Annotated in this window: 50 protein-coding genes and 1 riboswitch (1 of these 51 running past the window's edge); of the genes, 27 read left to right on the forward strand and 23 right to left on the reverse strand. The window is 59.7% G+C overall.

Features of this window, described 5'->3' with window-relative positions; all coding sequences use genetic code 11:
* The 4 genes from AAE029_RS32415 to AAE029_RS32430 all read left to right on the forward strand — a co-directional run.
* Positions 1 to 182 (forward strand): hypothetical protein (locus tag AAE029_RS32415; RefSeq protein WP_371077109.1); only part of this gene is annotated, 182 nt, incomplete at its 5' end.
* Positions 183 to 331: 149 nt separating this feature from the next.
* A complete protein-coding gene (locus AAE029_RS32420) occupies positions 332 to 2,986 on the forward strand; it encodes a DNA translocase FtsK 4TM domain-containing protein (protein WP_371077042.1) in 2,655 nt (884 codons plus the stop codon).
* A 143-nt stretch (positions 2,987 to 3,129) separates the two neighbouring features.
* Entirely contained in the window at positions 3,130 to 3,792 is a 663-nt protein-coding gene (locus AAE029_RS32425) for an outer membrane lipoprotein carrier protein LolA (RefSeq protein WP_371077043.1), read from the forward strand.
* A 149-nt stretch (positions 3,793 to 3,941) separates the two neighbouring features.
* Positions 3,942 to 4,745, forward strand: coding sequence for an exodeoxyribonuclease III (locus AAE029_RS32430; RefSeq protein ID WP_371077044.1), 804 nt, complete (start codon positions 3,942 to 3,944; stop codon positions 4,743 to 4,745).
* 7 nt (positions 4,746 to 4,752) lie between these two features.
* Here the strand turns inward: AAE029_RS32430 and AAE029_RS32435 are convergent, their stop codons facing one another.
* Together AAE029_RS32435 and AAE029_RS32440 are read right to left on the reverse strand one after the other, a co-directional pair.
* Positions 4,753 to 5,208 carry a cyclic nucleotide-binding domain-containing protein gene (locus AAE029_RS32435; RefSeq protein WP_371077045.1) on the reverse strand — a complete coding sequence of 152 codons (456 nt, stop codon included), beginning with the start codon at positions 5,206 to 5,208 and terminating at the stop codon, positions 4,753 to 4,755.
* Between the two features lie 12 nt (positions 5,209 to 5,220).
* The gene (locus AAE029_RS32440) at positions 5,221 to 5,904 is read right to left on the reverse strand and encodes a response regulator transcription factor (protein ID WP_371077046.1); all 684 of its coding nucleotides are present in this window, start codon (positions 5,902 to 5,904) and stop codon (positions 5,221 to 5,223) included.
* Positions 5,905 to 6,044: 140 nt separating this feature from the next.
* Between AAE029_RS32440 and AAE029_RS32445 the strand changes: the two genes are divergently transcribed.
* Both AAE029_RS32445 and AAE029_RS32450 read left to right on the forward strand, forming a co-directional pair.
* Complete coding sequence (locus tag AAE029_RS32445) at positions 6,045 to 6,593, forward strand: L,D-transpeptidase (protein WP_371077047.1); 549 nt, start codon at positions 6,045 to 6,047, stop codon at positions 6,591 to 6,593.
* Between the two features lie 150 nt (positions 6,594 to 6,743).
* The gene (locus AAE029_RS32450) at positions 6,744 to 7,574 is read left to right on the forward strand and encodes an aldo/keto reductase (RefSeq protein ID WP_371077048.1); all 831 of its coding nucleotides are present in this window, start codon (positions 6,744 to 6,746) and stop codon (positions 7,572 to 7,574) included.
* Between the two features lie 145 nt (positions 7,575 to 7,719).
* Here the strand turns inward: AAE029_RS32450 and AAE029_RS32455 are convergent, their stop codons facing one another.
* From AAE029_RS32455 to AAE029_RS32495, 9 genes are all read right to left on the reverse strand, one after another.
* The gene (locus AAE029_RS32455; RefSeq protein ID WP_371077049.1) at positions 7,720 to 8,268 is read right to left on the reverse strand and encodes a histidine phosphatase family protein; all 549 of its coding nucleotides are present in this window, start codon (positions 8,266 to 8,268) and stop codon (positions 7,720 to 7,722) included.
* Between the two features lie 155 nt (positions 8,269 to 8,423).
* The gene (gene leuC / locus AAE029_RS32460; protein WP_371077050.1) at positions 8,424 to 9,833 is read right to left on the reverse strand and encodes a 3-isopropylmalate dehydratase large subunit; all 1,410 of its coding nucleotides are present in this window, start codon (positions 9,831 to 9,833) and stop codon (positions 8,424 to 8,426) included.
* A gap of 66 nt (positions 9,834 to 9,899) precedes the next feature.
* A complete protein-coding gene (locus AAE029_RS32465; protein WP_371077051.1) occupies positions 9,900 to 10,022 on the reverse strand; it encodes a hypothetical protein in 123 nt (40 codons plus the stop codon).
* A gap of 40 nt (positions 10,023 to 10,062) precedes the next feature.
* A complete protein-coding gene (locus tag AAE029_RS32470) occupies positions 10,063 to 10,884 on the reverse strand; it encodes an amino acid ABC transporter permease (RefSeq protein ID WP_371077101.1) in 822 nt (273 codons plus the stop codon).
* A 25-nt stretch (positions 10,885 to 10,909) separates the two neighbouring features.
* Positions 10,910 to 11,707 (reverse strand): basic amino acid ABC transporter substrate-binding protein, encoded by a 798-nt coding sequence (locus AAE029_RS32475; protein ID WP_371077052.1) that lies wholly within the window; start codon positions 11,705 to 11,707, stop codon positions 10,910 to 10,912.
* Positions 11,708 to 11,834: 127 nt separating this feature from the next.
* Positions 11,835 to 12,899: a dipeptidase gene (locus tag AAE029_RS32480; protein WP_371077053.1), complete on the reverse strand. Its 1,065-nt coding sequence runs from the start codon at positions 12,897 to 12,899 to the stop codon at positions 11,835 to 11,837.
* 147 nt (positions 12,900 to 13,046) lie between these two features.
* Positions 13,047 to 14,072 (reverse strand): ABC transporter permease, encoded by a 1,026-nt coding sequence (locus AAE029_RS32485; RefSeq protein WP_371077054.1) that lies wholly within the window; start codon positions 14,070 to 14,072, stop codon positions 13,047 to 13,049.
* A gap of 36 nt (positions 14,073 to 14,108) precedes the next feature.
* Positions 14,109 to 15,650 (reverse strand): sugar ABC transporter ATP-binding protein, encoded by a 1,542-nt coding sequence (locus AAE029_RS32490; protein WP_371077055.1) that lies wholly within the window; start codon positions 15,648 to 15,650, stop codon positions 14,109 to 14,111.
* Positions 15,651 to 15,723: 73 nt separating this feature from the next.
* The gene (locus AAE029_RS32495; RefSeq protein WP_371077056.1) at positions 15,724 to 16,653 is read right to left on the reverse strand and encodes a sugar ABC transporter substrate-binding protein; all 930 of its coding nucleotides are present in this window, start codon (positions 16,651 to 16,653) and stop codon (positions 15,724 to 15,726) included.
* A 414-nt stretch (positions 16,654 to 17,067) separates the two neighbouring features.
* On the opposite strand from AAE029_RS32495, the gene AAE029_RS32500 reads away from it, so the two are divergent.
* Positions 17,068 to 17,577, forward strand: coding sequence for a DUF1993 family protein (locus tag AAE029_RS32500; protein WP_371077057.1), 510 nt, complete (start codon positions 17,068 to 17,070; stop codon positions 17,575 to 17,577).
* Positions 17,578 to 17,615: 38 nt separating this feature from the next.
* Here AAE029_RS32500 and AAE029_RS32505 read toward each other — a convergent pair whose 3' ends face one another.
* Complete coding sequence (locus AAE029_RS32505; RefSeq protein ID WP_371077058.1) at positions 17,616 to 21,242, reverse strand: hydantoinase B/oxoprolinase family protein; 3,627 nt, start codon at positions 21,240 to 21,242, stop codon at positions 17,616 to 17,618.
* Positions 21,243 to 21,360: 118 nt separating this feature from the next.
* Here AAE029_RS32505 and AAE029_RS32510 point away from each other — a divergent pair, with 118 nt between their 5' ends.
* From AAE029_RS32510 to AAE029_RS32535, 6 genes are all read left to right on the forward strand, one after another.
* Positions 21,361 to 21,945: a winged helix DNA-binding protein gene (locus tag AAE029_RS32510; RefSeq protein WP_371077059.1), complete on the forward strand. Its 585-nt coding sequence runs from the start codon at positions 21,361 to 21,363 to the stop codon at positions 21,943 to 21,945.
* A gap of 10 nt (positions 21,946 to 21,955) precedes the next feature.
* Positions 21,956 to 23,785 (forward strand): dipeptide ABC transporter ATP-binding protein, encoded by a 1,830-nt coding sequence (locus AAE029_RS32515; RefSeq protein WP_371077060.1) that lies wholly within the window; start codon positions 21,956 to 21,958, stop codon positions 23,783 to 23,785.
* Positions 23,786 to 23,874: 89 nt separating this feature from the next.
* Positions 23,875 to 25,362 carry an ABC transporter substrate-binding protein gene (locus AAE029_RS32520; RefSeq protein ID WP_371077102.1) on the forward strand — a complete coding sequence of 496 codons (1,488 nt, stop codon included), beginning with the start codon at positions 23,875 to 23,877 and terminating at the stop codon, positions 25,360 to 25,362.
* A 65-nt stretch (positions 25,363 to 25,427) separates the two neighbouring features.
* Positions 25,428 to 26,351 carry an ABC transporter permease gene (locus tag AAE029_RS32525; protein WP_371077061.1) on the forward strand — a complete coding sequence of 308 codons (924 nt, stop codon included), beginning with the start codon at positions 25,428 to 25,430 and terminating at the stop codon, positions 26,349 to 26,351.
* Between the two features lie 5 nt (positions 26,352 to 26,356).
* On the forward strand, positions 26,357 to 27,202 hold the full coding sequence (locus tag AAE029_RS32530) for an ABC transporter permease (RefSeq protein WP_371077062.1): 846 nt from the start codon (positions 26,357 to 26,359) through the stop codon (positions 27,200 to 27,202).
* A complete protein-coding gene (locus AAE029_RS32535; RefSeq protein ID WP_371077063.1) occupies positions 27,199 to 28,923 on the forward strand; it encodes a M14 family metallopeptidase in 1,725 nt (574 codons plus the stop codon). The genes AAE029_RS32530 and AAE029_RS32535 overlap by 4 nt, the downstream gene beginning before the upstream one ends.
* Positions 28,924 to 29,030: 107 nt before the next feature.
* On the opposite strand, the gene AAE029_RS32540 is transcribed toward AAE029_RS32535, so the two are convergent.
* From AAE029_RS32540 to AAE029_RS32555, 4 genes are all read right to left on the reverse strand, one after another.
* Complete coding sequence (locus AAE029_RS32540; protein ID WP_371077064.1) at positions 29,031 to 30,551, reverse strand: alkaline phosphatase family protein; 1,521 nt, start codon at positions 30,549 to 30,551, stop codon at positions 29,031 to 29,033.
* A gap of 172 nt (positions 30,552 to 30,723) precedes the next feature.
* Entirely contained in the window at positions 30,724 to 30,879 is a 156-nt protein-coding gene (locus AAE029_RS32545; RefSeq protein WP_371077065.1) for a hypothetical protein, read from the reverse strand.
* A gap of 190 nt (positions 30,880 to 31,069) precedes the next feature.
* On the reverse strand, positions 31,070 to 31,327 hold the full coding sequence (locus AAE029_RS32550) for a YMGG-like glycine zipper-containing protein (protein ID WP_371077103.1): 258 nt from the start codon (positions 31,325 to 31,327) through the stop codon (positions 31,070 to 31,072).
* Between the two features lie 34 nt (positions 31,328 to 31,361).
* Positions 31,362 to 31,517, reverse strand: a complete 156-nt coding sequence (locus tag AAE029_RS32555) for a DUF3309 family protein (RefSeq protein WP_371077066.1) — start codon at positions 31,515 to 31,517, stop codon at positions 31,362 to 31,364.
* Between the two features lie 993 nt (positions 31,518 to 32,510).
* Here AAE029_RS32555 and AAE029_RS32560 point away from each other — a divergent pair.
* The 5 genes from AAE029_RS32560 (at position 32,511) to AAE029_RS32580 (ending at position 38,739) form a co-directional block, all read left to right on the forward strand.
* On the forward strand, positions 32,511 to 35,588 hold the full coding sequence (locus tag AAE029_RS32560) for a helicase-related protein (RefSeq protein WP_371077067.1): 3,078 nt from the start codon (positions 32,511 to 32,513) through the stop codon (positions 35,586 to 35,588).
* Positions 35,589 to 35,993, forward strand: a complete 405-nt coding sequence (locus tag AAE029_RS32565; protein WP_371077104.1) for an RNA-binding S4 domain-containing protein — start codon at positions 35,589 to 35,591, stop codon at positions 35,991 to 35,993. It abuts the gene before it with no gap.
* Between the two features lie 204 nt (positions 35,994 to 36,197).
* Complete coding sequence (gene fdxA / locus AAE029_RS32570) at positions 36,198 to 36,536, forward strand: ferredoxin FdxA (protein WP_371077068.1); 339 nt, start codon at positions 36,198 to 36,200, stop codon at positions 36,534 to 36,536.
* Positions 36,537 to 36,924: 388 nt separating this feature from the next.
* Complete coding sequence (locus AAE029_RS32575; protein WP_371077069.1) at positions 36,925 to 37,494, forward strand: CarD family transcriptional regulator; 570 nt, start codon at positions 36,925 to 36,927, stop codon at positions 37,492 to 37,494.
* Positions 37,495 to 37,875: 381 nt separating this feature from the next.
* Positions 37,876 to 38,739 carry an RNA polymerase factor sigma-32 gene (locus tag AAE029_RS32580; protein WP_371077070.1) on the forward strand — a complete coding sequence of 288 codons (864 nt, stop codon included), beginning with the start codon at positions 37,876 to 37,878 and terminating at the stop codon, positions 38,737 to 38,739.
* A gap of 68 nt (positions 38,740 to 38,807) precedes the next feature.
* Here AAE029_RS32580 and AAE029_RS32585 read toward each other — a convergent pair whose 3' ends face one another.
* The 5 genes from AAE029_RS32585 to AAE029_RS32605 all read right to left on the reverse strand — a co-directional run bounded on the left by AAE029_RS32585 (position 38,808) and on the right by AAE029_RS32605 (position 45,730).
* The gene (locus AAE029_RS32585) at positions 38,808 to 40,238 is read right to left on the reverse strand and encodes a M48 family metalloprotease (RefSeq protein ID WP_371077105.1); all 1,431 of its coding nucleotides are present in this window, start codon (positions 40,236 to 40,238) and stop codon (positions 38,808 to 38,810) included.
* A gap of 361 nt (positions 40,239 to 40,599) precedes the next feature.
* Positions 40,600 to 41,289 (reverse strand): ATP-binding cassette domain-containing protein, encoded by a 690-nt coding sequence (locus AAE029_RS32590; protein WP_371077106.1) that lies wholly within the window; start codon positions 41,287 to 41,289, stop codon positions 40,600 to 40,602.
* Between the two features lie 16 nt (positions 41,290 to 41,305).
* Entirely contained in the window at positions 41,306 to 42,943 is a 1,638-nt protein-coding gene (thiP, locus tag AAE029_RS32595) for a thiamine/thiamine pyrophosphate ABC transporter permease ThiP (protein WP_371077071.1), read from the reverse strand.
* Positions 42,943 to 43,968 (reverse strand): thiamine ABC transporter substrate binding subunit, encoded by a 1,026-nt coding sequence (gene thiB, locus AAE029_RS32600; protein ID WP_371077072.1) that lies wholly within the window; start codon positions 43,966 to 43,968, stop codon positions 42,943 to 42,945. Before thiB ends, thiP begins: the two co-directional genes overlap by 1 nt.
* A gap of 48 nt (positions 43,969 to 44,016) precedes the next feature.
* Positions 44,017 to 44,135, reverse strand: a riboswitch (TPP riboswitch).
* A gap of 53 nt (positions 44,136 to 44,188) precedes the next feature.
* Entirely contained in the window at positions 44,189 to 45,730 is a 1,542-nt protein-coding gene (locus tag AAE029_RS32605; protein WP_371077073.1) for an MDR family MFS transporter, read from the reverse strand.
* Positions 45,731 to 45,864: 134 nt separating this feature from the next.
* Between AAE029_RS32605 and AAE029_RS32610 the strand changes: the two genes are divergently transcribed.
* The 8 genes from AAE029_RS32610 to AAE029_RS32645 all read left to right on the forward strand — a co-directional run bounded on the left by AAE029_RS32610 (position 45,865) and on the right by AAE029_RS32645 (position 54,090).
* On the forward strand, positions 45,865 to 46,380 hold the full coding sequence (locus tag AAE029_RS32610) for a MarR family winged helix-turn-helix transcriptional regulator (RefSeq protein WP_371077074.1): 516 nt from the start codon (positions 45,865 to 45,867) through the stop codon (positions 46,378 to 46,380).
* A 106-nt stretch (positions 46,381 to 46,486) separates the two neighbouring features.
* Positions 46,487 to 47,167: an OmpW family protein gene (locus AAE029_RS32615; protein ID WP_371077075.1), complete on the forward strand. Its 681-nt coding sequence runs from the start codon at positions 46,487 to 46,489 to the stop codon at positions 47,165 to 47,167.
* A gap of 80 nt (positions 47,168 to 47,247) precedes the next feature.
* Positions 47,248 to 47,904, forward strand: coding sequence for a thiamine diphosphokinase (locus AAE029_RS32620; RefSeq protein WP_371077076.1), 657 nt, complete (start codon positions 47,248 to 47,250; stop codon positions 47,902 to 47,904).
* Positions 47,905 to 47,907: 3 nt separating this feature from the next.
* A complete protein-coding gene (locus AAE029_RS32625; protein WP_371077077.1) occupies positions 47,908 to 49,737 on the forward strand; it encodes an ABC-F family ATP-binding cassette domain-containing protein in 1,830 nt (609 codons plus the stop codon).
* A gap of 216 nt (positions 49,738 to 49,953) precedes the next feature.
* Positions 49,954 to 50,382: a response regulator gene (locus AAE029_RS32630; protein ID WP_371077078.1), complete on the forward strand. Its 429-nt coding sequence runs from the start codon at positions 49,954 to 49,956 to the stop codon at positions 50,380 to 50,382.
* A 591-nt stretch (positions 50,383 to 50,973) separates the two neighbouring features.
* Entirely contained in the window at positions 50,974 to 52,533 is a 1,560-nt protein-coding gene (locus AAE029_RS32635) for a hypothetical protein (RefSeq protein WP_371077079.1), read from the forward strand.
* Between the two features lie 171 nt (positions 52,534 to 52,704).
* Positions 52,705 to 53,310 carry a TetR/AcrR family transcriptional regulator gene (locus AAE029_RS32640; RefSeq protein WP_371077080.1) on the forward strand — a complete coding sequence of 202 codons (606 nt, stop codon included), beginning with the start codon at positions 52,705 to 52,707 and terminating at the stop codon, positions 53,308 to 53,310.
* 144 nt (positions 53,311 to 53,454) lie between these two features.
* Entirely contained in the window at positions 53,455 to 54,090 is a 636-nt protein-coding gene (locus AAE029_RS32645) for a hypothetical protein (RefSeq protein ID WP_371077081.1), read from the forward strand.
* Between the two features lie 43 nt (positions 54,091 to 54,133).
* Here AAE029_RS32645 and AAE029_RS32650 read toward each other — a convergent pair whose 3' ends face one another.
* The gene (locus AAE029_RS32650) at positions 54,134 to 54,715 is read right to left on the reverse strand and encodes a histidine phosphatase family protein (RefSeq protein WP_371077107.1); all 582 of its coding nucleotides are present in this window, start codon (positions 54,713 to 54,715) and stop codon (positions 54,134 to 54,136) included.
* 319 nt (positions 54,716 to 55,034) lie between these two features.
* Here AAE029_RS32650 and AAE029_RS32655 point away from each other — a divergent pair, with 319 nt between their 5' ends.
* Positions 55,035 to 56,921, forward strand: a complete 1,887-nt coding sequence (locus AAE029_RS32655) for an MFS transporter (RefSeq protein WP_371077082.1) — start codon at positions 55,035 to 55,037, stop codon at positions 56,919 to 56,921.
* 150 nt (positions 56,922 to 57,071) lie between these two features.
* Here AAE029_RS32655 and lpxE read toward each other — a convergent pair whose 3' ends face one another.
* Positions 57,072 to 57,671: the 3' portion of a lipid A 1-phosphatase LpxE gene (gene lpxE / locus AAE029_RS32660; RefSeq protein WP_371077083.1), read on the reverse strand. The gene runs 135 nt beyond the window's last position; 600 of the gene's 735 nt are visible here — the last part of the coding sequence; its start codon lies off the right edge, out of view — the gene reads right to left on this strand; its stop codon occupies positions 57,072 to 57,074.

Genomic DNA, 57,671 nt, shown 5'->3' on the forward strand with positions numbered 1-57,671 from the left:
TGTCGACCGCGGAGACAACCCTGCTCCCGGCGCTGGACAGCTTTGAAGACAGCATTGCCCAACCAATCGAAGATGTCGCGTTGCCCGTTCTCAAAAACGGCCAATGCCGAATGCCAAAACGGCCCTTGACGAAGGCAATGCGATTAGACAACCGCTGCACACTCTTGCGCGACATGCATTAGGCCATCGATTTTGCGAAGGGGACCCCACCTCCGGCGCATGGTTAACACGACATTAACTCCCATGCGGTTAGGGTGGTCGGGTGTATTGCGCGACCCGGCCGGTCTTAGGCCGATTCGCCCGAAGTTGAGTAACGGACGGATAGGACATCATGGGCAGAAGCACCTCGGCAGCAATCGACGGCCGCTCCGGCCGCTTTACGCTTTCGACATTCGTCTGGCGGCAGATGCTGGGGCTCGCGGGCCTAGTGCTCTTCGTGCTTCTGGCGCTGGCGGTGGCGGCGCTCGCGACCTGGAATGTCATGGATCCGAGCTATTCCTACGCGACCAGCAATGCGCCGACGAATATCCTCGGTCGGCCTGGCGCAGAATTCGCCGATCTCATGATGCAGTTCCTGGGCCTTGCCAGCGTGCTTGCCCTCCTGCCTGTCGTCGCCTGGGCGCTTGCATTGATTTCCGGGCGGCGGATCACGCGTCTGCCGGCGCGCGCCGGGGCCTGGGTTGGGAGTATCATTCTCGCATCGGCGGTCGTCGGCTGCTTCCCGGCGCCGCTTACCTGGCCTATCCCCAACGGGATCGGCGGTGTGATCGGCGACATGATCCTTCGATTTCCGGCCCTGTTCGTCGGTACCTATCCGACCGGCACCTTCGCGACCGTGCTCGGCTGTATCTTTGCGGTTCCCACGACATGGCTCATGCTGTTTTCGGCCGGCCTGGTCCGCAACGCCGTCTCCGAGGATGAGGAAGATATCGACGATCTACCGAGCAAGGCCCAAACTGTTGGCGACGATGATGAGGATGATGATGGCTATTCCGGGCTTCTCGCGCTCGGTGCCTTGACACACGCCTGGTACACGGGACAAGCTCGCCTTCGTCGCATCTTCGGCATGGGGCCGCGCAAGCGCCCCGATCGCGATTTCGATTCTCCCTATGATTTCAATGATGATGAATTCGGCAGGTTGAACGAACCCGTTCGCGCCAAGGCGCCGGTCGCGCGCGAGCGCATGGAGCCTTCCATGGGATCGGCCGCGTCCCGAAGGATCGTTTCGGCGCCGGCCATCTCCGTCGACGAGGACGATGGTCCGCCCTTTGACACGGACATGCCGCCGCGCCCTGCCGCCATCTTGCCGGATGACGACGAGGATGATGATTGGGCTCCCATGCCGACGCCGGCGAAAACGGCAGCACCTGGGATTGCGCAGCCGCGCGTCGTACCCCCGGCAGGTCGCCCGAAGCCGGGTGCCCGCCTGGAGCGCGAAGCGCAGGGGTCCTTCATCCGGCCGCACGGTTTTCAGCTTCCGTCGATGCTGCTTCTGGCCGAACCGAAGAACGTAGTGCGTGACCCAACGCTGACGAGCGATGCACTGGAACAGAACGCGCGCATGCTCGAAGGCGTGCTCGAGGATTTCGGCGTCAAGGGAGAGATCATTCACGTCCGGCCCGGCCCGGTCGTGACCCTCTACGAACTCGAACCGGCGCCGGGCATCAAATCGTCGCGCGTCATCGGGCTTGCCGACGACATTGCGCGGTCGATGAGCGCGATTGCGGCCCGCGTCGCCGTCGTTCCGGGGCGCAATGCGATCGGCATCGAATTACCGAATTCGACCCGCGAGACCGTCTATCTGCGCGAGCTGATCGCCAGCCGTGATTTCGAGGGCAGCAAGGCCAAGCTTGCCATGGCGCTCGGCAAGACGATCGGCGGCGAGCCGGTCATCGCCGACCTCGCCAAGATGCCGCATCTTCTCGTCGCGGGCACGACGGGTTCCGGTAAATCCGTGGCGATCAACACCATGATTCTGTCGCTGCTCTACCGCATGACGCCCGAACAGTGCCGTCTGATCATGATCGACCCGAAGATGCTCGAACTCTCCGTCTATGACGGCATCCCGCATCTCCTGTCGCCGGTCGTCACCGATCCGAAGAAGGCGGTCGTCGCGCTCAAATGGACGGTGCGCGAGATGGAAGAGCGCTACAAGAAGATGTCGAAGATCGGCGTGCGCAATATCGACGGCTTCAACACGCGCGTCGAGCAGGCGCTTGCAAAGGGCGAGGCCATCACCCGCACCGTGCAGACAGGCTTCGATCGCGATACGGGCGAGGCGATGTACGAGACCGAAGAATTCGATCTGCAGCCGATGCCCTACATCGTCGTGATCATCGACGAGATGGCAGATCTGATGATGGTCGCGGGCAAGGATATCGAGGGCGCAGTCCAGCGACTGGCGCAGATGGCGCGTGCGGCCGGCATCCATGTCATCATGGCCACACAGCGTCCCTCGGTCGACGTCATCACCGGTACCATCAAGGCGAACTTCCCAACACGCATCTCCTTCCAGGTGACGTCGAAGATCGACAGCCGCACCATTCTCGGCGAGCAGGGAGCCGAGCAGCTGCTGGGCATGGGCGACATGCTCTACATGGCCGGTGGTGGCCGCATTCAGCGTGTACACGGTCCCTTCGTCTCGGATACCGAAGTCGAGGAGATCGTTTCCTACCTGAAGACGCAGGGCTCGCCCCAATATCTCGATGCGATCACGGCCGACGATGACGACGACGATATGGACGGCGGGCCCGCCGGCACGTCCAACCTTGCGGATTCCGACGATCCCTATGATCAGGCGGTGGCGATCGTGCTGCGCGACGGCAAGGCTTCCACCTCCTATGTCCAGCGCCGCCTCGGCATCGGCTATAACCGCGCCGCATCGCTGATCGAACGCATGGAACAGGAAGGCATCATCGGCCCCGCCAATCACGCGGGAAAACGGGAAATCCTGGTGCCGACGGAGGCCGACATCATCGATCGCTGAGCATCGTAAATATCAAATATATTGACGACTTACGAAATCCTCATGAAACTTGATGCGCTTCTCGCCCGTTTCTGTTCAGACAAAATGCACGCCATGAAGACGCCGCGTTTCGGCATCATGGAGATCGCACAATGGAGAACAACATGAAAGAGCCTCAAGTCCTTCTTTCGCCGATCAGCGCGCCTATGACGCGGCGCGCCCTCTTGGGCGCTTTCGGTGCCGTGACGATCGCCAGTGCCGTTCCATCGGCCGTCTTCGCCCAGGCCGCCGCTCAGCCGGTCGGCACGGCCCAGGCGATTGCCGATCATTTTTCCGGCGTGATCACCATGCAGGGCGAGTTCGTGCAATTCGGGCCGCGCGGGGAGCAGTCGGGCGGGAAATTCTACATTGAGCGTCCCGGCAAGCTGCGGTTCAACTACAACGATCCTTCGCCGCTCAGGGTCATCGCCGACGGCAAGAGCGTTGCGATCGGCAACGTCAAGCTCAAGACCTGGGATCTCTATCCGCTTTCAAAGACGCCGCTGAGCCTGCTGCTTGCAAGGCACATCGATCTTTCGGCCGATATGGTGAGGGGCGTCAAGGAGGAGCCGGATCTGACGACGATCGCCCTCGGCAACAACAGCGTTTTCGGCAATTCGCTGATCACCATGATGTTTGATCCGAAGACTTACGATCTCAGGCAGTGGACGATTACGGACAATCAGGGCAAGGACACCTCCGTCATGATTTTCAACGTCAGGACCGGTGTCCAGTTCGACGATCGCGTCTTCCGCATTCCCTATGAGGATATCCGCAAGGGAGGTTGAGGGAGCGCCTTGATTCGACCGGCAGTGCAGGTGCAAATTCTGCGCCTCGTGCTTTTTCCGTTGAAGAAGTCGGATGACGGTGCAAGGCCGCTGGTTCCGTCGTCGCCTTTGCTCTAAACCCTTTGCGTTTGACCGCAGAAGGGCAGGGCATGGGGTTCTCGATCGCGACGTGGAATATCAATTCGCTCAGGCTGCGCATGCCGCTCGTCGAGCAGTTCGTCCTCAAACATCGGCCGGATATTCTTTGCCTGCAGGAGACCAAGGTTCCAAACGACCTGTTTCCGGCCTCTCCGCTTCGGGCGATGGGATACGACCACATCATCATTCACGGGCAGAAGGGCTATCACGGCGTTGCGATCGCTTCACGCGTGCCGCTCCTGGAAGATCATCGGCAGGATTATTGCGGCGTCGGCGACTCCCGGCATATCTCCGCAATCTTCGAGCGCGGGGGCCGCAGGATAAGGCTGCACAATTTCTACGTCCCCGCAGGGGGCGATGAACCCGACCGCACGATCAATCCGAAATTCGGGCACAAGCTCGATTTCATCGAGGAGATGAAACGGCTTCATGCCAATGCCGAGCCCGGGGTTTCAGCCATTCTCGTCGGCGATCTCAATATCGCGCCACTCGAGCATGACGTGTGGTCCCATAAGCAGCTCTTGAAGATCGTCAGCCATACGCCGGTCGAAACCGAGGGGTTGCTGGACGTCATGAAACGTGGCGCCTGGCTCGATCTCATGCGCCAGAAGGTGCCGGCAAGCGAAAAGCTCTATACCTGGTGGAGCTATCGCGCCAAGGACTGGGAGGCGGCAGATCGCGGGCGCCGCCTGGATCACATCTGGTCGTCCTCCGATCTCGGCCCCTTGCTGCAGCGTATCGAGGTGTTGAAGGATGCCCGCGGCTGGGACCGCCCGTCCGACCATGTGCCGGTCACTGCTCATTTCGAGCTTTGAAGGCGCTTCAGGAAAACCGGCTCAGCATGGAAGCGGCCTGCTTCGCCATCGCGACGAAGTTGTCGCGGATACGCGACTCTATCAGCTGCGCTGCTTCCGGATATTCCTCGATCAAGCGGTGAAACAGGGCGCGGGTAATCCGGATGACATCGGACTCTTCGGTGGCGACCGCGGTGTATTTGCGTTCCACGAGTGTTATCAATGCAAGTTCCGACAGGAGCGTGCCTGCCGTTGCCGTCGCGGCAACCTCCGGCTTTCCACCATCGCCTAGCACGCTTAATTCGAAACGGCCGCTTGCAACAACATAGGCGCATTCGGCCGGCGACTTTTCACGAAACAGCGTCTGGCCGGCGGAGATATGCCGGCGATCTGCGCCGAAAGCGATCAGACGAAGCTGGTCCTCCCCCATGTTCTGAAAGAGGGGAAGCTTCGAAAGCAGTCGGATATCATCGTTAAGCGCCATGCTTTTCCTGGATCACGGAATGATCTTGTAGCCGCCATTTTCGGTGACGAGGATCTCCGCATTGGAGGGGTCACGTTCGATCTTCTGGCGCAGCCTGTAGACGTGGGTCTCCAGCGTGTGCGTGGTGACGCCGGAATTGTAGCCCCATACCTCTTCGAGCAGGACGTCGCGCGTCACGACCTTCTGGTCGGCGCGATAGAGATAGCGGATAATCGCCGCTTCCTTTTCCGTCAGGCGAATCTTGTGGCCGTTGTCGGTGGTCAAAAGCTTCTGGCTCGGCTTGAAAAGATAGGGACCGACGGTGAAAGTGGCGTCCTCGCTCTGTTCGTGCTGTCGGAGCTGCACCCGGATGCGGGCGAGCAGCACCGCAAAACGGAACGGCTTCGTGACGTAATCGTTGGCGCCGGCTTCTAGACCGAGCACCGTATCCGAATCGGTGTCGTGACCGGTGAGCATGATGATGGGCGCCTTGAAGCCGCCCTTGCGCAGTAGCTTGACCGCCTCGCGGCCATCCATATCCGGAAGACCGACATCCATGATGAGCAGGTCGATCGCACCCGATCGCGCCGCCTGGATACCCTTGCCGGCCGTGGCTTCCTGCAGGACCGTGAATTCCTCATACAGCGACAACTGCTCGCTCAGGGTCTCGCGCAGGTCGTCATCATCATCCACCAGAAGAATAGTGCGTGCTGTCATGCGGCTCTTTTCCTTGCGGTTTGTCTTTCATGTCCTACGCCAAAATCAATTTTTGGCAAGTCGTGCCCGCGCGCGGGCTTTGCCGCCTGATCGAAATTGCTATGGTTCGAACGAATCCAATGGCAAGACATGGGAGAAAAATGGAAAAAGCAAGGCAGCCAAGCGGGATAGCGCGATCGACTATCATTGTGCGTTCCGCGCCCGGCAGTAAAAGCCGGGCATTCGTCCGTTTCGGGGCGGTTACTGTCCCCGCCGCAATCGGGCGTACCGGGCGAACCATCTCGAAGCAGGAAGGTGACGGCGCGACGCCGATCGCTTCGATGATGCTGCTTTACGGCTTCATGCGCGGCGACAGAATCCGCTTCCTGCAGACATCCCTGCCGATGAAGAGAACCCGGAAGGAGATGTTGTGGTGCGATGAGCCGAGAAATGCCAATTACAACCGACTGGTCAAGGTACCCTTTGCCGAGGGCCATGAAAAGATGATGCGGAGCGACGGGCTCTATGACATCTGCCTCGTCCTCGACTGGAATATCCGCTCGCGCCGCCGCAATCGCGGTTCGGCGATCTTCCTCCACCTGATCAAACCGGGTTACGAGCCCACAGCCGGATGTATCGCGATCGGCCGAAAAGATATGGTGCGGCTGATGCGGTTCGTCAGGCGGGGAACGAGAGTGAAAGTCATTTGAGGTTGCACAAGGGGTGATAATCGTCATCTGGCGACCTATATCAGGGCGGGCGGAGGATTCGCCGTCAGCCGGAGGCAAAGGGTCTCCGAAACCTTCTTTCGAATTCATATCCCGCATTTGTTCATTACTCTTCATTACTGGAGATATAGTGTGACCAATCACCCTATCATTACCTTCCATGACGGACACTCAATTCCCCAGGTCGGTCTCGGCGTCTGGCGTACTCCGGATGATATCGCGGCTCCAACGGTACGGGCAGCGCTCGAGGCGGGCTATCGCCATGTCGATACGGCTGCAATCTACAACAACGAGGAAGGTGTCGGCGAGGGCATCCGCTCCTCCGGCGTTGCTCGTGAAGACATCTTTTTGACGACAAAACTGTGGAACGACGCACAGGGCTATGATTCTGCCCTCAAGGCATTCGACGACAGCCTGAAGCGTCTCGGGACCGATTATATCGATCTCTATCTCATCCATTGGCCGGCACCGCATCGTGGCAGCTATGTGGACACGTGGAAGGCCTTCGTCCGTCTGCAGAAAGAGGGCCGCGCGCGTTCGATCGGTGTTTCCAATTTCTACCCCGATCATCTCGAGCGCATCATTGGCGAGACGGGTGTCGCACCGGTTCTCAACCAGATTGAGCTGCATCCGGATTTTCAGCAGCGGACGCTGCGCGAAGTCCATGAGAAGCTTGGAATTGCCACCGAGTCCTGGAGCCCGCTCGGACAGGGCATGCTGCTGACGAATCCGGTCATCGGCTCGATCGCCGCCAAACACGACCGCACGCCGGCTCAGGTCATCATCCGCTGGCACATAGACAGCGGTCTGATCGTCATTCCGAAGTCGGTGACGCCGAGCCGCATCATCGAGAATTTCCAGGTCTTCGACTTCAAGCTGGACGCGGACGATATGGCGGCAATCGCGAAGCTGGACAAGGCCGGCGGGCGTATCGGTCCTGATCCCAAGACTGCAGCCTTCTGATAGAGATGCCAGAGCGGTTCAGCTTTTCATGGAATCGCAGAACCGCTCTAACCCTTTGTTTTTACGCAAATCCGAACGGAAAAGCGCTTCGCACTTTTCCTGGAATTGCTCTAAAGGGCGGCTTGAAACCCGCCCTTATGATCCTTCAGACAAGCGAGCGCGGCGTCACAAATCTTTCGAGATGTCCGCTCGTCGGGGTAATGTCTTCCCATCGGTTCGCTTCGAAATCGATGACGGCAAGCCCGCAGGTGGGGAACTTCTCCTGCAGACGGCGGCGGGCATCCCGATCCTCCTCACGGCAGAGGTCCAGTGCGAATGCCTGCAGGCCCGGATTGTGGCCGATAAGCATGACGGTCGCCGCCGAGGGCTCGATGGCGTGAACGATCTTCAGAATTTCGGTTGCCGCTGCCGCGTATAATTTCGTGAGATCGCGCTTGGCGACATGCGGGGGCAGGGCGGTGCTGACGAGCTTCCAGGTTTCCTGGGTACGCCGGGCCGTCGATACCAGCACAAGGTCGGGAACAAGCTCTTCACGGGCCAGATATGCCCCCATGACCGGCGCTGATTTCTGTCCGCGCGAAGCGAGGGGGCGGTCCTGATCCGCAACACCGTTCGGCCATGCGGACTTCCCATGGCGCAGTAGAATGAGGCGCCGCCTTTTTGCGGAAGAACCGGTCGCAGAACTTCGGGCCATCTCAATCAACCGAAACAAGAACAGGGAAGGAGCCATGCAGTGCAAGATCATTCTCGCACCGAATGCGCTTTTTGTCTTCCACCGGATAAGGGATCTCCATCAGCCCTCAGGTCATGCGCGCTCCCTCTCCCGTGACCGAAAGAGGGAGCGTGCTTTCACTTCCATCCGCGGATATCGACGAAATGACCGGCGATCGCCGCCGCTGCCGCCATGGCGGGCGAAACGAGGTGAGTGCGGCCCTTGAAGCCCTGGCGGCCTTCGAAGTTGCGGTTCGAGGTCGAGGCGCAGCGCTCACCCGGCTTCAGGCGATCATCATTCATGGCAAGGCACATGGAGCAGCCCGGCTCGCGCCAATCGAAACCGGCGGCCTTGAAGATCTTGTCGAGGCCTTCTGCCTCCGCCTGTTCCTTGACGAGACCAGACCCGGGAACGATCATGGCATTGACGGTCGAGGCGACCGTCTTGCCCTCGACGACCTTTGCGACCTCGCGCAGGTCTTCGATGCGACCATTGGTGCAGGAGCCAATGAAGACGCGGTCGATATTGATCTCGGTCATCGGCGTGCCCGGCTTCAGGCCCATATAGTCGAGCGCACGCCACTTGGAAGCGCGCTTCGTCTCATCCTGGATCTCGTCCGGATTGGGAACGACACCCTGCACCGAGACGACGTCCTCCGGTGAAGACCCCCAGGAGACGATCGGCGGAAGATTGGCTGCATCGAGCACGACGACGCGGTCGTAGTGGGCGCCCTCATCGGTATGCAGTGTCTTCCAATATTCGAGTGCCCTGTCCCAGGCCTCGCCCTCAGGGGCGCGCGGCCTGCCCTTAATGTAGGCGAATGTAGTCTCGTCCGGAGCAATCAGGCCGGCACGGGCGCCGCCTTCGATCGTCATGTTGCAGATCGTCATGCGGCCTTCCATCGACAGCGAGCGGATCGCTTCGCCGGCGAATTCGATGACGTGGCCAGTGCCGCCTGCGGTGCCGATCTCGCCGATGATCGCGAGGATGATGTCCTTGGCGGTGACGCCTGGCGGCAGCTGGCCGTCGACACGCACCAGCATATTCTTCGCCTTCTGCTGGATCAGCGTCTGGGTCGCGAGCACATGCTCGACCTCGGAGGTGCCGATGCCGTGCGCCAGCGCACCGAAGGCGCCGTGGGTCGAGGTGTGGCTGTCGCCGCAGACGATGGTCATGCCAGGCAGCGTGAAACCCTGCTCGGGACCGACGATGTGGACGATGCCCTGGCGCTTGTCGTTCTCGGAGTAATATTCGACGCCGAAATCGGCGGCGTTCCTGGCGAGCGCCTCCACCTGGATGCGGCTTTCCTCGTTCTTGATGCCGAGATGGCGGTCGGGAGAGGTCGGCACGTTATGGTCGACGACGGCGAGCGTCTTTTGCGGCGCGCGAACCTGGCGGCCGGACATGCGCAGGCCTTCGAAGGCCTGCGGCGACGTCACTTCGTGAACGAGGTGACGGTCGATGTAGAGAAGACAGGTTCCGTCTTGCTGGCTGTCGACCAGATGATCATCCCAGATTTTATCGTAAAGGGTGCGCGGAGCGCTCATGGCTATGTTCCGTATTGAGATTTCGAAAAAGAGACATCGGCGAAAAAGGTCCGCCAGCCGTAAAGATCAACGAAGTCGGCTGTTGAGCGCGCCCGAGATCATGGCAAAGAAACGGGCCGGCAGGCGCTTATGGTCCTGCAGCACGAAAACCGCGACGTAATGTCCGTCTTTGCCGACTATCTTTGTCATAGCCGCCGCTCATACCAATTTTCTGCCTTCTCGGCAATTCCTATCGTTCATGCGCCCGTCGCATCCGCTTTTCGATCTGCCGCAGCATCAGCGACAGGCCGATCGTCAGCACAAGATAGATATAGGTGACGATCGAATAGGTTTCGAAGAAGCGAAAGGAACCAGCGGCATAGACCTTTCCCATCTGCGTGATGTCGGCCACACCCAGCACGGAGACAAGTGACGAATCCTTCACCATCGAGACGAAATCATTGGAGAGCGGCGGGAAGATCACCCTGACGGCCTGCGGAAAGACAACGAGCCGGAAACGCTGATAGCGCGACAGGCCGAGGGCCTTGGCCGCTTCGATCTGTCCCTCGTCGACGGATTGGATCCCGGCACGAAAGATTTCTGCGATGAAGGAGGAGTAGCCGATCATGAGAGCAATGATGGCACGCCACATCAGGGAGAGGTCGCGAACGAGCAACGGCTCCGTCAGACCCGCATTTGCGAGCGGCCGAGTCAGGAAATTGTAGGCCGCAACGAGTCCCGGAGCGCCAACGAAGGCGACATAGAAGAGGAGCACGAGGATCGGAATACCACGGATGATCTCGATATAGAAACGGGCGATCTGACGCAATACGAGCCTTTCCGACAGGCCCAAGAGGGCGATGCAGAGGCCGAGGACAGTTGCAAGCGCGAAGGCGACCAAGGTCACGAAGATGGTAATGCCGACGCCATTGACGACTGTCCGGAAGACCTGGGCGTAAATGCCGTTGGTGACGATCACCATGGCCAGAATGCACCCAATCAGAACGAGGGCGACCAGCCACCAGGGATAATCGCCCTTGATCTGTCCGCCAGCGGATCGTTCCGGTGCCATCATGAAATCTTCGGGCGAGCCGAGGTCATTCGCCCATCTTGTAATCGAGGAACCACTTCTTGTTCAGCGCATCCAGCGTGCCGTCGGCCTTGAGCACGGCGATGGCGGAATTGACGGGGGCGACAAGGTCGGACCCCTTCTGAAAGATGAAGCCGAAATCCTCGGTGCCGAGCGGCTCGCCGATCAGCTTCAGGGCGCCGTTCGAGGCATCGACATAGCCCTTGCCGGCGGTGCCATCGGTCAAAACGACGTCGACATCACCCGCTTTCAGCGCCTGAACAGTGGCGCCAAAAGTTTCGAACAGCTTGATGCGGGGATTTTGTTCGTTGCCATCCAGCACTTCGTAGACGGCCGTGTAGAAAGGGGTTGTGCCCGGCTGCGCGCCGATCAAGCCATCCTTGAGCGCCGCGAAGGATTTGGCATCGGTAAAGCGGTTCTCGTCGCCGCGCACCAGCATGAACTGCTGCGAGCGCATGTATGGGTCGGAGAAATCCACCTTTTCCTTGCGATCATCCTTGATGGTAATGCCGGTCATGCCGATGTTGTACTGGCCATCCGAGACGGCCTGGATCATCGCATCCCAACTTGTGTTCTGATATTCGACCTTGAAGTTCAGACGCTTGGCGATCTCGTTCATCGCATCGTACTCCCAGCCGATCGCCTGGCCGGATTTCGGATCGACGAACTGCAGCGGCGGATAGGCATTCTCCGTCACGACGACGACAGTCTTGCCGCCGAGATCGGGAAGATCTGCCGCGAAAACAAGGCAGGGCGTGAGAAAAAAGGCAGTCAATCCGGCAAGAAACGAGCGGCGGAACGGCATGAGCGTCTCCAGAAAACAGAATGCAGGCAAAATGTCACGTGTTGTGGACAGGATGCAAGAACAAGCTACGCCTACAGCGCCGCGCGTCAAATATGGCGCGCAAAGGACGCTGTAGAACTAAGAATCTTCAGGCCGAAGCGCGGCTTTCTTTCCAGGCTGAAGCGAGGATACGCAGCCAATTTTCCCGGGCGAGCTTGCGAAGGTCCGCGCCGACATAGCCGCGCTCCTGAAGTGCCGTGATCAGCTTCTGATTGCCCGCCGCATCACCAATCTCCTCGGGAATGGTCGCGCCGTCGAAATCCGACCCGAGCGCGACGCAATCGATGCCAAGACGGTCGACGAGATAATCGATATGCCGCACAACGTCCGAGATCGGCGTGGCTGCCTCAGAGCGGCCATCCGGCCGCAGCATAGCGGTCGCGTAGTTGACGCCGACAAGACCCTTGCGTTCGCGGATCGCGTCAAGCTGCCGATCGGTCAGATTGCGTGCGACCGGCGTCAGGGCATGGGCGTTGGAATGGCTTGCGACGAGCGGCCGTTCGCTTGCTCTCGCGACATCCCAGAAGCCCCTTTCGGTGATGTGAGCAAGATCGACCAGGATGCCGAGACGATCGCATTCGCGGACGAGAGCAAAGCCCGCATCCGTCAGCCCCGGGCCCGTGTCCGGGGATAAGGGAAAGGCGAAGGGGACGCCATGGCCGAAGATATTATTGCGGCTCCAGACAGGTCCGAGCGAACGCAGGCCCGCGGCATAGAAGGTTTCGAGCGCGGCGAGATCGGCGCCGATCGCTTCGCAGCCTTCCATATGCATGACAGCCGCGAAAATTCCGCTTTCCATCGCTGCGCGGATTTCGGCCGTGGTGCGGCAAAGCTTCCAGGCTCCGGCACGATCCAGGCGGAGCGCGATTGCCGCCATCTCCAGCGCGATATCGAGAGAAGAGGACCGCTCAAGCGGCGGCGCCAGCGGGGTCGCATAATGTCCCCTGCTGTCGGGTTCGGAAAACACCAGGTTTCCGGAGGGAATATAAATGGCACAGAGCCCGCCCGCCAAGCCGCCGGCTTTCGCGCGCGGGGCGTCGATGTGACCTGATGTCGTTCCCTTGGCAAATTCCGCGATGGGATCTTCACCGTCGCGAGCATGGGTCCAAAGTCTCAACAGAACATCATTGTGACCATCGAATACGAGATGCATTGTCCATCCTGAGCGACATTAAGAAGTGCGGCCAGCATAGGAAAGATGAAGGGATTCGCCATCCCTATTTTCAAAAATCTGCCATCGAGGTTCTGCATAAGAAAAAGGCGGAGGTTGCCCTCCGCCCTGCCGAGCTGATTGCCGGTTCTAATGTTTTGCTCGTTTTTTCTGCCGGTAGACGTCGATGACGACCGCGGCGACGATGATGACGCCCTTGACGATCTCCTGATAGTAGGCGTCCACCCGGAGGAAGGTGAAACCCGAGGTCATGACGCCGAGAATGATGGTGCCGATCACCGTGCCTGTGATGCGTCCGATGCCGCCGGTGAGCGACGTACCGCCGATGACCGCGGCGGCAATGGCGTCCAGTTCGTACATCACGCCCATCCCCGCCTGCGCCGTCTGTGCGCGGGCAGCGGTGACAACGCCCGCGAGACCGGCCAGCAACCCTGCAATGGCATAGACCTTGATCAGATGCGCCTCGACATTGATGCCCGAAACGCGCGCCGCCTGCACATTGGCGCCGATCGCATAGGTGAACTTGCCGTAGCGGGTGTAGCGCAGCGCGATGTGGAAGATCAGCGCGACGACCAGAAAGACGACAACAGGCCAGATGCCGGTGCCGATGAAGTTGAACTGTTCCGTGAGGCCGGAAACCGGCTGGCCCTTGGTATACCATTTCGAAATGCCGCGGGCGGAGACCATCATGCCGAGCGTTGCGATAAATGGCGGTATTTTGGTCTTGGCAATGAGCTGACCGTTGATGAATCCGGCCGCAAGCCCGATCAGAAGCCCGATGCCGATCGGAATGAAGAAGGGAAGATCGGTCATCGAGGGGTAAAGCGCCCTCGGCCAGGTCGAAGCCTGGGCGAAGCTCGCCGCGATCATCGCGGTCATGCCGACCACGGAACCGGAGGACAGGTCGATGCCGCCGGTGATGATGACCTGCGTGACGCCGACGGCGATGATGCCGATGACGGACACCTGCAGGATCATGATCGTCAGGCGCTGCGGGTTCATCAGGAAGCTCTGGCCGATGAAGATCCAGCCGAGGATCTCATAGACGAGCGCGATACCGATCAGCACGAGGAAAATGTTGAGTTCCGGCGGGATTCTCCGGCGTTTCGGCCGGGCGGCCAGAGGTGCGGTTCCCTCAGCGGCTTTTATCGTCATGTTGGTCCTCCCTTGCCTGACGGACGGTCGCGACAATCATTGCGCGGCCAGCTCCATCACCTTGATCTGGGTTGCTTCCTCGCGGTTCAGAAAGCCGGTGACCCGGCCCTCATGCATCACCATGATGCGATCGCTCATGCCGAGCACTTCAGGCATTTCGGAAGAGATCATGATCACCGCGACGCCATTGCGCGCCATCTCCGTCACCAGCCGGTGGATCTCGGCCTTCGCGCCAACATCGATGCCGCGGGTCGGCTCGTCCAGTATGAGGATACGCGGATTGGTCAGCAGCCAGCGTCCAATCAGGACCTTCTGCTGATTGCCGCCGGAAAGGTTTTCCACGCGTTCATCCAGGTTTGGCGTCTTGATGCGCAGCTTGCGCGCCATATCCTCGCAGGTGGTTTCCACCGCGCCTTCCTGCACGAAGCCGCCCTTGACGAATTTGTCGTGCAGCACGGCGATCTGCATGTTTTCGAGGACATTGAGAATGAGCAGGCAGCCCGTATCCTTCCGGTCCTCCGTCAGAAACGCCATGTGATGCTGGATTGCGACCGTCGGCGAAGTGATATCGACCTTCCTGCCATAAAGCTCGATCGTTCCCGAACTTGCTGGCGTCACGCCGAACAGCGTCTCTGCGACATTGGAGCGACCGGAGCCGACCAATCCCGCCACGCCGAGAATTTCGCCGGCGCGGACATCGAATGAGACATTCCGGAAGACGTTGTTCAGGGAGAGATCCTTGACCGAGAGCACCACCTCGCCGATCGGCACTTCCTCCTTCGGGAACATCTGCGTAATTTCGCGCCCGACCATCATGCGGATGATGTCGTCGCGCGTCACATCGGTCGACAAATGCGTGCCGATATATCTGCCGTCACGGAAGACGGAGAACTCGTCGGCGATCTCGAAGAGTTCGTTCATCTTGTGGGTGATGTAGACGATGCCGATGCCCTGGGCGCGCAGATCGCGGATAATCTGAAAGAGGTGTTCCACCTCGCGCTCGGTCAGCGCCGAGGTCGGCTCGTCCATGATCAGGACGTCGGAATTATAGGAAACCGCCTTGGCGATTTCGACCATCTGACGATTGGCGACGGAGAGATGGCGCACCTCGATTTCCGGATCGATCGCGATGTTGAGCCGCTGAAAAAGATCGTCCGTCATCCGATGCATGGCGGCATGATCGACGAAGCCGAAGCGGTTCTTAGGCTCGCGCCGAATCCAGATGTTTTCCGCGACCGTCATAAACGGCATCAGGTTCAGCTCCTGATGAATCATGGCAATACCGTTTTCGAGTGCATCAAGAGGAGACTGCAGCCTTATCTGAATGCCTTTCAGGTGGACCTCACCCTGGTCAGGCGTGTAGATGCCGGCGAGGATCTTCATGAGCGTGGATTTTCCGGCGCCGTTCTCCCCCATCAGTGCGTGAACTGTACCGCGCTTCAGCCGGAACGAGACGTCGTCGAGCGCGACAACACCCGGAAATTCCTTGCGGATGCCTTCGGCGCTCAAGAGATATTCCGCGTTCGGAACTGCGCCGCTTGCTCGAACGGCAGCCATCGTGGACGGGCTGACAGCCATTTTCCTTCCTCCCGGTGCACTTCTGAAGTCGGAGGGATGCGGACATAGGTCCGCATCCCAGGTTCCTTTCGCCTCAGTTCTTGGCGACGAAATCCTTGACGTTTGCCGGCGTTACCAGCTGGAAGGGAATGTAGACCTTCTTGTCGACGGGTTCGCCCTTGGCAAGCTTCAGAGCCGCATCGAGAGCGCCCTTGCCCTGACCCGCAGCATCCTGGAAGACTGTCACGTCGAGATCACCCGCCTGCATCGCGGCAAGCGCGTCCTGGGTCGCATCGACACCGCCGATAACGACACTGTCCATCGACTTGCCGGCAGCCTTCAACGCCTGGATGGCACCGATTGCCATTTCGTCATTGTTTGAAATGACGGCGTCGAACTCGATTCCGCTCGAAAGCCAGTTGGTCATCAGGTCCGATCCCTGGGTGCGCGACCAGTTCGCCGTCTGCTCTTCGACGATCTCGATGCCCTTGCATTCGTCGGTCGCCACCACGTCATGAACATCCTTGGTGCGCATGCGGGCCGCCTGATTCGAAAGTTCGCCCATCATGATGACGGCCTTGCCCTTGCCGCCCAGCAGACGGCAGATTTCCTTGGTTTCCAGTGTACCGGATTCGGCCTCGTTCGAAGCAACGAACGCCTGCTTGTCCGGAAGGCTGTCGACGTTGACCGGCTCGCGGTTGACATAGACGAGCGGGATCTTTGCATCGGCGGCGATCTTCGACATCGCTGCCGTCGCATCCGTGTCGACCGGGTTGACGATGATTGCGTCGACGCCGGCGGCAATGAAATTCTGGATCTGGCTCTGCTGCTTGGCGACGTCGTTCTGTGCGTCTTCCACCTGCAGCGTGACGCCCTTGAGCGACTTGGCATAGTCCTGCATGCCGTTGCGCAGAACGGTCAGGAAGTTGTCATCGAAAAGTGCCATCGACACGCCGACGGTTTCCGCGTGGGCTGCCGTCGACATGACGAGTGCCAAAGCAGAGCTCAGGATAAACTTTTTCATCTATTTTCCTCCACAAAAGGTGTCCGGCCGCACCCTCCTCATGCCGGAGCTCCCGGTCTTGCCGTGAAGCCATCAATTCCTGGCGCCGTCACTCCCGATGGCGACACCAAAACGGAACAAACAAACCGTAAAATTTGCTTTACGGAATATTTATTCCATTTTCTGCGCGCAACGTCAACCCTGTTTGAGGCCAAGAGGCGGCAGACAATTATCAGGTGACGGAAAAGAACTGATTTCTTGGTCAGTTCAGTCATGCGGTCGCCTGGATCGGCGAAGAATTAGGACTGATCTCGTGTTCCATCACATTGTGAAACAGGGTCGCACTACCCATTTGCACATCGTCGAGGATGCCCCTCGTTGCCGCGAAGGGCTATCGATCTGTTCGACGCTTTTAAATTTTGGGAGACTTTATTCATGTCCATTTCGACCTATCGCCTGACGATCCCGGTTTTTCGCCGCGGTCTCGGCATACTCTCGCACTATCTCGACAAGATTGAAGCCTATGCACAGGAGAAGGGCATCGACGCCAGCGAGCTCGTCAATGCCCGGCTTGCGCCCGACATGCTCCCTCTCACCGGTCAGTACCAGCGTGTCACCGATACCGCCAAGTTCGCGATAGGCCGTTTGGCCGGCATTGAGACGCCGCGTTTCGAGGACAATGAAACGACCGTGGCCGAGCTGCGCGCTCGGCTCGCAAAGGCGGAAGCATTCTTCGCGACGATCACGCCGGAGGTACTGGAAGGCACCGAGAGCCGCGAGGTCAAGATCACGATCGCGAAAGTCGAAAGGACGATGTCCGGGCAGGACTATCTACTGACATTCGCTCTGCCGAACTTCTATTTCCATATCACGACGGCACACGGCATCCTGCGTAACCAAGGGCTACCGGTCGGCAAAATGGATTATCTCGGTTCGTTCGCTTGAAGGCTCAAGCCCCTCTTCGTTGCCGAGAGGGGCATTTCCTAATCCCCAGCCTTTCCGTATCCGCCGCCGGTCGGCGTGATGACCGTAAAGGCCTCGCCGGCTTCAAGGATCGTGTGGGCAGCACCGGGGAATTCCTCGACTCGTCCGTCGTTGCGGCGGACGAAATTGCGGCCGGTCTGTCCCGGTTCGCCACCGCTGGCTCCAAAGGGGGCGACTCGGCGATGGCCTGAGAGAATGGCGAAATCCAGTTTCTCACGAGTCCGGATCGTCCGCTGCGTACCATTGCCGGCCGACCATTTGCCGCGTCCGCCGGAATTCGGTCGAATATGGAAATCTTCCAGGACCACCGGGAAGCGGGTTTCGAGAATTTCCGGATCGGTCAGCCGCGAATTGGTCATATGGGTGTGGACCGCGTCGGCGCCGTTGAAGCCCGGCCCGGCCGGCGCACCGGAGCAGATCGTCTCGTAGTACTGGTATTGATCGTTGCCGAAGGTGAGATTGTTCATCGTGCCCTGTGCGGCGGCCATGGCGCCGACCGCGCCGAAGAGGCAGTTGGTGACAGCCTGGCTGACCTCGACATTGCCGGCAACCACAGCGGCCGGATAGCGCGGCGTCAGCATGGTTCCCTCAGGGATGATGATGCGGATCGGCCGCAGGCAGCCGGCGTTCATCGGGATGTCGGCCTCGACCAGAACGCGGAAGACGTAGAGCACGGCGGCGCGCGTCACCGGTTGCGGCGCATTGAAATTGTCGGCACGCTGTTCGGAGGTGCCGGTGAAATCCACCGTCGCCTCGCGCTTTTCCTTGTCGATGGTGATTTTGACGACGACCTTGCAGCCCTGGTCCATCTCGTAGCTGAATTCGCCGTCCGGCAGCCGGTCGAGAACGCGGCGCACACTCTCGGCGGCATTGTCCTGGACATGGCCCATATAGGCGTCGACGACATCCTCGCCGAAGAGGGCGATCATCTTCGAAAGCTCCGCGACCCCTTTCTCATTGGCGGCGACCTGCGCCTTCAGGTCGTTGACGTTCTGGGCAAGCGTGCGCACGGGGTAGCGAGCCCCGGTCAGAAGCTTCGAGAGTTCCTTCTCCCGGAAGCGTCCGCGATCGAGGAGCTTGAAATTGTCGATATAGACTCCCTCTTCCTCGATATGGGTGGCAAGCGGCGACATGGAACCCGGCGAGATGCCGCCGATGTCGGCATGATGGCCGCGGCTTGCGACCCAGAAGCGGATGCGGCTGCCTCTCTCGTCGAAAACCGGTGTGCAGACCGTCAGGTCCGGAAGATGCGTGCCGCCGTTATAGGGCGCGTTGATGAGGAAGACGTCGCCGGGATGGATTTCCGGATTTTCGCGGATGGCGGTTGCAACCGAAGCGTCCATCGAGCCGAGATGCACGGGCATATGCGGCGCATTGGCGACGAGATTGCCTTCGGCATCGAAGACGGCACAGGAGAAATCGAGCCGCTCCTTGATGTTGACCGAATAGGCGGTGTTCTGCAGCGTGACGCCCATTTGCTCGGCGATCGACATGAAGAGGTTGTTGAAGATCTCCAGCATGACGGGATCGGCCTTGGTGCCGATCGCAGTGCGTTCGGGAAGCGCCTTGATGCGGGTCAGGACGATATGATCCTTCGCCGTCAGCTTCGCCTGCCAGCCGTCCTCAACGACGATGGTCTGGTTCGGTTCGATGATGATGGCCGGGCCCGTCACGGTCTGGCCGGGGACGATCTGCCGGCGCAGCACGACGGCCGCATTGTGGCTTTCACCCTGTGAATAGAAATGCGTACGGCATGTCGCCGGGGCTTCATCGGCCGCATTCTCCCGGCCTTTGGCGTCGATCTCCGCTGCCGCGCCGCCGATCGCCTCGATCTCGACGGCATCCACGACCAGTGGCTTGTTCTCGGCCACAAAGCCAAAACGCCGCTTGTGCAGCACTTCGAACTGGCGCCTGAGGCGGTCGGCATCGTCCAGTTCAGGGAAACTCGCTTCGACGGCAATCAGGGTGTCGGTGCCGGCGTAGCGGATGTGGGCACGCGCTACCCTTTGGATGTCACCTTCCGCCACGCCCTGAGTCATGAGTTCAGGAACACATTCCGCCTGCAGTTCCTCGCCGAGGGCGGCAATTGCCGCGGGAGCGGCCTCGTCTAAGGAAACGCCGAGCGCCTTCTGCCGCGTCGAGCGAATGTCGGCGAGCCCCATGCCGTATGCCGACAGGAGGCCGGACATCGGATGCAGCAGAATGCTCTTCATGCCGAGCGCGTCGGCCACGAGGCAGGCATGCTGGCCGCCGGCACCGCCGAAGCAATTAAGTGCATAGCGCGTCACGTCATAACCGCGCTGCACGGAAATCTTCTTGATTGCCTCGACCATGTTGGCGACGGCGATGCGGATGAAGCCGTCCGCCACATCCTCCGGGCTGCGGCCATCGCCGATCTCGGCGGCGAGCGGCTCGAATTTCGCACGCACCGTCGCAAGATCGAGCGGCTGATCCTGGTTTGCGCCGAAGATCGCCGGGAAGAATTCCGGCAGCAGCTTGCCGGTCATGACGTTGGCGTCCGTAACGGCAAGCGGCCCGCCACTGCGATAGGAAGCCGGGCCGGGATAGGCGCCGGCGGAATCCGGTCCGACGCGGAAACGGTCCCCATCGAAATGCAGGATCGAGCCGCCGCCGGCCGCAACCGTATGGATCAGCATCATCGGCGCGCGGACGCGCACACCCGCAACCTCGGTTTCGAAGGCGCGTTCGTACTCACCATCGAAATGGGCGACATCCGTCGAGGTCCCGCCCATATCGAAGCCGATGACGCGGGAAAACCCGGCCTGTTCGCCTGTCCTGGCAAGACCGACCACGCCGCCTGCCGGACCTGACAGGATCGCATCCTTGCCCTGGAACATGTCGGCCGCGGTCAATCCGCCCGAGGACATCATGAACATGACGCGAGCGCCGGTGCGGGCGACATCCAGCTCTTGCGACACCTGCTGGACATAGCGGCCAAGTACGGGTGAGAGATAGGCGTCGACGACTGTCGTATCGCCGCGTCCGACCAGCTTGATCAGAGGCGAGACCTCATGGCTGACCGAGACCTGCTCGAAACCGATGGCGCGCGCGGCCTTCGCCACGGCCGCCTCATGGTCGGGATATTTGTAGGCATGCATGAAAACGATGGCGACGGCGCGATAGCCCTTGCGGCGCAGATCTTCGAGCGCGGCTCTCGCGGCTTGCTCGTCGAGTGCCTTCTCGATCGTGCCGTCGGCCAGCACGCGCTCTTCAATCTCGACGACTTCAGCGTAGAGCGCCTCCGGCTTCACGATCTCCGTCGCAAAGATCTTCTTGCGCTCCTGATAACCGATGCGCAGCGCGTCGCGAAATCCCTTCGTGGTGAGTAGCGCCAGCCGTTCGCCCTTGCGCTCCAGCAGCGCGTTTGTGGCAACGGTTGTGCCCATGCGGACCTCGCCGACTAACCCGGGGGGGATGGGTTCTCCGGTTGCGAGCCCGAGATGCAGGCGGATGCCGTGCACGGCCGCGTCGCGATAGGCATCAGGATTTTCGGAGAGAACCTTGCGTGCATGCAGTTCGCCTTCCGGATCCCGCGCGATCACGTCGGTGAAGGTACCGCCGCGGTCGATCCAGAAGTCCCATGTCCCGATTCCCGCTGTCCGCATGTCCGGTTCCTTTCGCGGTTTTGCCCATTTCCTAATCGTGATGAAAAGATGAGCGAGCCGTCATTGACAAAATGTCGATAAAATGATGACATAATTTCGTCAAGATGGGGAAGGGCAAATGTCGGCAGAACCGAAAAACGGTCGGACAGGTCACGAAAATGGAGAAAAAGGCTTGCCGAAGCATTTGCGGCCGGTGGCCTCGATCGGCCCAATCGTCTCGTCCGCGCATCTTGCCGAGGGCGGCTCCCCGGGCCTTTCGGAGGTCGAGTACGGGCTCATTCTCGCTTCGCATGCCTTCTCACGCTGGATGGTGCGCTGCATGGCGGCCGCCGGCCTGCCGGGTCTTTCACCGATGGAGGTGATGATCCTGCACTCGATCCGCCATCGCGGGCGTGAAAAGAAGCTTGCCGACATCTGCCTCGTGCTCGACATCGAGGACACCCATGTCGTTACCTATGCCATACGCAAGCTGGAGGCGGCCGGTCTGCTGACGACAGGCAGGGCAGCCAAGGAAAAGACCGTGAAGATCACGCAGAAAGGTGCGGAAGCCTGCAGCCGCTATGCGCAGATCCGCGAGCATCTCCTGGTCGATTCCACAGCCAATGCCCGTCCGCCGGAAGAAACGCTTTCCGAGATTGCCGCCGTGCTCCGCTTCATGTCCGGAGCCTTCAACCAGGCGGCACGCGCTGCCACGACCCTTTGAGGCGCGTTGCATGACCGAAACGAATGCGCTCCTTCTTTCCGTGGAAGATCTGTCCGTCGAGTTCGGCGCCTCGCGTGTCATCGAGAATCTCGGCTTTACCGTGGGGGCAGGACAGACGCTCGCGATCGTCGGCGAATCCGGCTCCGGCAAATCGGTGACGTCACTTTCCATCATGCGACTTGCCGATATGCTGGGTGCGCGCTATGCCTCCGGCCGTATCCTGTTCGACAGCAAGGCAGGACGGGTTGACCTGCTTGGCCTGCCGCAAAAACGAATGCAGGCGATCCGCGGCAAGGAGATCTCGATGATCTTCCAGGAGCCGATGACGTCGCTCAATCCGGTTTTTACGATCGGCGACCAGATTGCAGAGATTCTGAAGCTGCACGAAGGGAAATCGCATAGCGCGGCGCTGGCCGAAAGCAGGCGGCTGCTCGACATGGTGCGTCTGCCCGATGCGACCGACCTGCTTGTGCGCTATCCGCATCAACTCTCCGGCGGCATGCGGCAGCGGGTGATGATCGCCATGGCGCTCGCCTGCCGTCCGAGGCTGTTGATCGCCGACGAGCCGACGACTGCGCTCGACGTCACCATCCAGGCGCAGATCCTTCATACCTTGCGCGAGCTCCAGAAGGAGCTCGGCACAGCCGTCATCTTCATCACCCATGATATGGGCGTCGTCGCCGAGATGGCTGACGACGTCGTCGTCATGTGGAAGGGGAAAGCGGTCGAAAGGGGATCCGTGCTCGATATTTTCGAGAAGCCAACGAACCCTTACACACGCACGCTGCTTTCCGCCGTACCCAAGCTCGGCAGCATGACCGGCGAGGACTTTCCCAAGCGACTGCCATTGACCGTGCTCGATAATGGCGAGCCGAAGCTTTCAGGCTCCGAGCGCATTCAGAACACGGCGCGATACGATGCCGATCCCCTGCTTTCGGTTCGTGACCTCGTCGTGCGTTTCGACGTGAAGAAAGGACTGCTTGGGCGGGTGACGCACCGGGTCCACGCAGTCGAGAAGGTGAGCTTCGATATCCATCCGGGCGAAACGCTGGCGCTTGTCGGCGAATCCGGATCCGGAAAATCCACCATCGGACGCACGATTCAGCAGCTTCAGAAGGCAACCGCCGGCAATATCGCCTTTGCCGGAAAATCCCTGGCCGCCATGGGCATGGCCGAGCGGCAGAGGCTCAGGCAGGAAGTGCAGTATATCTTCCAGGATCCCTTTGCTTCGCTCGATCCACGCAAGACGATCGGCTTTTCCATCGCGGAGCCAATCCGTACACACGGCCTGCTCGATAACGGAAAGGAAATCGCGAAATCCGTCGATACCCTCCTCGAAAGGGTCGGTCTGAGCACCGCCCATGCGAGCCGCTATCCGCACGAGTTCTCCGGCGGACAGCGCCAGCGCGTCTGCATTGCCCGGGCGCTTGCCTCGAACCCGAAGCTGATCATCGCGGACGAGGCGCTCTCGGCGCTCGACGTCTCAATCCAGGCGCAGATCATCAACCTCTTCATGGAACTGCAGGAGGAGCGCGGCCTTGCCTACCTCTTCATCAGTCATGACATGGCCGTCGTCGAGAAGATGAGCCACCGCGTCGCCGTCCTATACCTCGGTCAGATCATGGAAGTCGGCAATCGCCGCCAGATATTCGAAACGCCTTCACACGATTATACACGCCGCCTTCTGTCGGCGGTGCCGATCGCCGATCCGCGGCGCAGAAAGAAGCATGTCGTCATGGATGGCGAAATTCCGAGCCCGATCCGCAAGGTTGGACATGAACCGCTCGTGCTTGGCCGGGAGGAGATAGCGCCGGGCCACTTCGTGGCACGCAGCGCATGAAGGCGTAGTTTGAACCGAAATTTTCAACAGGGAGCAAAAAGATGAAAATATTGGAAAGGGGAATACGAACGGCTCTCGTGGCGTTCGCCATGGCCGGAACGACATTTCTGACAGCGCCGGCATTTGCCGCCGGCAAGCTCGTCGTCTCATCGCCGCAGGATCCGGGCAGTTGGGATCCCATCGATACCTTCCTCGTCAACTGGGCTTCGGTCGCGACAAACATTTTTGACGGGCTCACTTATCGGGGTCCGGACCTGAAGCTCGTTCCAGGACTTGCCACCTCCTGGGAAGAATTGGACCAGGGCAAGCGCATCCGTTTCAAGCTGCGCGAAGGCGTCAAGTTCCATAACGGCGAGCCCTTCGATGCGGCAGCCGTCAAGTTCAGCTTCGACAGGCTTCTTGGCCCGGAAGGTGCGAAAGGCCCGCAGCAGTCGAACTACAATACGATCGCGAGCGTGGAAGTCATCGATGATAAGACCGTCGATTTCCATCTGAAGGCTCCCGATCCCGTCCTTCTGACCAAGCTCGCAAGCTATGGCGCCATGATCGTGCCACCGAAATATATCCAGGAGAAGGGCGACGATTATTTCAACGCGCATCCGGTCGGCACCGGTCCGTTCAAATTCGTCTCCTATGAGCCGAAGGTGAATATTCAGCTCGCCGCCAATTCCGACTATTGGGGCGGGGCGCCGAAGCTTTCCGAACTCGAATATCGCTTCATCGCCGAGCCGGCGACGGCGATCGCCGAACTACAAGCCGGCCGCGTCGATCTCGTGATCCCGCCCACGATCCCGATCGGCATGATCCCGACGATCCAGGGCGATTCCAAGCTCGAGGTCGTCACCTCGCCAGGACCGACGGTCTATGCATTGCGCTTCAACACCCGCGACGGCATCACCAAGGATCCGCGCGTGCGCAAGGCTCTCATCCTCGGCGTCGATCGCGATGCCATCATCAACTCGGTGCTCGCCGGCCAGGCATCGCCGATCGCAAGCTTCCAGGGCAAGCTTTCCTTCGGCTACGATCCGGCCATGAAGCCGTTGCCCTATGATCCGGAGCAGGCCAAGGCCTTGCTGAAGGAAGCAGGTGTGGCGCCGGGCGCCGAGGTGCAGATCGACCTTCGCGGCAATGAGGCGACCTTCATCGAAGTCGCGCAGGCGATTGCGGCCTATCTGCAGGTGATCGGCATCAACGCCACGATCAAGCCCTACGAAACCAACGTCCTGCTGAACGATATCATTCCGGCCGGCAAGACGGGGGCCATGTTCCAACAATCATGGGGCGGCTGGACGCTGGATTACGACAATACTGCGGTCGCCATGTATCACACCGGCGAAAAGTGGAACCCCTATGATAGCGATCCGAAGATGGACGAACTGCTGGCTTCGCAGCGCTCCATCACCGATCGCGCCCAGCGCGAGAAGGTTCTTCAGGAAATCGCACATTATGCGGCCGATCGCGCTCTGGAAATGCCCCTCTATAACCTGAACGCGATCTTCGGCGTCAGCAAGCGCGTGAAGAACTTCACGCCGGTTCCCGACAGCCGTCTGAAGCTGACCGACGTGACCGTCGAATAAGCAGCATCGACCGCCGCCTTTCCGATAGGGAAGGCGGCGACATCCAAAAAAAGGGAACGAGAAACTTGGCCGTATTTCTGATCAAACGCCTGCTGCAGGCGGTGTTCGTCGTAATCGCCGTAACACTGCTCGTCGCCTTTGCCATCAGGCTGACGGGCGATCCAGCCCTGATGCTGACCCAGGGCGCAGGCAGCGTGACGGAGGCCGATCTCGTGCGCATCCGCGAAGGGCTTGGTCTCAATCAACCCTTTCTTGTCCAGTACGCTAATTTCCTCAAGGGCATCGTGACACTCGATTTCGGCCGCAGCTTTCTCGGCGGTACGCCGGTTGCGCAGCTTATCGGCAAAGCATTGCCTGCGACCCTCTCCCTTGCCGTCGCGTCTCTGGTCATTTCGATCGTCATCTCCATTCCTCTCGGCATCAAGGCGGCGACGGCGCGCGGCAAATGGGCAGACCAGGCGATCCGCATCCTGTCTCTCGTCGGCCTGTCCTTTCCGAATTTCTGGCTTGCGACGATGCTGGTCCTGCTCTTCTCGATTACCTTCCGATGGCTGCCGCCGAGCGGCCTCGACAGCTCTTCGAGCTTCATCCTCCCGGCTGTCACGATGGGCATCATCCTGACGGCGACCAATGTGCGGCTGGTGCGCACCGCCATGCTGGAGACGCTGCAGTCGCAATACATCATGGTGGCGCGCGCCAAGGGGCTGAGCGAAAAGACCGTGCTCTACAAGCATGCGCTGCGTAACTGCGCCATTCCGCTGATCACCTATTTCGGGCTGCAGTTCGGCGGGCTCCTCGGCGGCATCGTGGTTGTCGAGCGCGTCTTCAACTGGCCGGGACTTGGAACGCTCGCCTTCGATGCGGTCGGCGCGCGCGACTATCCGGTGCTGCAGGCGGTCATAACCGTGCTTTCGCTGCTCATCGTCGGCGTCAATCTGCTGGTGGACATTGCCTATGGCCTCGTCGACCCGCGTATACGGACGGAGTAGGATCGATGGCTGTGGGCAATATTCCCTCACGTTTCAAGAACCTCGAATTCGTGCTCGGTGCGCTGCTGGTTGGCTGCATCTGCCTCGCGGTGCTGTTTTCCGGCACTCTCTTTCCTGGCGGGGCGGAGAAGATCGACCTGATGGCGCGGCTGGTGCCGCCCTTCGCGCGGCCGGCGCATGTTCTCGGCACCGATCCTCTCGGCCGCGACGTGCTGGCGCGCGTGGTGGCCGGGGGCCGGATCTCGCTGCTGGTTGGCTTCGTTTCGGTGGCGGGCGGCGTCGTTCTCGGCGTCCTCATGGGGCTGATTGCGGGCTATTATCGCGGTTTCTGGGATATGATCGTGATGCGCTTTGCCGATGTGCAGCTCGCGCTCCCCTTTATTCTGCTCGCCATCACCTTTATCGCGATCCTTGGAGGCGGGCTTGCGAACACCATCATCCTGCTCGTCGCATCGCAATGGGTGCAGTATGCGCGGCTTGTGCGGGGTTCTGTCCTGACCTTGCGCCAGCGGGAGTTCATCCTCTCGGCGCACGCGATCGGCGTGAAGGACTGGCGCATCATTGTCCAGCACCTGCTGCCGAATTTGATCGGTCCCGTTATCGTGCTGATGACGCTGAACGTGGCGACGAACATACTGCTTGAAAGCAGTCTCACCTTCCTCGGTCTCGGCATCGATCCGACGATCCCCTCGTGGGGCGGGATGCTGGCGGAAGGCCGGACCTACCTGCAGACGGCATGGTGGGTCAGCGTCTTTCCGGGGCTTGCCATCCTTCTCACCGTTCTCGGTCTCAATCTCCTTGGCGACTGGCTGCGTGACAGTCTCGACCCCACCGGCAGGACATCGACATGACATTGATTTTCGAAAGCCGCTTCGAGCGCACGCTGGATGCGCTCGTCTCCCGTCATGCTGGCGCCAAGGGGAGCAGGATCGAAGCCTGGCTTTTCGACGACGAAAAGAGCCGTCGGCGAGCCGAGCAAAAACTCGCGGAACGGGGCGTCGAGGCGCGTTTGCACAGCGCCTATAAGCCACTGCTTTCCTTCTTTCTGGAAGAGGTGGATGTTGCGGCATTCGCCGCAATCCATATTGTCTATCCAGTGCATCCGGCCTGCCCGAAAAACCGCTTCCTGCTGGAGACCTATCCGCTCGCCGCACTCGTCGGCGCGGCAAAGCTGACATTCGAGGCCGGAAGTGGGGGCGACCTCTTCTATCGGGTGCGGCTGACCGGCAAGGACGGGCGCAGCGAAACGAAGAAGGTCTTTGCGCCCAATCGGGTCCACACGGACTTCATCGGCGAGACTTTGCTGTCGCCGACTGGCTGGATCGCCCTCGATGCAGCCGGAGCGGGAGAGAGACTGAAGACGGATTACGAGACGTTGTTCGAAGCCTCGATGGAAGCAGTCATCGGTCATGATTGGGGAAAGAGCGAACCCTATTTCGACGAATTAAACGTCGCGGTCACCCTGCCGATCGAAGATAGACGTCTACCAGTCGGCGAAGAGGTGATCAGCCTGACCGAGGCGCTGCACGAGGATCTCTATTTCTCGCTGCTCGAAGTGTTTCAGAAGAAATCCGGCCGGCCGCTCGGGGATCGCGGATTGCAGCCCGGACAGATCATCCCGGAAATTCGCTTCGCCGAGGCAGCGCCTTCCGTACGCATCGTGACACGGCCCTTATCGACAACGGAAAGTACGGCCGATCACCAGCCGCTCGAATTGGCAAAAGCGCCGATATCCGCAGAGCAGGTCAGGGCGGAACTGGCTGCCGTCGGCGGCGTCGCCTTTGAGGCGCGCTCGCGGTCTGGCCGTGTCGTGGAGGCGCGTTACAAAGCGGGGAGCGACCAGGCCGTGATGATCAGCGGCGGTCAGCATCCGAACGAAACGACCGGCATCGTCGGCGCGCTCCGCGCCGCGCAGGAACTGGCCGGACGACCGGATGCGCATTTTACCGTCTCGCCGCTCGAGAACCCCGACGGCTATCAGGTGCATTGGCGGCTTCGGGCCGACAATCCCTTCCATATGCATCATGCTGCGCGTTACACCGCACTCGGCGACGATCTTGAATATCGTTCGGGAGAGCGGCTGTTCGAAAAGGCGATCCGCGTGGAGGCCGAGCGGCTCAGCGGCGCAAGGCTGCATGTCAATCTGCACGGCTATCCCTCGCATGAATGGACGCGACCGCTCTCCGGCTACGTGCCGCGCAACTTCGCCATGTGGACCTTGCCGAAGGGCTTCTTTCTGGTCATGCGCCACCATCCGGAATGGAGCGGGTTCGCTGAAGCGTTGGTCGACCGGGTCAGTGCGCGGCTTGCCGCCTTGCCGGGGCTCGTCGGCTATAATGATGCGCAGGTCCGCCTCTTCGAAACCCATGCGGGCGAGACCGGCTTCCGCATTATCAACGGCATCCCCTGCCTGATTTCGACGGACGACCGGCATACGGTGCCGCTGACGCTGATCACCGAATGTCCCGATGAGACGATCTATGGCGACGGCTTTATCGACGGCCACACGGCGCAGATGGAAACCGTGCTCGCCGCCTATGACGCGTTCCAGGAGCTCAGCGCTGTCGCTTAAAGGCTGGTCGCGTGAAAAGACATTCACACGATAGGCTTTAAGCTTTTGTTTTTATGCATATCGTTGCCGCAAACCGCTGCACACTTTTGCGCGACATGCATTAACGATCATCGTCCTTGTGAGATGCTCACCGGTCCGCTTTCGGTAAGTTCGGTATAGGCGAGCGTCTGGTCGAGATGTCGCGCGCGCCAGGAGAGAAGCTTTTCCGCATAGGCGAGCCGCATCGTCGCATAGGCGGGATCGGCGGCGCGGTTGTCGAGTTCCATCGGATCCTTGCCGAGATCGAAGAGCAGCGGCGGGAGGCCGGCGAAGTGGACATATTTGAAATGCTCGTCTCGGATCACGGCGAGATTGCATTCGTTGGAGCTGAGGCCGAAGTGACGCTCGGCGTCGCCATTGGTGATGTCGCGGAAATCGAACTCCCAGAAGACAGCTTCGCGTCGGCCCTGGGGGCAGTCTCCTGCGAGGTAGGGAAGCAATGAGCGGCCGTCGATGTGATTTCGAGGGGTGACGTCCAGCTGCTCACACAGTGTCGGGAAGATGTCCGCGGCGCTGGTGAAGTCATCGATCTGCCTCCCCATCACAGCCGGATGGCGCGGATCGCGAATGACAAGCGGAATATTGTAACTGCCGTCGAAGAAGCCACCTTTGCCGAGCATCCAGTGATCACCGGCCATTTCCGCGTGATCGGAAGTGAAGATGATCAGCGTATTGTCCCAGGCGCCGTGCTCCTTCAGCGCCTGCCAGATGCGGCCGAGCTGGGCGTCGACTTCCGCGATCATGCCGTAATAGATGGCGCGAATGGCGGCGAAATCCTCAGCAGTCCAGTCACTGACCTGACCTGTTGCGCCATGGATGAAGCTAGCCTTTTTAACCTGAGGCATGGCATAGGCGAGATAGGGATGGACGGCTTCTTCCGTCCTGCGGTCCTCGGCGCGTGCGAACGGCGCCCCATCTCCCGGCGCGAACATGGTGTTATAGGGCTCCGGCACTGAGAAGGGTGGATGCGGGCGCAGAAAGGAAACGTGGGCGAACCAGGGTGCATCCTGCTCGCCCAGCCAGCGGATGAATTCTCCAGCGAGGAAGGCTGTCTGTGTCTCATCCTTTGAATAGACGGGCGGGGCCGTCGAGATTTCTCCCGGCCCTGACCCGGTCGGAAGATGGACGTCGCGGGTAAAAGCATTGGCATGGCCGCGCGAACGTAGCCATGAAAGCCACTGTTTTTCATGCTCGGGCAGGAGCTGGCGCGGACTGAATCCGGGCAGCACCCCTTCGTAGGTCCTCAGATGCGGATCGCGGGCGTCCATGACGCGCGGATCCGGAGCCGTATCGGTATAGCCGAACAGTGTCGGATCGTAGCCGGCGCGTCTTGCGGCAAGCGCCAGGTTGTCGAAACGGGCATCAAGCGGCGAACCATTTCGGCAGACACGGTGATTCATCTGGTAAAGGCCGGTATAGAGCGTTGCCCGCGCCGGCGAACAGGGGGCTGCGCTGGCATAGTGTTGCCGGAAGAGAACACCTTCGCGGGCCAGCACATCGATGTTCGGCGTCTTCACGGATGGGTGGCCGGCGGCGGAAAGGCAATCGCCGCGCCATTGGTCCGCCGTGATAAGAAGAATGTTCGGCATAGGGCGCCCCCTGTTGTCCTCACCAGCGCGCCAGACCTAACCGAACTGTCTTACGGGAAAAAGACGAAGGGAACTGTGTAACAAGGATCGTCATCTCAAACGATCATCTTGCATGAAGTCTATTCCAGAACTCCGCCTAGTTCGACAAAGGCCGCGCCATTCCCGGGGCGATTCAACCGTTCGGATAATTGCGCGACTTTACCCTGACAAGGACCCTCCGACGGGATTTGTCCTCAATATCGCGATTGCTGATGGCAGCGATCGCCGTCGTCACGAAGGCGGAAGCAATAAGGATGACTACAGCGCTGCTTGCGAGAATTTCGGGCATATGCGGCTCCTTCTGAATGGTCGCTTCGGTCTGCCGACCGTCGCCTCTCCAGCTCTCCAAAAAAATATACGCCCTGATGCCTGTATGTCATAGATTTGACTTTGATGACCTATTGTCAATAAATTGTTGACAATTGGCTGAAAGAAAACGGGCGTTTTGACGCCCGTTTCCAGAAGGTGACAGCTGAAGATCAGCGGCACGGCGCCTCGTAACGGCGCCCGTAACGGTCTTGATAGATGCAATAGCCACGACGCTCGGTCGACCGGCCAATGAGAGCGCCAGCCAAGCCGCCGGCCACGGCACCGACGGCGGCTCCACCCCATTTATTGGTAACCGCACCCCCGATGATGGCGCCGCTTGCCGCACCGATCGCAGTGCCTTTTTCGGTCGCGGTGCAGGATGCCAGCGCGCCGACAATGGCGCAAATGACGACGAATTTTTTCATGATGCTACTCCCTTGGTTTCCCTGGCCTGTACTTCAGTCAAATGCGTCCCATCAAAACGAGTATGAGGATGATGATCAAAACCAGACCCAGTCCGCCCGACGGACCATATCCCCAGCCCCGACTATAACCCCAGTTCGGCAGAGCGCCGATCAGGAGAAGTATAAGAATGATAAGCAGTATAGTGCCAAGCATGACCTTATTCCTCTAACATGAACCTCAGTTGAACAAGAAAACTTCCGTTCCCGAAATTTGTTCCGTAAGTCCGGAAAGCCCACTTCTTCCAGAGGTTTGCTACGGTCCTTTACTTAGGCAGATAATTAACACCGGAGTTGGAATCCGGATTCCCCCAGCTTGGCCCGGATCTCATTATATGGTTAAAAAATCGTTTTAATACAATAGCTTGTGGTGAACGAAACGGGAAAATGCCGTTGTCCGTGATTCGTCAGCGATTCGTTCCGCTTTTGATCAAAAGGTTAATGTGCGTTCGGCGTGGAGCCGGTTAGTTGGTCGGAAACGGCTGGGACCTTTCAAAACCATCAAGAAAAGATGAATCCTGGCTGGTAAGAGGTTAAAAAAAAACATTCCGATGATGGAATTCCTCAAGCCGGCTATTCAGCATATGGATTTCAAGGGGCCACCACGATCTAGATGTAGTCATAAACAAAGCGGGAACATAGCTTGGTCTGTGATTCGTCTCTGATTCGTTCCGGCTTTGGCCAGATTCTTAACGCCGATGATTTTCCTGTTGGAATTCGCGCTCGATCAGAAAAAAATCTATTAGTATTTACAGTGCATTAACTTTCATTGTCCTGACGCTCATGCCCTCCCCGGAGAATGGTTAACGCATATTCGTTCCGACTCTAGAGCGATTCAGAGACGATTCAGGATGTGGTGGGAAATTTCGATTCAAAATCAATATATAGCGGTGAACAAAGCCTGAATCTCGCAGAGTCAGCGATTCGTCTCCGATTCGTTCGCAGGCTGTTCCGAATCTTAAGTCGCCTACCCGTAATGCCCTTAATCAATGGCACGGGACGGCTATGGATGTGCAGAATTCCTTGTCCACTCGCCAGTCTTTTTTCCATTCAGCTCTTGCGTTTGCGCGGCGGGCTGGCCATGTGTTCTCTGCTTCACCGGAGAGCTCACTTGACCTGAGCGCGTCCTGCGCTCACCTTTGACGGACCCATGACCCTGACTTCGCAGCCCACGATCCTGAGCGGACGCGGCGTGACCGCGGTGCTCGGACCGACCAATACCGGGAAGACGCATTATGCCATCGCGCGCATGGTTGCGCACGGCACAGGCGTAATCGGTCTGCCGCTGCGGCTGCTTGCGCGAGAGGTCTATACACGCGTCGTCGAGAAGGTCGGCGCACAGCATGTGGCGCTGGTGACGGGAGAGGAAAAGATCTCCCCGCCGAATGCACGCTTTTCCGTCTGCACAGTCGAGGCGATGCCGCGGGAAACGCGGGCCTCCTTCGTGGCGATCGACGAGGTGCAGCTTGCCGGCGATCTGGAGCGCGGCCACATCTTTACAGACCGGATCCTGCATTTGCGCGGCCGGGACGAGACATTGTTGCTCGGCGCCGGCACCATGCGGCCGATCCTCGAGCACCTGCTGCCAGGGATCACCGTTCTGGAGCGGCCACGCCTGTCGCAGCTCTTCTACGCGGGCCAGAAAAAAATAACGCGGCTGCCGCAGCGTTCGGCGATCGTCGCCTTTTCCGCCGACGAGGTCTATGCCATTGCCGAGCTCATTCGGCGACAGCGCGGCGGGGCGGCGGTTGTGCTCGGAGCGCTCAGTCCGCGTACCCGCAATGCCCAGGTGGCACTCTATCAGGCAGGCGATGTCGAGTATCTGGTTGCGACCGATGCTATCGGCATGGGGCTCAACCTCGATGTCGATCACGTCGCCTTCGCGCAGGACCGCAAGTTCGACGGGTACCAGTTCCGCAACCTCAATCCCGGTGAGATCGGACAGGTTGCAGGCCGCGCCGGGCGCTATCTGAAGGATGGTACGTTCGGTGTCACCGGACAGGTCGATCCCTTCGACGACGAACTGGTGCGGCGTATCGAGGCCCATGAGTTCGACAATGTGAAGGTCTTGCAGTGGCGCACGAAGGAGCTCGATTTTTCGTCCATCGCGGCATTGAAGGCGAGCCTGGAAGCGGCGCCGCGCGTGGCGGGATTGACTCGCGCGCTTCCTGCGGTCGATCAGCAGGCGCTGGAACATCTCTCCCGATACCCGGAAATCATTGACCTTGCTGACACGCCTGCCCGAGTGGAGAAGCTCTGGGAAGCATGTGCGCTGCCGGACTATCGCCGAATAACGCCGGCCCAACACGCCGATCTCATCTCCACCCTCTTTTCCGATCTCGTGCGCTATGGCACGGTGAATGAAGACTTCCTCGCCGAACAATGTCATCGTGCAGACAGAACCGATGGCGAGATTGACACGCTTTCGGCGCGAATCGCGCAGATAAGGACGTGGACCTATGTGTCGAACCGGCCAAACTGGCTTGCCGATCCGACACACTGGCAGGAAAAGACGCGGGAAATCGAAGATCGATTGTCCGATGCGTTACATGAACGGTTGACGAAACGCTTTGTTGATCGCAGGACATCTGTGCTCATGAAGCGCCTAAGAGAGAATGCGATGCTGGAAGCTGAAATCAGTGTGAATGGTGATGTCTTTGTAGAGGGGCATCATGTGGGGCAGTTGACCGGGTTTCGGTTTACACCTGTCTCGGGTGCGGAGGGACCGGACGCCAAGGCCGTGCAGACGGCCGCCCAGAAGGCGCTCGCTCTCGAGTTCGAAGCACGCGCTGCTCGTTTGCACGCCGCCGGTAACAGTGATCTCGCGGTGAGCGCCGATGGTCTCATCCGTTGGCTGGGCGATCCTGTTGCGCGCCTGTCGGGCAGCGATCACATCATGCGTCCGCGCGTGATCCTGCTTGCCGATGAGCAATTGACCGGCAATGCACGCGATCATGTTGCCGCTCGTATCGAGCGATTTGCCAACCATCATATCAGCACCGTCCTGAAGCCCTTGGACGACCTTTCCCGCGCCGAGGATCTGCAGGGGCTTGCCAAGGGCCTTGCCTTCCAGCTCGTCGAAAATCTCGGCGTGCTCTTCCGTCGCGACGTTACGGAAGAGGTGAAGTCGCTGGATCAGGATGCGCGCGCTTCCATGCGCCGCTATGGCGTACGTTTCGGGGCTTACCACATCTTCATGCCGGCGCTTCTGAAGCCCGCTCCGGCCGAGCTGATCACGCTGCTCTGGGCACTGAAGAATGACGGGCTGGACAAGCCCGGCTACGGCGATCTCATCCCGGTGCTTGCCGCAGGCCGGACGTCCGTGGTGACCGATCCAGGCTTCGAGCGCACCTTCTACAAGCTCGCCGGTTTCCGTTTCCTCGGAAAGCGCGCGGTTCGCATCGATATTCTGGAACGTCTGGCGGATCTCATCCGTCCGCTGCTGCAGTGGAAGCCAGGTCAGGCTTCCCGTCCGGAAGGCGCCTATGACGGCCGTCGCTTCACGACGACGACCGCGATGCTCTCGATTCTCGGCGCGACGCTCGAGGATATGGAAGAGATCCTGAAGGGCCTCGGCTACCGCGCTGATCAGATCAAGGCGGAGGATGCCGCGGCATTCCTGGCTCAGCAGGACGCCTCCTCGGCTCCGGCTTCCGAGACTGTGGAAGCAGCAGACAAGGCGGATCATGACGATGCCGACAGCGCAAGCGATGAGCCGGCTACTGAAACTGCGAATGCCGACGCCCCGGCTTCCGCGGAAGCCGCGCCCGCGCCTTCGGACGCAGCGACCGGCGACGGGCCAATGGAACCTGTCGAGCCGAAGCCCGTTCTTCTTTGGCGCCTGGCCGGTCGTGGCGACAATCAGCAGCGCAATGGGCAGCAGCGCAATGGGCGTCCTCATGGCGAGCGTCGCAACGGCGGGCAAGGTCAGCATGGCAACCGGCGTCAAGGCGAGCAGTCGGGCGATGGCGCTCGCGAGGGTCGTGACAATCGCGGGCATCGCGGCAAGGACGGCAGACCGCAGCATCAAGGCAATCGCAGCGACCGAAACGAACAGCGCGGCGAGCGGCAGGAGCGTGGCGAGCGCAAGGATCGCAACGACCGCAACAACCGCGGCGGGGCACAGCCGCTTCGCTTCGAGGCGAAGCCGCCACGCAAGGAGAAGCCGATCGATCCGGATTCCCCCTTCGCCAAGCTTGCGGCGCTCAAGGAGCAGATGAAGAAGTAGATCATGACGGAGAAACAGCCACAGACCGGTTCGCGCCAGCGTATCGACAAGTGGCTGTTCTTTGCCCGCATGACGAAGTCCCGCTCGCTGGCGCAGGCCCATATCCAATCCGGCCATGTGAGGATCAACGGCGAGCGAGTGGCGCAGCCGAGCCAGGCCGTCAAACCGGGCGATCGGATCGAGCTCTCGTTCGAGCGGCGTGACGTGGTGCTCATCGTCCGGCTGCCGGGAACACGGCGTGGCCCCTTCGAGGAGGCACGGCTCCTCTATGACGACCTGACGCCGCCGCCAGGTGAGACAAAACGTCTCACTCCTTACGAACAGGCGATCCGTGCCCGGGGGGCCGGTCGGCCAACGAAGAAGGAGCGGCGGGCAATCGACCGGCTCATTGTCGACGAGGAATAGGCTTTCCGTGGAAAACTCTCTTCGCGGCGGGCCGATTTCTGGATTGTTTATCCTTGAAATCGGTCGATAAAGCCGGTACCTGACAATCAACTTGCCGGAGGACGTGCGTGTTCCCGATGCGCATCCGTATGTCCGCTCCGGCGCGAGGGGAGGCGACGTTCCAGGTCGCCTGGCCTCTCAAGAGGAAATTCCTGGAGTCCCCTCATGACATATGTCGTGACCGATAATTGCATTCGCTGCAAGTATACCGATTGCGTGGAAGTCTGCCCTGTCGACTGTTTCTATGAAGGAGAGAACTTTCTCGTCATTCATCCCGATGAATGCATCGATTGCGGCGTCTGTGAACCTGAATGTCCCGCCGAAGCCATCAAGCCCGACACTGAGCCGGGCCTCGACAAGTGGCTGAAGCTTAATGCCGAATACGCCTCCATCTGGCCGAACATCACGGTCAAGCGCGATGCGCTGCCGGAAGCCAAGGAGATGGACGGCGTGGAAGGCAAGTTCGAGAAATATTTCTCTTCCAATCCCGGTTCCGGCGACTGATCAGACGTCGTCGAAGCGGGTTTTGGGAGGCCGTCGGGGCCCGAAATGCCTCATGGCGGATCGGGTGAAGCGATATGCCGCGGGGGACCGCGGCAAAGCAAATTATTGATTTCCTCATATTTTTGTGATAGGTTGCCGACACTGATCCATTTGCGGCATAACGCATGCCCAAAAACCATCACGAAAGTAAAAGCAATCCACACGCGGTTTCCGTGACATATCAATGCCTTGACCTGTCGGATCCCTGATCGCGATGAATGGAAATATTTTGCTTCTGTCTGGCTGGACCAGAGCCAAGTCACCCGACGGGAAAGGCCGTCTCATCCGGGCCTGACTGACCCGGCCCCGGTATCAGTACCGGGTGCGTAACAGGGAGTTTTTGAGAAGTATGACGACCCAGCAGAAAAAGCCTTCAGCACGCCATGGTTTCAAGACCGGTGAGTCGATTGTGTATCCCGCTCATGGCGTGGGTACCATCACGGCCATCGAAGAGCAAGAAGTTGCAGGAATGAAGCTCGAACTTTTTGTCATCGACTTCGAGAAAGACAAGATGCGTCTGAAGGTTCCGGTTGCCAAGGCAATGAGCATCGGCATGCGCAAGCTTTCCGAGACGGATTTCGTCGATCGCGCGTTGAAGGTTGTCCAGGGCAAAGCACGTATCAAGCGCACCATGTGGTCGCGCCGTGCGCAGGAATATGATGCAAAAATCAATTCCGGTGATCTTATCTCGATCGCTGAGGTGGTTCGCGATCTCTACCGGGCCGAAAACCAGCCCGAGCAATCCTATTCCGAGCGTCAGCTCTATGAAGCTGCACTGGACCGGATGGCCCGTGAAATTGCAGCCGTGAACAAGATGTCCGAGACCGAAGCTGTTCGCCTTGTCGAGACCAACCTCAACAAGGGTCCCAAGCGTGGCAAAGTGGTCGAAGAGGACGATTCTCAGGACGAAGCCGCCTAAGGCAACCCTAAATTCTCATTGAAAAAAACCCGGCCTAGAGCCGGGTTTTTTTTGGAACTTTTTCCCCCTTCGCGCGTTTCACTTTCGTATCTGTGGGCTTGTTGCGGGAAAGGGGCTTCCCGCTTCGGGCCTGTGCATTTGAAACAGGTTCCAGAGGAGCGGGTAATGCGACGTCAATCCAGCCTTCTTTTTTGGGCGAAGAGGCAAGAGCGGCGTAATGGCGCTGTTTAGATGACATATAGGGCCGGCTCCCCATAAATCTAGAGCCGCCTGGGACTGCATTAAAATTCGGATTTTGATCTGGGCAGCGATGCCCGGAAACGATGTTTGCCGCCTTTTCACTACTTACGGCACGAGGCCGAGGCTTTTAAGGAGACCGAAATGAAGAACGTGTCTGCAGATCGACGCATGATCAAGATTGCGATGGCCGCTCCTTATCTCGCCCGCGACGAGGAGCATGATCTCGCCATCCGCTGGAAAGATCATGAGGATCGCAGCGCTCGCAACCAAATTGCCATGGCACATATGCGCCTGGTGATTTCCATGGCGGGCAAGTTCCGCAATTTCGGTCTGCCAATGAGCGATCTCGTTCAGGAGGGTTATGTCGGTCTGCTGGAGGCAGCCGCCCGCTTCGAGCCCGAGCGTGACGTCCGTTTCTCTACCTATGCGAGCTGGTGGATTCGGGCTTCGATCCAGGATTATATCCTGCGCAACTGGTCCATCGTGCGCGGCGGAACGAGTTCGGCGCAGAAGGCACTCTTCTTCAATCTGCGACGGCTGCGCGCCAAGCTTGCGCGCGGCGACACCCAGCTTACCGTCCAGTCTATCCATCAGGAAATCGCGATGGCCCTCGGTGTCAGCCTTGCCGATGTGCAAACCATGGATGCCCGGCTTTCAAGCAATGACGCGTCCCTACAGGCCCCCTCGGTTTCCGGCGATGCCGATAGCGCGGAGCGCATGGACTTTCTCGTCAGTGACGATCCCCTTCCGGACGAACAGGTTTCAAATATGATCGACGGCGAGCGACGCCGTGTGTGGCTCGCTTCTGCGCTGAAACATCTGAACGAGCGCGAGATGAAGATCATCCGGGCCCGGCGACTTGCCGAGGAAGGTGCCACGCTAGAAGAGCTTGGCGCGGACCTCGGTATCTCCAAGGAACGCGTCCGCCAAATTGAAAGCCGCGCAATGGAAAAGCTGCGCTCCGCGCTGGTTTCGGCCAATCCGCAGATGGCAAGCTACGCTTAGGTGCGAGCTTTCTGCGGGTCCGTTTGAACGCTGCGCCCGAGCACATCCTGTGCCTCGCGATGCACTTGTCATTCTGAAATTATCTTGACCTTGTCGCCGGGCAGGACCGAGGCGCCCGTCGGCAGCGCGTTTATCAGCTTGAACAGGTCTAGCTTGCGATCGGTGCCCATCATGCGTGCGGCAAGGGTAGTGATGTTCTCGCCGGGCTGCACTGTGACCACACGGACGCGAAGCGGCTTCAGCGATGCCGCCTCTTCCGGCGTCATGCGGCGGAAACTTGCGCGCAGAACATCCGCGGTCTGCGCCAGTGCCTGGCTGCCTTTGGGGACGGCGGTCAGGAAACGGAAGATCTGCTGCTGATTGCGCACCACCGTCACGTCGAAATCCCAGCGATCCGCGGTCGCGCGCGCGGTTGCGGCTTCCATGCCATTGACGGTAATCGAACGAATGGTGGACGGATCAAGCCCGGTCACCCAGCCGCTGGAAATATAGTTCCTCAGACTCTGACGTTGAGAATCGGCAACGCCGTCGAAACGAATCGCGATGTCGCCGGGTCCCGTCGCCAACACGGCTTCGACCTTGTTGTCGATGCGGAAGTCCGGCGGGACGTCGAAGCGGATGCCGAGGCCGCCATGCAGGAATGTCTGGCCGCGCACATAGCCTTCTTCCGGACTGTCGCCGTAGAGAAGCCCGTCGATTCCGGCAAGATAATAGTCCCGTCCCTTGTCGCCGACCGTTCCCTCCTGTCCAAAGGCGCGCGCATGATCGCGTGCGAGCTCGATGCGCTGCGGTGTGTTCGGATGGCTGGAAAGAAAGTCGAGGCTCTGGTCGGCATCCGGATCAACGGACATAAATCGGCTGTAGGCGGCCATGGAATCCAGAAAACGCGCCGCCGCATAGGGATCATAACCGGCTTCGCCGAGCATGCGCACGCCGATCACATCGGCTTGAAGCTCCTGCTGGCGCGAGAAGGCGGCGAGCCTGAGCTTGCCGCGGGCCAAAGCCTGCTTGCCGGCAAGGTCGCTCGAAAGCACTTCGGCCACGACGCGGCTGGCGATCACTTCGGCCTCTTCCCGCTTCTGGCGCTCGATACCGTGGTTCGCAGTCACATGGCCCATCTCATGGGAAAGAACCGCAGCGACCTCAGAAGCATCGTTGGCGAGCGCCAGCAATCCGCGCGTCACATAGAGATATCCGCCCGGCAGCGCGAAGGCGTTGATGGCAGGCGAATTCAGGATGGTGATGCGATAGGATTGGCTCGGGTTTTCCGATACCGCGGTCAAGGCGCCTGCGATGCGGGCGACAAGTCTTTCGGTCCTGGCATCCTTGTATTCGCCGCCATAGCTCGCAACGATGCGTGGATGTTCGCGGGCGCCCATCTGCGCGCGTGGATCGTTCTTTTGCACCTCATCGACGATCTGGGGGGTCGCGGAGGGTGAAACTGCCGGCTGATAGGACTGGTCGAGGAGCGATTGACAGCCGTTGAGGGCGACCGCCATCACCAGGGCGGTTGCTAGCCGCGGGAAGGGGATGAACGATAAAGAGCGAGAAAAACCGGCATCGGAAAGTCGCGAGGCTGTCATCTTGTCCAGTCTGTTCTTTCCATCCATCTGCATCGGTTCCGGTCCAGTGCCCGCTTGCGCCGGCCGCCGCCGTGATCAGTTTTGCCTGTCCCCGCTTCTGCTCCCAATTCTCCGCGGATAAATCAGCCTGCTCTAGCCGATTTCCGTATCAGTTGCATAGCGATTCTCTAATTAATTGTAGCGCCGTTGCACTTTAGCAAGCATGGCGTCGCACAATTGGCCTCTCTGGCAACAACCAAATTATGGCGAAAATTCCGTCCAACTGCCGCAATTTCCTTCATCCGCGCAGAAATAGGGCAAGAGAGGCGATATCGGGACGTGCGATGAACTCCTCAATCGGAGCCGAAAGCCTGATCTCACCTGCCTCGATGAAAAGGGCGTGGTCCGCAAGGCGGCGCACTTCGCCCGGATCATGGGAGACGATGAGGACCGTATTGCGCTTTTCCCTATGAAGTTCCAGCAGCAGCTCGACCATGCCGGAGCGCAGCCCGGGATCGAGCGCGGCAAAAGGTTCGTCGAGCATCAACACCGGTCTTTGCCGGACGAGGGCGCGGGCGAAGGCTGCCCGCTGCCGCTCGCCGCCGGAAAGGGTGGTGGGAATGCGCCGCTCAAAACCTTTGAGACCGACCCGGGCAAGGGCTTGCTGGATGCTCTCCCGGTCCGCCGACGAAAGGTGCATCGAAGGGTTGATGCCGAGGCCGATATTGGTGAAGAGATCGAGATGGGCGAAAAGATTGTTGTCCTGGAAGACGAGTGACGCCGGCCTTTGCGCAGGATGCCACGCGGTGACATTCTCGCCCATCAGCAGAATCTCGCCTTCATCGGGAGTTTCAAAGCCGGCTAACAGATTGAGAAAAGTAGATTTTCCGGAACCGGAGGGGCCGGTTACGGCGATAACGCCACCTGAAGGCAGATCGCAATCGAAACGGAAGCAATGTGTCCCGAGCCGCAACCGGACATCCCGCATGATGATGCCGCGGCTTTCAGCGGTTCTCACCCTCTTCCTCCTGTCTTGCCTGTCCGGCGGTGCCTGCGATCGTCAGCAGCAGGCAGATGATGCCGAGGATCAGCGCCAGCCCGTCGGCGTCACCGGTGCGGTAACTGCCCATGCGGCTATAGATCAGCCAGGGAAGTGTCACAAGCGAATCCGATCCGAACAGCGCGACGGCGCCAAGATCACCGAGCGAAAGTGCCATGGCAAAGGAGAGCGCGGTAAAAAGCGCCTTTCTCAAACCCGGCCAATCCACCAGCCGCATCCTCGAAAGGCCTGCAATGCCGAGGCTTGCGGCAAGCCGTTCGGTCCGCCGGCGGTGGATCGAATAGGCCGGTTCGAGCACGCGCATGACGAAGGGAAGGGCCATCAGCATGTTGATGCAGACAATCAGGACGGGCGCATAGCGGGTGACGTCGCCGAAAGGTCTGAGCATCATGAACCAGCCGGTGGCAAGCACGACCGGCGGCACCAGCAGCACCACCGAGGACGCGGCTGACAGCGATAGGGTAAAAGCCCGTCCGATACCGCCGGTCTGTCGTCCGACCGCAATCGCGTGCTTGGCGCGGATCATGGCGATGGAAACCGCAAGCGACATCAGCGCAGCTGCGAAGGAGATCGCAAGGCTTGTTGCCGCCGCCCGCCAGAACTGGCTTTCGCCGAGCAGCTTGATGAGGTCGGCCCTGATACCCGCGGCAATCACCGAAGTAAGCGGCAGGCCGATGAAGAGGAGCACAACGGCAAGCAGTGCGGTGTCAGTCAAGCGTGCAGATGCCGACCGGCCATCAAGGCGCCTTATTGCCCGTCCCATCGTCAAACCGGGCTCATCGGGGGCGAGGAAACGGGCCATCAGGGCGAGGATGACGGCCGTGACGGCGATCTGCAGCAAGGAAAGCGAGATCGCCCGGCCGGGATCGAAATCGAATCGCAGCGACTGGTAGATGGCCACTTCGATGGTCGTCGCCGCCGGGCCGCCGCCGAGGATGAGCACAAGGGTGAAGCTCGTCGCGCAGAGCATGAAGATCAGCCCGGCGATGCCGGGAATGAGCGGTCGCAATGCCGGCCATTCGATGAAGCGGAAGATCGCGAAGGACCGCATGCCGAGCCCGCTGGCCATCAGCCAGTATTCGGAGGGTACGCGCTCCAGTCCGGCAAGCAGCAGGCGGCAGGCGAGCGGAAGGTTGAAGAAGACATGCGCAAGCAGGATGCCGGTAAGTCCGTAGATGCTGACGGGTTCGGACAGACCGAGATATGCAAGCACCGCGTTGAGGGCGCCCTGCCGCCCCCAAATGCCGATAAGTCCGAGCGCGCCGATCAGGACCGGCAGGCCCATGGGCAAGGCCATGAGGCGGACAATCCATAGCCTTCCCGGAAAGCGGGGCTGACGGGCGAGCGCCCGGGCGAGAGGGATGGCGAGCAAGACGGACAGGAGCGTGGACAGAACCGCTTGCAAAAGCGTAAAGCGTAGCACCCGCAGGATGTAGGGATCGAACAGAATGTCGTAAGCGGCGGAAGCGCCACCTTCCATCACAAGGGCTGCTGCCGCGAGACCGATGAAGAAGAAGATGACGGCGAGACTGAGTGTCCCGCCGGCAAAAGCACCTTTCCTTTCGGCTGGGGTCAGAATCATCAATTCATGCTCATGGCAACCAGCCACTCGTCGATCCAGGCCTTGCGGTTGCGTGCAACCTCGTCCGGGCTCATCAGAAAGGTCTTGGCCGGATTGACGAGCTTATGAAAGGCGTCCGGCAGGGGCTCGGAGGTGGCCGAGACAGGCATCATCCAGTTGTTCGTCGGAATCGCATCTTGGAAGCCGGGCGTGACCATGAATTTCAGGAAGTCGCGCGCGAGGTCCTTCTCCGGCGCGTTCTTCAGAAGGCCGGCCACCTCTATCTGGATATAATGTCCCTCCGAGAAGGCGGCCGCCTGATAGCGATCGCTATTCTCGGCAACCATGTGATAGGCGGGCGACGTGGTATAGGAGAGCACCATCGGCGCTTCGCCCTTGGTGAAGAGGCCATAGGCCTCCGACCAGCCAGGTGTCACGGTCAGGACCCGTTTCCTGAACTTTGCCCATGCCTCCGGAGCCTTGTCGCCGTAGACGGATTTCACCCAGAGCAACAGGCCGAGCCCAGGGGTCGAAGTGCGCGGATCCTCGATGACGATCTTCTGCGAAGGATCGCCCTCGACGAGATCCTTCATGCTCGCGGGCGGATCCTTGATCGCCTGGGTATCGTAGATGACGGCGAAGTGGCCGTAATCATAGGGCACGAAAACATCATCCTTGAAACCGCCCGGCACTTCGAGGGTGGCGGTATCGATGCCGCTTGTATCGAAAAGGCCGGTTTCCTTCGCTTCGGTGATCAGATTGGTATCGAGACCGAGCACGATGTCGGCCTTGGTGCCAGCGCCTTCCAGTTTGAGGCGCGACAGCAGCGCCACACCATCCGCCACGCTGACGAAATTGATGCTGCAGCCGCAGGTTTTCTCGAAAGCGGCCTTCACCTTGGGTCCGGGACCCCATTCGGACGTGAAGCTCTCATAGGTATATATGGTCAGCGTCTTGTCCGCGGCCTGTGCCTCGGCAGAAAAAAGGGCAATGCCTGCGGTAAGCAGGATACCGGCAAATGTCGTCTTGAATAAGCGGGTGGGCATCGGCGCCTCCTCCATCGGTTTCGTGTTGAACGGGAAAAGGGCGCTGTCGAATGTCAGTCGTCTAATCCCTCCGCCGGTCTTAACCGGATCAGGTTCCGCGGGTTGGCTTCATGGGAAGCCTCTCAGCCCCATGTCCGCGAGAACATGGGGCACCCCGTTAGAGCGTCTGGAGATTTAGCCTCGCGCAATGGCGATGGCAAGGGAGGTGTTACTGGCCTGCTTATTCCGCAGCCTGTGCAGCGGCGGCATTATCCGCCTTCCTGACCTCGCTGGCGCGTGGGAGCTGGACGGGTTTCAGCATCAACGCCGCGATCAGGCCGATGAGCGCGATGCCGCATGAAGTCATGAAGAGCGGAGAGAAGGCGGCAGCGTAACCGTCGGCCACAGCCTGGCGGGTTGCCTCCGGCAAGGCTGCCAGCATCTTCGGCGTCACCTGCTCGATGTTACTCACGCCTGGGATGGAGGTGCCGATGCTTGCGAGATTGGTTGCGATGATCGCGCCGTAAATTGAAATCGCGATGGAAGCGCCCGCCATGCGCGATAAGGTCACGGAGCCGGTCGCCGCGCCGACATCGCGACTGGCGGCGGCGTTCTGGACACCGATGACGGGCACCTGCTGGGCAAGGCCGATGCCGATCCCGTGCAACAGCATCAGTGCGCCGATGAATATTACCGGCGTGCCGGCATGGACCTGTGACAGCAAGGCGAATGCGATCGCGCTGCAGGTCAGGCTGGCAATCGCGAAAGGCTTGTAGCGCCCGGTTACCGAAATGATGCGTCCCGCAGAGAGCGATCCGCAGACAAGGCCACCGGTCAGCAAGATAAAGAGCAGGCCGGCCATGGACGGAGAAAGTTCGGTCGTCGTCTGCAGGAAGAGCGCGAAATAATTGACCATTCCGATCGCGATACCACCGCTCATTACAGACATGATGAGAAGCAGGGTGAAGGTGGAATTGCGAAACAGCGGCAGCGGCACGATCGGCTCGGGCGCACGACGCTCGACGAAAACCCAGGCGATGGCGCAGAGAATGCCGAAGCCAATGATGGCCAGGCTTCGAACCGAAAGGAGCGATCCGAACAATTCCGTGCTATCGGCTGCCAGCACGACGCTGGTCGTGGTCATCGCCAGCAGGATCGCCCCGGCATAGTCGATCTTCGGTCGGCGGTGCGGCTTGCGGTAAGGCAGCATGAGGGCAAGACCGGAGAGCACGACAATGCCGATCGGGATGTTGACGAGGAAGATCGAGCGCCAGCCGAAGAGATCGCTCATCGTGCCACCGAGAACCGGGCCGATGGCGCCCGATGCCATCATCACGAGACTGGAATAGCTCTGGTAGCGCGCGCGTTCGCGCGGCTCGAAGAGGTCGGCATTGACGGAGAAGATCGAAACGAGAATGCCGCCGCCGCCAAGTCCCTGCAGAACGCGCGCGGCAATCAGCGTGTTCATCGAGACCGCGAGCCCACAGACGGCCGAGCCGACCGTGAAGATCGCAATTGAGGCCATCATCACATATTTGCGGCCGAAGAGGTCGCCGAGCTTTCCATAGACCGGCATAACGGCGCTCAGCGACAAAAGGTAAGCCGAACCAATCCAGCCAAAGCGTTCCAGATGACCGAACTCGCCGACGATCGTCGGCAACGCCGTCGACACGATCTGATTGTCCAGCGTCGCCATGAACATTGCGAGCATCAGGAAGAGGAAGAGGATGAGCCGGCGACGATGATCCGTCACAAGCGGCGCCTGCGCAGTTTGCATATCCATGGAAATAAATGCCCAATCTTTCGGAGTGCGCTTTTTTATGTGCTATTGGCATATATTTGTCAATGGCAACTGATTGCTTTTTGCATATTTAAAATTCGCGACAGTTCTGATATGATTAAATTATGACAGAAGCGATGACTGCACGCGAAATGCAAGCTGCCGCACAGGTCGAGGAAGACGGTATCATCCGGATCGGCCAGACGATGACCCGTATGCGCCTGATGACCGGGCGGCGATTGATCGGTCGCCTGGCTATCCAGAGCGTGGCGCCGGGGCTCGAACTCTCGCACCTTGATGTACTTGACGCCGTCCGTCGTGCTCAGCCTTCGGGCGAAGTCACCGTTGGGACGATCGCCGAAATGCTGCGCATTGATCCCTCGCGCGCAAGCCGTATCACGGCCGACATGGTCGGACGCGGCGTGCTGCGTCGCAAGGCCTCGCAGGCGGATGCACGCCGCATCGTCGTGGTCATAACTGCGCTCGGCCAGCGCCTGCTCTCGGAGATACAGGCGCAGAAACTGTCGCTGATCAACGATATTCTCGCCGACTGGCCAGCGGAGGATATCGAAGCCTTTGCCGTTCTCTTCGACAGGTTCATCGGCGGATATGAACAGGTCTTCGCAAAGCGCGACAAGGATATGCCCGGCTGACAATGAAATAGTCAGAGGAATATTCCGGCATCCTTTGATCTCGCTCAAACGCTTCCTTGTGACGTTCCCTTAGTTCTCTCCCCGATCGACAAGCAAGGAGAGAATCATGAAACGTCATCCGGCAAAGCTGGAAGGCATCCTCACTGCAGCGGTGTTGGCAATTTTCGCGCAGCCCGCACTGGCCGCAGACCTCGGGCCAGCCCCGGCCTCACCCGAGGCAGCCGTCGCAGAACACAGTCCATGGCAGGTCCGCTTGCGGGCTCTTGGTGTGATAACGCGCGATTCCGGCTCTGTCGGCGGCGTTCCGGGCTCCGACCTCTCCCATTCGGATACGGTCGTTCCCGAAATTGATTTCTCCTATTTCTTCACCGACAACATTGCGGCAGAGCTCATTCTCGGAACGACCTTTGCCAAGATCCATGGCGAAGGCTCGCTCGCCGGGCTCAATGTCGGCAAAACCTGGCTTTTGCCGCCAACACTGACCCTGCAGTATCATTTTACCGACTTCGGGGCCTTCAAGCCCTATGTCGGCGCCGGCGTGAACTACACGATTTTCTACAATCAATCGGCCAAGGATGCCAACGATCTGGACGTGAAGAACAGGTTCGGCCTGGCCGTGCAAGCGGGCTTCGACTACATGCTCGACGAGCATTGGGGCGTCAACGTCGACGTGAAGAAGATCTTCCTGCAGCCAAAATTCGACGTCAGCGTCGGCGGCGCCGAGCTGAACGGGAAGGCCAAGCTCGATCCGTGGCTGATCGGCGCGGGCGTCACCTATCGCTTCTGATCGTCATCATCTCAAGAAGGGCGTTCCGATCTGCCGCAGGAACGCCCCTTTCCCTTACCCCCCGCTTTGCGCTATGGGCAATGCCCATGAGCCGATCCACCTTCACCATCCTCCTCGGAGGCGAATTGCGCCTGACGGACCGAGTGCATGCTGCCGTCAGGGACAGCCGTATCATTGCGGCTGACGGAGGCATGCGCCATGCGCTCGGGCTCGACGTGACTCCGGAGCTTTGGGTTGGCGACTTCGATTCGACACCGACCGATCTCGACGGCGCCTTTCCCGAAGTACCAAGGCAGCCCTATCCTATGGCGAAAGCGGCGACCGATGGGGAAATCGCCGTCTCGGCAGCCCTGGAGCGCGGCGCAAAACGGCTGATTCTCGCCGGTGCCTTAGGGGGAGCGCGCTCCGATCACGCGCTCCATCATCTCATTTACGGCGTCAGCCTTGCCAGTCGGGGGCTCAATGTGCTGCTCACGTCCGGCGACGAGGAGGCGGTGCCGCTTCTGAGGGGCGAGGTCGAGATCGATCTGCCGGCGGGCAGTCTGTTTTCTGTATCGGGGTTCGGCGACCTTCGTGGCCTCTCCATTCGGAATGCTCGCTATCCTCTGGAAAATTTCCATTTGCCCTTCGGCTCGTCGCGCACCATTTCCAACGTGGCGGAAGGCCCTGTGCGCTTTTCGCTTCAAAGCGGCCGCGCGATCATTCTCGCCCGGCCCTATGATCTTTCCGGAGTCTGATCCTTGGCACCCCCTATTCTGAAACTCGACGATATCTTCCTGAGCTTCGGCGGCGCGCCTCTGCTTGCCGGTGCCGGGTTGCAGGTGGAGCCGGGGGACAGGATCTGCCTTGTCGGACGCAACGGCTCGGGCAAATCGACATTGCTGAAAATTGCTGCCGGCCTCGTCGAGGCGCAGTCGGGAGAGGTCTTCCGTCATCCGGCAGCGACGGTGCGCTATCTCGAACAGGCACCGGATTTCGCCGGATTCCGAACGGTTCAGGCCTATGCCGAGGCAGGTCTGGGTCCCGGTGACGATCCCTATCGCGTCACCTATCTGCTTTCGCATCTGGGGCTGACCGGTGAGGAGGACCCCAGGAACCTTTCCGGCGGCGAGGCACGCCGGATAGCACTTGCCCGGGTTCTCGCGCCGGAACCGGATATCCTGCTCCTGGACGAGCCGACCAACCATCTCGATCTGCCGACGATCGAATGGCTGGAAGGGGAGTTGCAGAAGACGCGGAGCGCCCTTGTCCTGATTTCGCATGACCGCCGTTTTCTCGAAAAGGTCTCGAACGCGACCGTCTGGCTCGATCGCGGGACTTCGCGACGGCTCGACCGCGGCTTCGCCCATTTCGAGGCCTGGCGCGATCAGGTGCTCGAGGCGGAGGAACTGGAGCAGCACAAGCTCGGCAAGGCGATCGAACGGGAAGAGCATTGGCTGCGCTACGGCGTCACTGCCCGGCGTAAGCGCAACATGCGCCGCCTTGGCGAGCTGCAGGACATGCGCTCGCGCTATCGTGGGCATAAGGGGCCGCAGGGGACGGTGCAGGCGGCTGCTTCGGATGCGCAGGAATCCGGCAAGCTGGTGATCGAGGCGGAGAAGATCACCAAGTCCTTCGACGGCCGTCCGATTGTCGCGCCCTTCTCGATCCGCGTCCATCGCGGCGATTGCATCGGTCTCGTTGGCCCGAACGGTGCCGGCAAGACGACGCTCTTGAAGATGCTGACCGGCCAGCTTGCCCCCGACAGCGGCACCGTCAAGCTCGGTACCAATCTCGAGATCGCAACCCTCGATCAGAAGCGCGAGGATCTCAATCCGGAAGAGACACTCGCCCACTACTTGACGGATGGTCGTGGCGAAAACCTGCTCGTTAACGGCGAACAGCGGCATGTGACGGGTTACATGAAGGATTTCCTGTTTCAGCCGGAGCAGGCGCGCACCCCAATCAAGAATCTTTCCGGCGGCGAGCGCGCGCGACTGATGCTCGCCCGCATCCTGTCGCGCCCGACAAACCTGCTCATCCTCGACGAACCGACCAACGATCTTGACATCGAGACGCTCGATCTCCTGCAGGAAATCGTTGCCGGCTTTGCCGGGACCGTCATTCTCGTCAGCCACGATCGCGACTTTCTCGATCGCACCGTGACCTCGACCATCGCGCCGGCCAATCCAGAGGCTCCCGACGGACGCTGGATCGAATATGCAGGCGGCTATTCCGACATGCTCGCCCAGCGAAAGGGCGCGATCGAGGAGCGCAGGAAAGCCGAGAGGGCTGCCGAAAAGCCGAAGGCCGCCGAGAGCAGCGCTGTCGCGGGCGATATATCCAAAGGGAGGGGGAAGCTTTCCTACAAGCAGAAATTCGCGTTGGAAAACCTGCCGAAGGAGATGGAGAAAGCGGAATCCGAGATCGCCAAGCGCGAGGAAAAGATGGCCGATCCCAGTCTCTTTACCAGGGATCCCGCCGCCTTCAGCAAACTTGCCGCGGAAATGGAAAAGCTGCGCGAAACGCTGGCCAAGATGGAAGAAGAATGGCTGGAGCTTGAAATGCTGCGCGAGGAACTGGAGGGCTAACGTATGTCGCACAGCGCTTTTGCGGCGACGGCATGCATGAACAACAGCCCTGCAGGCGGAAACTGTTATAATTAACAAATAGTTAATAAAAAATTGTTTGTCCCGCGGTGGAACATTTCCGCCGATGATCTGTTTCTGCTGAAATACCGGCCGAACGTTTTTGATCGTTCAGGGCGGAGAAAAGCAAACAGGGATACCTCATGCCGAACATAGGTAATGCGTCTTTGGCTGAAGGATAGGGACATGAATCATAAGGTGCTGATCGTTGAGGATGAGCCGCTGATTGCACTCGACATCGAGGGCATGGTCGAAAGTGCAGGGCTCGCCGTTGCCGGGATTGCCACGAGCACGGATAGAGCCATCGCGCTTGCGCCTTCTGCGGATATCGCGCTCGTGGACGTCAATCTTGCAGATGGCGCCACGGGGCCGTCGATTGGACGGATCCTGGCAGAAAAATATGGGCTGGCTGTCATTTTCATGACTGCCAATCCGGAGGCTGTTCGGGACGGCGTCAAAGGGATTCTTGGCGTGGTCAGAAAGCCCGTGCTGCCGCGAACAGTCGAGCAAATCCTGAAATATGCGATCGGATACATGACCGGAGCATATGCTGCGACACCTGCCGGGATGCAGGTTTTCCGGACCTAGACTCAAGGGAATTGTTAGCCAGTGCCTTGCCGGCCGCTGCGCGGTCCGGCGGCATGGCTGATGTCAAAGGGAGAACCGAAATCGACGATGAACCCTCTCTTGATCGTCGAAGTCTCCCATTCTTTCAGCGCATGCCGCCGGAGGTCCGCCGCTTTATTCGTCTCGTCAGACAGAGGAGATGCCCGACTCATGTCTAATATTCGCAATTTCGAATAGAGTGTATCATAAATCGATTTATTACAAGTGGTTCGTCGCATTCCCACAGGTTTTCGGCAAAGCGCTGATCATTCATTCCTGTAGAGTGCCAAATAGGCTTCGACGCTGGCCGTGTAGCGGTTGTCCTCGTCTGCACCTCGATCTTCCTTGCTCTCCAGAAGCGAGCGCGGATAAAGTCGCCCCGTCTGGCATGATCAAAAAAGCACAGTACTCCCACCCCACCAACCGGCCGTGCGCGAGCAGAAGGCCCTTCAATACTTCAATTCACCAATTGACTCGCAATCGCGCGCAGGTCGAAATATGATTCAATAAAGAAATACCGCGAAGGAATCGCCAAGCAACTCATATCATTGACGTAAGCGCGCGGGTCCGGCCATGGGTGACGAAGCATCAATTGCAGGTCAGAACGCCCTCTCGACGGAACAAGCGGGGTCGGAGGACGGTGAAGCGCCTTTGACCAAGCGAGCGCGGCAAGGGCAGCGCGCGGGCCGGCAGGCGATAATCCTCGTTCACGGCATGGGCGAGCAGATCCCAATGGACACGATCAAGGGATTTGCCCGGACCGTATGGCGAGGCGAGATACCTTTGTCGACGAAAATCGACGACGCCGACGAGATCTGGAGCAAGCCCGACCAGAAAACCGGGTCCTTGGAACTGCGTCGATTGACCACTCGTAAGACCGCCGAGGGCGGGAACTATCCAAACGGCGTGCGCACTGATTTTTACGAACTTTATTGGGCTGACCTCACTACGGGATCCACCTGGGAGCAGTTTGTTTCATGGGTGCGCTATCTGCTGTTCCGACCATTTTCGAAAGTTCCAGAGACGGTGCGTTCCGCCTGGTATTGTCTTTGGTTTCTATCCGCCCTGGCAGTGGGCCTCGCATTGGTCACCATCCTTCCGGCGTCGATCTGGAGCAAAGTAGCACCGGATTGGGTGCGACCGGTGGTGCTAATGGCTGTAGCCGCTCTTACCGCAACGATCCACACAATGGCGACGAAGTCGTTCGGGCGTGTGGTGCGCTACACGAGGGCTCAACCCGACAATATTGCCGCAAGAGCCGCCGTGCGGGAGCGCGGCCTCGAGCTCCTGCGTGCTCTTCACAAGGACGACAAATATGATCGGGTGATCATTGTGGCGCATAGCCTCGGCACCATTCTGGCATACGACGTCATCTCCTATTTCTGGGCCGAGCGAGAAGAAGCCAGAACCTTTCAGACGAATTCCGCTTCGTTTGCTGCACTTCAGAAGCTCGAAATGGCGGCCGCTGCATTTGATGCTCTTATTGCCAAGACGCAGGGATCCGCTGCGCCCGTTCGGCTGACACTCGAACAGTGCGCGACCATTCGAGCGAGCGAAGAATTCGCGAGCTTTCGTCATGCGCAAGCCGAGCTGCGTCGCACCATGCGGGACCCGGACAAACCATCTGCCAATTGGCTGATCAGCGACTTTCTCACATTGGGAAGTCCCTTAACGCACGCGGAATTCCTGTTGGCCCGAGATTGGCCGGATCTTTTGTCGCGACAGCGGCAGCGCGAATTGCCGACGTCACCTCCATTCAGGGAAGAACTTGAGCCGAGAACGCTTGGCATGGCTAAGAAGTTGGGCGGCTTCCCCATTGAAACGCCGGAGGCAAACTCTCGTCTTCTCTCGTTTCCCAACTCGAAAGACTCGGCGCTGTGGTCACTACATCACGGCGCCCCGTTCGCTGTCGTGCGCTGGACGAATATTCATGACCGCAGTCGCTATGTCTATCAAGGAGACCTCATCAGCGGTCCCCTCGGGCCTACTTTTGGCCCCGCGATCGATGACATTGACCTCGCCGATATTGACGGACAGTCCCATTCGTTCACGCATACGCGTTACTGGCAAGAGGAGGCATCGCCGCCACGGCTGAAATCGCTGCGAGACGCGATGAACATTCTCGATAAATAGCTGGAAGGCTGCGTGACGACGCGTCTTAGATTCATTTGGCATTTCTGACTTTAGGATTAAAGTTGGATACCAATGGAATTCAGATTTTGATAGAATTGATATCCTAACGGTTGTCAACTAGAACTTTAGGGGGCCATATCGGATATCGAAAACTGCCGGAGACTGCCGCCGATGCCCCGATTAACTCGAACGGAAAGCCAGGCCTTGACGCGCGAGCGTCTGCTGGATGCCGGCAGACGTATTTTTCTGCAGGAAGGTTATGTCCGTGCCAGTGTCGACAAAGTCGCGGAGGATGCCGGCTATTCGAAGGGGGCCATTTATTCGAATTTTGCCAGCAAGGAGGCGCTGTTCATTGCACTGCTCAAGCAGAAGTTCGAAAGCGATCTCACCGGATTGCGGGATCTGCTTCAAAATGTCAGCGATCCCGAGGAATTGCTTGTCAGCCTGCGCCGGCACTACACGAACCATGTCGAGGTGCTGGACATCACTCTTGTCGCGGCGGAATTCCTGACGCAGGTTGGCCGTGGCTCGCCCTATGTGCAGGAATGCAATGCTCTCTATGCGCAGCAGCGCCAGGCAATGGCGGAGCTCATCGCCGCACTTTTCGAGCGGTCCGGCCGCTCGCTTCCAGGCGCGCCGGTCGATCTCGCCACGGCTTTGATCGGCCTCAGCATGGGTCTCGCTCTCCAACGGGGCGTCGACCCCGATGCGGTTACCCCTGGCAAATGGGGGCAGGCCATCGAGCAGCATCTTCGAGGCCTGCTGGCGCTTGGTTAAGCGGCGGCGACAGCCGCTGACCTCGGGCGGCGGAATTGCCAGCGCCGTCATCTCTCACTTTTCCTTGATTCGTCAGGCTTGCGGGCGGGGCATAGATTTGGCGGCGACCCTTCGGAATTCCCGGAGCTCAGCGAGGAAAGAGATATGTCTGCAATTGGTTATTCAAGGACTATCGTCGCATTGGCCACCGGCGCCGTCATCATCTTAGGCGCATTTCAGAGTGCCTGGGCACAGAATGCGGCCGCCGAGCGCATCCGCGTGCGCGGCACCATCGAGAGCCTCGACGGCGATCAGCTTCTGGTTAAGACCCGTGAGGGCACCGATGCCAAGGTCGCCCTCAAATCCGGCTGGAAGGTCAGCGGAGTCAAAAAAGCCTCGGTCGAGGACATCAAGCCCGGTGATTTCGTCGGCGTTGCATCCCTGCCGAAATCTGGCGGCGGTGACAGCGCGCTGGAGGTCCTGATCTTTCCGGCGGCCATGAAGGGCACGGGCGAGGGAAGCCGCCCCTGGGATCTGAAACCGAACAGCTCGATGACAAATGCCACGGTTGCCAATGCGGTCAAGGCAGTCGACGGACATACCATCACGCTCACCTATCACGGGCAGGAAAAGACCATCTCGATCCCTGACAACACGCCGATCGTCACCTTCGCGCCGGCGACCGCGACTGACCTGAAGCCGGGTGCTGCCGTCTTCATCATCGCCGAACGTGCAGCTGATGGCGCGATTTCGGCCTCGCAGGTCGCCGTCGGCACGAATGGTATCGTTCCGCCGATGTGAATGGGACGAAGCTAACGAGATGCGTTAACGGGCAGCGAGCCCGCTATTTTTGATTCCACCTTCGGATGACCGGCTCGGTCAGGTCGTGTTCATAACCAAGGACACTGATGCTGGTCGTATCCAGGACGAAGTGCGCGCCATTTTCCGGCGGCAAGCCGAGCCAGCGTGCCGCAAGGACCCGCAGGAAGTGGGAACTTGAAAAGATAAGCACCGGCGCGCCGACGGCACGCAGTTCGCTGACGATCCGATCCGCCCTCGATCCAACGTCCGATGCCATCTCGCCCTCCGGACATCCATCCCGAAAAAGACGCCATCCGGGACGTTGGGCAAGGATCTGCTTCGTTGTCACTCCTTCATAGGCGCCATAGTCCCATTCTGCGAGATCCGCCTTGACAATGCGCGTCGCGCCGAACCCGGCAAGGGCGCAGGTGTTCATCGCGCGCTGGGAAGGGCTCGACCATACCTCGGAAAAGGAAAGGTCGCGCAGGCGGTCGGCAAGCCGACGGGCGGCTTCTTCGCCAGCGGTCGTCAAGGGGATGTCGGTTCGGCCGGTATGCTTTCCGGACGCGCTCCATTCCGTTTCGCCGTGTCGTACCAGGTAGATTTCAGGAACTACACTGCTCATCTGCATGCCTTTCGAATAGAGCCGCAGTTGATCGGTCATACCCTGCTCGAAATGCGGAGCGGTATCTGCCAGCCAATCTTCATCGCATCAAGAAGTTTCCGTGTCGAGCGATGATGTCGAGGATCGAAGCAAACCGTGTGATCACAAAGCCCACGTCCGGCAGTCATGCGCGGCATTAGACTAAAGTCATAATGCGAAAGCCTCTCTCTTTCTTGGTGCGGTTTTCTGTCACATTCTTCCGAGGCGTGTCGGGTCGTTGGGGATTCTGAGGAGAGTTGGGCCGCGGCGCGTTTGATTATTCTGGTGGAGGACAGACAAAATGGCAAATGTCGTTAGCGTCGGGGGTCAGAAGGCCGGCCCGATGACACGCGAGGAGAAGAGAGTCATCTTCGCCTCGTCGCTTGGCACCGTTTTCGAATGGTACGATTTCTATCTTTACGGGTCGCTCGCCGTTTATATCGGCGCGACCTACTTCAGTCAGTATCCTGAAACCACACGCAACATCTTTGCGCTGCTCGCCTTTGCGGCCGGCTTCCTGGTACGCCCCTTCGGCGCACTGGTGTTCGGTCGTCTCGGCGATCTTGTCGGCCGGAAATATACTTTCCTGATCACGATCCTGATCATGGGCCTTTCGACATTCCTCGTCGGTGTCCTGCCGGGTGCGGCTTCGATCGGCATCGCAGCGCCGATTATCCTGATCGCGCTGCGCCTGCTGCAGGGCCTGGCGCTCGGCGGCGAGTATGGCGGTGCGGCGACCTATGTGGCCGAACATGCGCCTCACGGGCGGCGCGGCTATTTCACATCCTGGATCCAGACGACCGCGACGCTCGGCCTGTTCCTGTCGCTGATCGTCATCCTGGTTGTGCAGGGGCTTCTCGGCAGCACGGCCTTCGCAGCCTGGGGCTGGCGCATTCCGTTCCTCGTCTCCGTCGTGCTTCTCGGCATCTCCGTCTGGATCCGCTTGAAGATGAATGAATCTCCGGCGTTCCAGCGGATGAAGGCGGAAGGCAAGGGATCCAAGGCGCCGCTGACGGAAGCATTCGGTCAGTGGAAAAATGCCAAGATCGCACTGCTCGCCCTTTTCGGCGCGACCATGGGCCAGGCCGTCGTCTGGTATTGCGGTCAATTCTATGCGCTGTTCTTCCTGCAGAACGTGCTGAAGATCGACCTGCAGTCGGCCAATATCATGGTGGCGGTGGCGCTCTTCATCGGCGCGAGCTTCTTCGTCTTCTTCGGCTGGCTCTCCGACAAGATCGGCCGCAAGCCGATCATCATGGCGGGCCTGCTGCTTGCCATGGTCACCTATTTCCCGCTCTTCAAGGCCATGACCTGGACCGCGAATCCGGCACTCGCCGAAGCCCAGGCCACGATCCGCGCGACGGTGACGGCCGACCCGGCGGACTGCAGGTTCCAGTTCAACCCAACCGGCACCGCGAAGTTTACCAGCTCCTGCGATATCGCCACCGCGTTCCTGACCAAGAATTCGGTGCCTTATGATGTCGTTGCCGGTCCTGCCGGCCAGCCGGCGACAGTGAAGATCGGTGACGAAACGGTCACGAGCTATGATGCTGTTGCCGCAGGCGATAAGGCAAAATCGCAGGGTGCTGCTTTCGAGAAGAGCGTCAATATCGCGCTTCACGATGCGGGCTATCCGCTCAATCGCGGCGCCGCCAAGGTTCCGGATTCCAAGCTCGACGCTTTCATCGCGGCCAATCCGGAGCTTGCTCTCAATGCCGAAGCCGTGCGCGCCGGTCAGAAGGATACCGTGCCGGCAAGCAAGCTGGTTGCCGACAAACTGCTGACTGCGGATGAAGCTAAAAGCGTCACCGACATGGCGGTCTATACGGTCGCCGGAGGCGGCACCTTCGCCATGGTCGCGGATCCGGCGCGGGTGAACTGGGTAGGGACGATCGCAATCCTGACCATTCTCGTCCTCTACGTGACGATGGTCTATGGCCCGATCGCCGCGCTGCTCGTCGAGCTGTTCCCGACCCGCATTCGCTATACCGGCATGTCGCTGCCCTATCACATCGGCAACGGCTGGTTCGGCGGACTGTTGCCGGCGATGGCTTTTGCCATGAGCGCGGCCAAGGGCGACATGTACTACGGCCTCTGGTACCCGATCGTCTTCGCGGGCATCACGCTGGTCGTCGGCATGCTCTTCCTGCCGGAAACCAAGGATCGCGATATCCACGCGATGGATTGATGCGGGACTCCTCAGTGTTAGAGCGTTTCAGCTTTCATGGAAGCACAGAAGCCCTCTAAACTTTTGTTTTACGCAATTCCGGACGGAAACCGCTTTTTCTCCGGAATTGCTGTAGGAAAACACCCGGCTCCTCGCTGCGCCGGGTGTTTTTCATTTCCAGGAAAGCGAATGGCGGGGGAGCGGCCAGCCGTCGGGGCCGGTGCGGAACAGCAGGCCATAGCGGGAATAGACGATGGCGGTCATGAAGGAGAACCAGCCACCGAGCGCCAATCCCGCAATGACGTCGCTCGGATAGTGCGCCCCCACCATGACGCGGGTCATGCCGAGCCAGAGCGCAAGCGCGAGGAAAATGATCCGGTAACGCGGAAAAAGCAGTGAGAGAGCGACGAAAAACGCCCCGATCGTCGTGGCATGGCCGGAGGGAAAGCTCTCGAAGGAGGCACGGCCATGGAAAGGGGAGAAGAAGAATGCGCCAAGCTCGTCGTAATGGCCCGGCCGCGCGCGACCGATTGCCCTCTTCAAGAGATTGGCGATGAGACCCGAGAGCGCGATCGACGTCAGAAGATAGCCGCCGATGCGACTGATCTGCACCGCCTGGCAACGACAGCGTATCGAGCGCACCAGATGGCAGGCTGCCCAGCCTTCGAAGAGAAGGAAGGCGCTGACGCAGATGATCCAGCCCGATTCGCCAAAGTCGGTGAGCATGCGGCCAAGCGTGTGAACGGGTGCGGAGATACGCTTTTCGCCGAC

Source organism: Sinorhizobium sp. CB7 (genome assembly GCF_041357635.1).
In the GTDB taxonomy this organism is placed as follows: domain Bacteria; phylum Pseudomonadota; class Alphaproteobacteria; order Rhizobiales; family Rhizobiaceae; genus Rhizobium.

What these genes read in the sequence shown, in the direction of transcription:
- AAE029_RS32420 (WP_371077042.1), top strand. Translation starts at nt 332, where the DNA reads ATGGGCAGAAGCACCTCGGCAGCAATCGACGGCCGCTCCGGCCGCTTT.
- AAE029_RS32425 (WP_371077043.1), top strand. Translation starts at nt 3,130, where the DNA reads ATGAAAGAGCCTCAAGTCCTTCTTTCGCCGATCAGCGCGCCTATGACG.
- AAE029_RS32430 (WP_371077044.1), top strand. Translation starts at nt 3,942, where the DNA reads ATGGGGTTCTCGATCGCGACGTGGAATATCAATTCGCTCAGGCTGCGC.
- AAE029_RS32435 (WP_371077045.1), bottom strand. Translation starts at nt 5,208, where the DNA reads ATGGCGCTTAACGATGATATCCGACTGCTTTCGAAGCTTCCCCTCTTT.
- AAE029_RS32440 (WP_371077046.1), bottom strand. Translation starts at nt 5,904, where the DNA reads ATGACAGCACGCACTATTCTTCTGGTGGATGATGATGACGACCTGCGC.
- AAE029_RS32445 (WP_371077047.1), top strand. Translation starts at nt 6,045, where the DNA reads ATGGAAAAAGCAAGGCAGCCAAGCGGGATAGCGCGATCGACTATCATT.
- AAE029_RS32455 (WP_371077049.1), bottom strand. Translation starts at nt 8,268, where the DNA reads ATGGCCCGAAGTTCTGCGACCGGTTCTTCCGCAAAAAGGCGGCGCCTC.
- leuC (WP_371077050.1), bottom strand. Translation starts at nt 9,833, where the DNA reads ATGAGCGCTCCGCGCACCCTTTACGATAAAATCTGGGATGATCATCTG.
- AAE029_RS32465 (WP_371077051.1), bottom strand. Translation starts at nt 10,022, where the DNA reads ATGACAAAGATAGTCGGCAAAGACGGACATTACGTCGCGGTTTTCGTG.
- AAE029_RS32470 (WP_371077101.1), bottom strand. Translation starts at nt 10,884, where the DNA reads ATGGCACCGGAACGATCCGCTGGCGGACAGATCAAGGGCGATTATCCC.
- AAE029_RS32475 (WP_371077052.1), bottom strand. Translation starts at nt 11,707, where the DNA reads ATGCCGTTCCGCCGCTCGTTTCTTGCCGGATTGACTGCCTTTTTTCTC.
- AAE029_RS32480 (WP_371077053.1), bottom strand. Translation starts at nt 12,899, where the DNA reads ATGCATCTCGTATTCGATGGTCACAATGATGTTCTGTTGAGACTTTGG.
- AAE029_RS32485 (WP_371077054.1), bottom strand. Translation starts at nt 14,072, where the DNA reads ATGACGATAAAAGCCGCTGAGGGAACCGCACCTCTGGCCGCCCGGCCG.
- AAE029_RS32490 (WP_371077055.1), bottom strand. Translation starts at nt 15,650, where the DNA reads ATGGCTGTCAGCCCGTCCACGATGGCTGCCGTTCGAGCAAGCGGCGCA.
- AAE029_RS32495 (WP_371077056.1), bottom strand. Translation starts at nt 16,653, where the DNA reads ATGAAAAAGTTTATCCTGAGCTCTGCTTTGGCACTCGTCATGTCGACG.
- AAE029_RS32500 (WP_371077057.1), top strand. Translation starts at nt 17,068, where the DNA reads ATGTCCATTTCGACCTATCGCCTGACGATCCCGGTTTTTCGCCGCGGT.
- AAE029_RS32505 (WP_371077058.1), bottom strand. Translation starts at nt 21,242, where the DNA reads ATGCGGACAGCGGGAATCGGGACATGGGACTTCTGGATCGACCGCGGC.
- AAE029_RS32510 (WP_371077059.1), top strand. Translation starts at nt 21,361, where the DNA reads ATGTCGGCAGAACCGAAAAACGGTCGGACAGGTCACGAAAATGGAGAA.
- AAE029_RS32515 (WP_371077060.1), top strand. Translation starts at nt 21,956, where the DNA reads ATGACCGAAACGAATGCGCTCCTTCTTTCCGTGGAAGATCTGTCCGTC.
- AAE029_RS32520 (WP_371077102.1), top strand. Translation starts at nt 23,875, where the DNA reads ATGGCCGGAACGACATTTCTGACAGCGCCGGCATTTGCCGCCGGCAAG.
- AAE029_RS32530 (WP_371077062.1), top strand. Translation starts at nt 26,357, where the DNA reads ATGGCTGTGGGCAATATTCCCTCACGTTTCAAGAACCTCGAATTCGTG.
- AAE029_RS32535 (WP_371077063.1), top strand. Translation starts at nt 27,199, where the DNA reads ATGACATTGATTTTCGAAAGCCGCTTCGAGCGCACGCTGGATGCGCTC.
- AAE029_RS32540 (WP_371077064.1), bottom strand. Translation starts at nt 30,551, where the DNA reads ATGCCGAACATTCTTCTTATCACGGCGGACCAATGGCGCGGCGATTGC.
- AAE029_RS32545 (WP_371077065.1), bottom strand. Translation starts at nt 30,879, where the DNA reads ATGCCCGAAATTCTCGCAAGCAGCGCTGTAGTCATCCTTATTGCTTCC.
- AAE029_RS32555 (WP_371077066.1), bottom strand. Translation starts at nt 31,517, where the DNA reads ATGCTTGGCACTATACTGCTTATCATTCTTATACTTCTCCTGATCGGC.
- AAE029_RS32560 (WP_371077067.1), top strand. Translation starts at nt 32,511, where the DNA reads ATGACCCTGACTTCGCAGCCCACGATCCTGAGCGGACGCGGCGTGACC.
- fdxA (WP_371077068.1), top strand. Translation starts at nt 36,198, where the DNA reads ATGACATATGTCGTGACCGATAATTGCATTCGCTGCAAGTATACCGAT.
- AAE029_RS32575 (WP_371077069.1), top strand. Translation starts at nt 36,925, where the DNA reads ATGACGACCCAGCAGAAAAAGCCTTCAGCACGCCATGGTTTCAAGACC.
- AAE029_RS32580 (WP_371077070.1), top strand. Translation starts at nt 37,876, where the DNA reads ATGAAGAACGTGTCTGCAGATCGACGCATGATCAAGATTGCGATGGCC.
- AAE029_RS32585 (WP_371077105.1), bottom strand. Translation starts at nt 40,238, where the DNA reads ATGGCGGTCGCCCTCAACGGCTGTCAATCGCTCCTCGACCAGTCCTAT.
- AAE029_RS32590 (WP_371077106.1), bottom strand. Translation starts at nt 41,289, where the DNA reads ATGCGGGATGTCCGGTTGCGGCTCGGGACACATTGCTTCCGTTTCGAT.
- thiP (WP_371077071.1), bottom strand. Translation starts at nt 42,943, where the DNA reads ATGATTCTGACCCCAGCCGAAAGGAAAGGTGCTTTTGCCGGCGGGACA.
- thiB (WP_371077072.1), bottom strand. Translation starts at nt 43,968, where the DNA reads ATGCCCACCCGCTTATTCAAGACGACATTTGCCGGTATCCTGCTTACC.
- AAE029_RS32605 (WP_371077073.1), bottom strand. Translation starts at nt 45,730, where the DNA reads ATGGATATGCAAACTGCGCAGGCGCCGCTTGTGACGGATCATCGTCGC.
- AAE029_RS32610 (WP_371077074.1), top strand. Translation starts at nt 45,865, where the DNA reads ATGACTGCACGCGAAATGCAAGCTGCCGCACAGGTCGAGGAAGACGGT.
- AAE029_RS32615 (WP_371077075.1), top strand. Translation starts at nt 46,487, where the DNA reads ATGAAACGTCATCCGGCAAAGCTGGAAGGCATCCTCACTGCAGCGGTG.
- AAE029_RS32620 (WP_371077076.1), top strand. Translation starts at nt 47,248, where the DNA reads ATGCCCATGAGCCGATCCACCTTCACCATCCTCCTCGGAGGCGAATTG.
- AAE029_RS32630 (WP_371077078.1), top strand. Translation starts at nt 49,954, where the DNA reads ATGCGTCTTTGGCTGAAGGATAGGGACATGAATCATAAGGTGCTGATC.
- AAE029_RS32635 (WP_371077079.1), top strand. Translation starts at nt 50,974, where the DNA reads ATGGGTGACGAAGCATCAATTGCAGGTCAGAACGCCCTCTCGACGGAA.
- AAE029_RS32640 (WP_371077080.1), top strand. Translation starts at nt 52,705, where the DNA reads ATGCCCCGATTAACTCGAACGGAAAGCCAGGCCTTGACGCGCGAGCGT.
- AAE029_RS32645 (WP_371077081.1), top strand. Translation starts at nt 53,455, where the DNA reads ATGTCTGCAATTGGTTATTCAAGGACTATCGTCGCATTGGCCACCGGC.
- AAE029_RS32650 (WP_371077107.1), bottom strand. Translation starts at nt 54,715, where the DNA reads ATGAGCAGTGTAGTTCCTGAAATCTACCTGGTACGACACGGCGAAACG.
- AAE029_RS32655 (WP_371077082.1), top strand. Translation starts at nt 55,035, where the DNA reads ATGGCAAATGTCGTTAGCGTCGGGGGTCAGAAGGCCGGCCCGATGACA.